General features: G+C 50.8%; 57 protein-coding genes (2 of these 57 running past the window's edge). 22 read left to right on the forward strand and 35 right to left on the reverse strand.

Going from position 1 to position 55,553, the window contains the following annotated elements:
* Nucleotides 1-1,487, reverse strand: the 5' portion of a protein-coding gene (gene rho / locus ABD852_RS08905; RefSeq protein ID WP_345027991.1) for a transcription termination factor Rho. The gene continues 322 nt to the left of window position 1, outside the view; the window shows 1,487 of its 1,809 coding nt (coding positions 1-1,487); it begins with the start codon at nucleotides 1,485-1,487; its stop codon lies off the left edge, out of view.
* Between the two features lie 265 nt (nucleotides 1,488-1,752).
* Here rho and ABD852_RS08910 point away from each other — a divergent pair, with 265 nt between their 5' ends.
* From ABD852_RS08910 to lptC, 3 genes are all read left to right on the forward strand, one after another.
* Nucleotides 1,753-2,484, forward strand: coding sequence for a type III pantothenate kinase (locus tag ABD852_RS08910; protein ID WP_345027992.1), 732 nt, complete (start codon nucleotides 1,753-1,755; stop codon nucleotides 2,482-2,484).
* Nucleotides 2,474-3,775, forward strand: coding sequence for a BamG family beta-barrel-assembly machinery protein (gene bamG / locus ABD852_RS08915; protein WP_345027994.1), 1,302 nt, complete (start codon nucleotides 2,474-2,476; stop codon nucleotides 3,773-3,775). Before ABD852_RS08910 ends, bamG begins: the two co-directional genes overlap by 11 nt.
* A 62-nt stretch (nucleotides 3,776-3,837) precedes the next feature.
* Nucleotides 3,838-4,362, forward strand: a complete 525-nt coding sequence (lptC, locus tag ABD852_RS08920) for an LPS export ABC transporter periplasmic protein LptC (protein WP_345027995.1) — start codon at nucleotides 3,838-3,840, stop codon at nucleotides 4,360-4,362.
* Nucleotides 4,363-4,380: 18 nt separating this feature from the next.
* Here lptC and ABD852_RS08925 read toward each other — a convergent pair whose 3' ends face one another.
* The 14 genes from ABD852_RS08925 to eat form a co-directional block, all read right to left on the reverse strand.
* On the reverse strand, nucleotides 4,381-4,800 hold the full coding sequence (locus tag ABD852_RS08925; protein WP_345027996.1) for a c-type cytochrome: 420 nt from the start codon (nucleotides 4,798-4,800) through the stop codon (nucleotides 4,381-4,383).
* Nucleotides 4,797-5,453: an SCO family protein gene (locus ABD852_RS08930; RefSeq protein WP_345027997.1), complete on the reverse strand. Its 657-nt coding sequence runs from the start codon at nucleotides 5,451-5,453 to the stop codon at nucleotides 4,797-4,799. The genes ABD852_RS08925 and ABD852_RS08930 overlap by 4 nt, the downstream gene beginning before the upstream one ends.
* Nucleotides 5,454-5,471: 18 nt before the next feature.
* Nucleotides 5,472-5,924: a viral A-type inclusion protein gene (locus ABD852_RS08935; protein ID WP_345027999.1), complete on the reverse strand. Its 453-nt coding sequence runs from the start codon at nucleotides 5,922-5,924 to the stop codon at nucleotides 5,472-5,474.
* Between the two features lie 59 nt (nucleotides 5,925-5,983).
* Nucleotides 5,984-7,645, reverse strand: a complete 1,662-nt coding sequence (gene recN / locus ABD852_RS08940; RefSeq protein ID WP_345028001.1) for a DNA repair protein RecN — start codon at nucleotides 7,643-7,645, stop codon at nucleotides 5,984-5,986.
* A gap of 61 nt (nucleotides 7,646-7,706) precedes the next feature.
* Entirely contained in the window at nucleotides 7,707-7,940 is a 234-nt protein-coding gene (locus ABD852_RS08945) for a hypothetical protein (protein WP_345028002.1), read from the reverse strand.
* A gap of 29 nt (nucleotides 7,941-7,969) precedes the next feature.
* Nucleotides 7,970-8,512 carry a hypothetical protein gene (locus ABD852_RS08950; protein WP_345028003.1) on the reverse strand — a complete coding sequence of 181 codons (543 nt, stop codon included), beginning with the start codon at nucleotides 8,510-8,512 and terminating at the stop codon, nucleotides 7,970-7,972.
* A gap of 39 nt (nucleotides 8,513-8,551) precedes the next feature.
* Nucleotides 8,552-9,046, reverse strand: a complete 495-nt coding sequence (locus ABD852_RS08955) for a DUF6691 family protein (RefSeq protein ID WP_345028004.1) — start codon at nucleotides 9,044-9,046, stop codon at nucleotides 8,552-8,554.
* A 9-nt stretch (nucleotides 9,047-9,055) separates the two neighbouring features.
* Nucleotides 9,056-9,625, reverse strand: a complete 570-nt coding sequence (locus ABD852_RS08960; RefSeq protein WP_345028005.1) for a YeeE/YedE family protein — start codon at nucleotides 9,623-9,625, stop codon at nucleotides 9,056-9,058.
* 81 nt (nucleotides 9,626-9,706) lie between these two features.
* Complete coding sequence (gene murG / locus ABD852_RS08965; RefSeq protein ID WP_345028006.1) at nucleotides 9,707-10,828, reverse strand: undecaprenyldiphospho-muramoylpentapeptide beta-N-acetylglucosaminyltransferase; 1,122 nt, start codon at nucleotides 10,826-10,828, stop codon at nucleotides 9,707-9,709.
* Nucleotides 10,829-10,847: 19 nt separating this feature from the next.
* On the reverse strand, nucleotides 10,848-12,002 hold the full coding sequence (locus ABD852_RS08970; protein WP_345028007.1) for an FtsW/RodA/SpoVE family cell cycle protein: 1,155 nt from the start codon (nucleotides 12,000-12,002) through the stop codon (nucleotides 10,848-10,850).
* 1 nt (nucleotide 12,003) lies between these two features.
* On the reverse strand, nucleotides 12,004-13,365 hold the full coding sequence (murD, locus tag ABD852_RS08975; RefSeq protein WP_345028008.1) for a UDP-N-acetylmuramoyl-L-alanine--D-glutamate ligase: 1,362 nt from the start codon (nucleotides 13,363-13,365) through the stop codon (nucleotides 12,004-12,006).
* Between the two features lie 110 nt (nucleotides 13,366-13,475).
* Nucleotides 13,476-13,817, reverse strand: a complete 342-nt coding sequence (locus ABD852_RS08980; RefSeq protein WP_345028009.1) for a DUF202 domain-containing protein — start codon at nucleotides 13,815-13,817, stop codon at nucleotides 13,476-13,478.
* Between the two features lie 71 nt (nucleotides 13,818-13,888).
* A complete protein-coding gene (locus ABD852_RS08985) occupies nucleotides 13,889-14,053 on the reverse strand; it encodes a hypothetical protein (protein WP_345028010.1) in 165 nt (54 codons plus the stop codon).
* 82 nt (nucleotides 14,054-14,135) lie between these two features.
* Nucleotides 14,136-15,497, reverse strand: coding sequence for an ethanolamine permease (gene eat, locus ABD852_RS08990; RefSeq protein WP_425568792.1), 1,362 nt, complete (start codon nucleotides 15,495-15,497; stop codon nucleotides 14,136-14,138).
* A gap of 172 nt (nucleotides 15,498-15,669) precedes the next feature.
* Here eat and ABD852_RS08995 point away from each other — a divergent pair, with 172 nt between their 5' ends.
* Nucleotides 15,670-16,131, forward strand: a complete 462-nt coding sequence (locus tag ABD852_RS08995; RefSeq protein WP_345028011.1) for a transcription elongation factor — start codon at nucleotides 15,670-15,672, stop codon at nucleotides 16,129-16,131.
* Between the two features lie 111 nt (nucleotides 16,132-16,242).
* Complete coding sequence (locus ABD852_RS09000) at nucleotides 16,243-17,124, forward strand: FkbM family methyltransferase (RefSeq protein WP_345028012.1); 882 nt, start codon at nucleotides 16,243-16,245, stop codon at nucleotides 17,122-17,124.
* 19 nt (nucleotides 17,125-17,143) lie between these two features.
* Here ABD852_RS09000 and ABD852_RS09005 read toward each other — a convergent pair whose 3' ends face one another.
* Both ABD852_RS09005 and ABD852_RS09010 read right to left on the reverse strand, forming a co-directional pair.
* On the reverse strand, nucleotides 17,144-18,427 hold the full coding sequence (locus ABD852_RS09005) for a LamG-like jellyroll fold domain-containing protein (RefSeq protein ID WP_345028013.1): 1,284 nt from the start codon (nucleotides 18,425-18,427) through the stop codon (nucleotides 17,144-17,146).
* 102 nt (nucleotides 18,428-18,529) lie between these two features.
* Nucleotides 18,530-20,056, reverse strand: a complete 1,527-nt coding sequence (locus tag ABD852_RS09010) for an oligosaccharide flippase family protein (protein ID WP_345028014.1) — start codon at nucleotides 20,054-20,056, stop codon at nucleotides 18,530-18,532.
* A gap of 239 nt (nucleotides 20,057-20,295) precedes the next feature.
* Between ABD852_RS09010 and ABD852_RS09015 the strand changes: the two genes are divergently transcribed.
* Together ABD852_RS09015 and ABD852_RS09020 are read left to right on the forward strand one after the other, a co-directional pair.
* On the forward strand, nucleotides 20,296-20,916 hold the full coding sequence (locus ABD852_RS09015; protein ID WP_345028015.1) for a class I SAM-dependent methyltransferase: 621 nt from the start codon (nucleotides 20,296-20,298) through the stop codon (nucleotides 20,914-20,916).
* A 2-nt stretch (nucleotides 20,917-20,918) separates the two neighbouring features.
* Nucleotides 20,919-21,815, forward strand: a complete 897-nt coding sequence (locus ABD852_RS09020; RefSeq protein ID WP_345028016.1) for a glycosyltransferase family protein — start codon at nucleotides 20,919-20,921, stop codon at nucleotides 21,813-21,815.
* Nucleotides 21,816-21,839: 24 nt separating this feature from the next.
* On the opposite strand, the gene ABD852_RS09025 is transcribed toward ABD852_RS09020, so the two are convergent.
* The 5 genes from ABD852_RS09025 to surE all read right to left on the reverse strand — a co-directional run bounded on the left by ABD852_RS09025 (nucleotide 21,840) and on the right by surE (nucleotide 26,823).
* Nucleotides 21,840-22,742, reverse strand: a complete 903-nt coding sequence (locus ABD852_RS09025) for an exonuclease domain-containing protein (RefSeq protein ID WP_345028017.1) — start codon at nucleotides 22,740-22,742, stop codon at nucleotides 21,840-21,842.
* 9 nt (nucleotides 22,743-22,751) lie between these two features.
* The gene (gene trhO / locus ABD852_RS09030; RefSeq protein ID WP_345028019.1) at nucleotides 22,752-23,726 is read right to left on the reverse strand and encodes an oxygen-dependent tRNA uridine(34) hydroxylase TrhO; all 975 of its coding nucleotides are present in this window, start codon (nucleotides 23,724-23,726) and stop codon (nucleotides 22,752-22,754) included.
* A 121-nt stretch (nucleotides 23,727-23,847) separates the two neighbouring features.
* Complete coding sequence (msrB, locus tag ABD852_RS09035) at nucleotides 23,848-24,252, reverse strand: peptide-methionine (R)-S-oxide reductase MsrB (protein ID WP_345028020.1); 405 nt, start codon at nucleotides 24,250-24,252, stop codon at nucleotides 23,848-23,850.
* 176 nt (nucleotides 24,253-24,428) lie between these two features.
* Nucleotides 24,429-25,988 carry a GH3 family acyl-acid amido synthetase gene (locus ABD852_RS09040; protein WP_345028021.1) on the reverse strand — a complete coding sequence of 520 codons (1,560 nt, stop codon included), beginning with the start codon at nucleotides 25,986-25,988 and terminating at the stop codon, nucleotides 24,429-24,431.
* 37 nt (nucleotides 25,989-26,025) lie between these two features.
* Complete coding sequence (gene surE, locus ABD852_RS09045) at nucleotides 26,026-26,823, reverse strand: 5'/3'-nucleotidase SurE (protein WP_345028022.1); 798 nt, start codon at nucleotides 26,821-26,823, stop codon at nucleotides 26,026-26,028.
* Between the two features lie 36 nt (nucleotides 26,824-26,859).
* On the opposite strand from surE, the gene ABD852_RS09050 reads away from it, so the two are divergent.
* Both ABD852_RS09050 and ABD852_RS09055 read left to right on the forward strand, forming a co-directional pair.
* Complete coding sequence (locus tag ABD852_RS09050) at nucleotides 26,860-27,357, forward strand: GNAT family N-acetyltransferase (protein ID WP_345028023.1); 498 nt, start codon at nucleotides 26,860-26,862, stop codon at nucleotides 27,355-27,357.
* Between the two features lie 93 nt (nucleotides 27,358-27,450).
* Nucleotides 27,451-27,732 (forward strand): hypothetical protein, encoded by a 282-nt coding sequence (locus tag ABD852_RS09055; RefSeq protein ID WP_345028024.1) that lies wholly within the window; start codon nucleotides 27,451-27,453, stop codon nucleotides 27,730-27,732.
* A 6-nt stretch (nucleotides 27,733-27,738) separates the two neighbouring features.
* Here the strand turns inward: ABD852_RS09055 and ABD852_RS09060 are convergent, their stop codons facing one another.
* Entirely contained in the window at nucleotides 27,739-29,871 is a 2,133-nt protein-coding gene (locus ABD852_RS09060) for an outer membrane protein assembly factor BamB family protein (RefSeq protein ID WP_425568800.1), read from the reverse strand.
* Between the two features lie 192 nt (nucleotides 29,872-30,063).
* Here ABD852_RS09060 and ABD852_RS09065 point away from each other — a divergent pair, with 192 nt between their 5' ends.
* The 3 genes from ABD852_RS09065 to ABD852_RS09075 all read left to right on the forward strand — a co-directional run bounded on the left by ABD852_RS09065 (nucleotide 30,064) and on the right by ABD852_RS09075 (nucleotide 32,450).
* Nucleotides 30,064-30,654: a Crp/Fnr family transcriptional regulator gene (locus ABD852_RS09065; protein ID WP_345028026.1), complete on the forward strand. Its 591-nt coding sequence runs from the start codon at nucleotides 30,064-30,066 to the stop codon at nucleotides 30,652-30,654.
* A 105-nt stretch (nucleotides 30,655-30,759) separates the two neighbouring features.
* Complete coding sequence (locus tag ABD852_RS09070; protein ID WP_345028029.1) at nucleotides 30,760-31,632, forward strand: pirin family protein; 873 nt, start codon at nucleotides 30,760-30,762, stop codon at nucleotides 31,630-31,632.
* Between the two features lie 206 nt (nucleotides 31,633-31,838).
* Nucleotides 31,839-32,450: a deoxynucleoside kinase gene (locus ABD852_RS09075; RefSeq protein ID WP_345028032.1), complete on the forward strand. Its 612-nt coding sequence runs from the start codon at nucleotides 31,839-31,841 to the stop codon at nucleotides 32,448-32,450.
* Nucleotides 32,451-32,453: 3 nt separating this feature from the next.
* Here the strand turns inward: ABD852_RS09075 and ABD852_RS09080 are convergent, their stop codons facing one another.
* A complete protein-coding gene (locus tag ABD852_RS09080; protein ID WP_345028035.1) occupies nucleotides 32,454-33,416 on the reverse strand; it encodes a zinc dependent phospholipase C family protein in 963 nt (320 codons plus the stop codon).
* 342 nt (nucleotides 33,417-33,758) lie between these two features.
* Between ABD852_RS09080 and ABD852_RS09085 the strand changes: the two genes are divergently transcribed.
* Complete coding sequence (locus tag ABD852_RS09085) at nucleotides 33,759-34,046, forward strand: hypothetical protein (RefSeq protein ID WP_345028036.1); 288 nt, start codon at nucleotides 33,759-33,761, stop codon at nucleotides 34,044-34,046.
* A gap of 416 nt (nucleotides 34,047-34,462) precedes the next feature.
* Nucleotides 34,463-34,723, forward strand: a complete 261-nt coding sequence (locus ABD852_RS09090) for a hypothetical protein (RefSeq protein ID WP_345028038.1) — start codon at nucleotides 34,463-34,465, stop codon at nucleotides 34,721-34,723.
* Nucleotides 34,724-34,998: 275 nt separating this feature from the next.
* On the opposite strand, the gene ung is transcribed toward ABD852_RS09090, so the two are convergent.
* Complete coding sequence (gene ung / locus ABD852_RS09095) at nucleotides 34,999-35,664, reverse strand: uracil-DNA glycosylase (protein ID WP_345028039.1); 666 nt, start codon at nucleotides 35,662-35,664, stop codon at nucleotides 34,999-35,001.
* A gap of 135 nt (nucleotides 35,665-35,799) precedes the next feature.
* Here ung and apaG point away from each other — a divergent pair, with 135 nt between their 5' ends.
* A complete protein-coding gene (gene apaG / locus ABD852_RS09100; protein ID WP_345028040.1) occupies nucleotides 35,800-36,186 on the forward strand; it encodes a Co2+/Mg2+ efflux protein ApaG in 387 nt (128 codons plus the stop codon).
* A 31-nt stretch (nucleotides 36,187-36,217) separates the two neighbouring features.
* Complete coding sequence (locus ABD852_RS09105; RefSeq protein ID WP_345028041.1) at nucleotides 36,218-36,994, forward strand: O-methyltransferase; 777 nt, start codon at nucleotides 36,218-36,220, stop codon at nucleotides 36,992-36,994.
* 26 nt (nucleotides 36,995-37,020) lie between these two features.
* On the opposite strand, the gene ABD852_RS09110 is transcribed toward ABD852_RS09105, so the two are convergent.
* Nucleotides 37,021-37,905: an SMP-30/gluconolactonase/LRE family protein gene (locus ABD852_RS09110; RefSeq protein WP_345028042.1), complete on the reverse strand. Its 885-nt coding sequence runs from the start codon at nucleotides 37,903-37,905 to the stop codon at nucleotides 37,021-37,023.
* Between the two features lie 297 nt (nucleotides 37,906-38,202).
* Here ABD852_RS09110 and ABD852_RS09115 point away from each other — a divergent pair, with 297 nt between their 5' ends.
* Nucleotides 38,203-39,681, forward strand: a complete 1,479-nt coding sequence (locus ABD852_RS09115; RefSeq protein ID WP_345028044.1) for a xylulokinase — start codon at nucleotides 38,203-38,205, stop codon at nucleotides 39,679-39,681.
* Between the two features lie 10 nt (nucleotides 39,682-39,691).
* Here ABD852_RS09115 and ABD852_RS09120 read toward each other — a convergent pair whose 3' ends face one another.
* Entirely contained in the window at nucleotides 39,692-40,276 is a 585-nt protein-coding gene (locus tag ABD852_RS09120; RefSeq protein ID WP_345028046.1) for a hypothetical protein, read from the reverse strand.
* Nucleotides 40,277-40,450: 174 nt separating this feature from the next.
* Between ABD852_RS09120 and prfA the strand changes: the two genes are divergently transcribed.
* The gene (gene prfA / locus ABD852_RS09125) at nucleotides 40,451-41,533 is read left to right on the forward strand and encodes a peptide chain release factor 1 (RefSeq protein ID WP_345028047.1); all 1,083 of its coding nucleotides are present in this window, start codon (nucleotides 40,451-40,453) and stop codon (nucleotides 41,531-41,533) included.
* Between the two features lie 73 nt (nucleotides 41,534-41,606).
* Here prfA and ABD852_RS09130 read toward each other — a convergent pair whose 3' ends face one another.
* On the reverse strand, nucleotides 41,607-41,813 hold the full coding sequence (locus ABD852_RS09130; RefSeq protein WP_345028048.1) for a hypothetical protein: 207 nt from the start codon (nucleotides 41,811-41,813) through the stop codon (nucleotides 41,607-41,609).
* A gap of 105 nt (nucleotides 41,814-41,918) precedes the next feature.
* Here ABD852_RS09130 and ABD852_RS09135 point away from each other — a divergent pair, with 105 nt between their 5' ends.
* The 3 genes from ABD852_RS09135 to ABD852_RS09145 all read left to right on the forward strand — a co-directional run bounded on the left by ABD852_RS09135 (nucleotide 41,919) and on the right by ABD852_RS09145 (nucleotide 45,663).
* Nucleotides 41,919-43,298, forward strand: coding sequence for a BatD family protein (locus ABD852_RS09135; RefSeq protein ID WP_345028049.1), 1,380 nt, complete (start codon nucleotides 41,919-41,921; stop codon nucleotides 43,296-43,298).
* Between the two features lie 56 nt (nucleotides 43,299-43,354).
* Entirely contained in the window at nucleotides 43,355-44,443 is a 1,089-nt protein-coding gene (gene aroC, locus ABD852_RS09140; protein ID WP_345028050.1) for a chorismate synthase, read from the forward strand.
* A gap of 326 nt (nucleotides 44,444-44,769) precedes the next feature.
* Nucleotides 44,770-45,663, forward strand: coding sequence for an FAD:protein FMN transferase (locus ABD852_RS09145; protein ID WP_345028052.1), 894 nt, complete (start codon nucleotides 44,770-44,772; stop codon nucleotides 45,661-45,663).
* Nucleotides 45,664-45,666: 3 nt separating this feature from the next.
* Here ABD852_RS09145 and ABD852_RS09150 read toward each other — a convergent pair whose 3' ends face one another.
* Nucleotides 45,667-48,204 (reverse strand): ABC transporter permease, encoded by a 2,538-nt coding sequence (locus ABD852_RS09150; RefSeq protein ID WP_345028054.1) that lies wholly within the window; start codon nucleotides 48,202-48,204, stop codon nucleotides 45,667-45,669.
* A complete protein-coding gene (locus ABD852_RS09155; RefSeq protein ID WP_345028055.1) occupies nucleotides 48,201-48,878 on the reverse strand; it encodes an ABC transporter ATP-binding protein in 678 nt (225 codons plus the stop codon). The genes ABD852_RS09150 and ABD852_RS09155 overlap by 4 nt, the downstream gene beginning before the upstream one ends.
* A gap of 133 nt (nucleotides 48,879-49,011) precedes the next feature.
* Between ABD852_RS09155 and ABD852_RS09160 the strand changes: the two genes are divergently transcribed.
* Nucleotides 49,012-49,686 (forward strand): arylesterase, encoded by a 675-nt coding sequence (locus ABD852_RS09160; RefSeq protein WP_345028056.1) that lies wholly within the window; start codon nucleotides 49,012-49,014, stop codon nucleotides 49,684-49,686.
* Nucleotides 49,687-49,963: 277 nt separating this feature from the next.
* Here the strand turns inward: ABD852_RS09160 and ABD852_RS09165 are convergent, their stop codons facing one another.
* The 5 genes from ABD852_RS09165 to nuoF form a co-directional block, all read right to left on the reverse strand.
* Complete coding sequence (locus ABD852_RS09165; RefSeq protein ID WP_345028058.1) at nucleotides 49,964-51,574, reverse strand: tRNA (adenosine(37)-N6)-dimethylallyltransferase; 1,611 nt, start codon at nucleotides 51,572-51,574, stop codon at nucleotides 49,964-49,966.
* Between the two features lie 83 nt (nucleotides 51,575-51,657).
* Nucleotides 51,658-52,251: a NuoI/complex I 23 kDa subunit family protein gene (locus ABD852_RS09170; protein WP_345028059.1), complete on the reverse strand. Its 594-nt coding sequence runs from the start codon at nucleotides 52,249-52,251 to the stop codon at nucleotides 51,658-51,660.
* A gap of 21 nt (nucleotides 52,252-52,272) precedes the next feature.
* The gene (nuoH, locus tag ABD852_RS09175) at nucleotides 52,273-53,352 is read right to left on the reverse strand and encodes an NADH-quinone oxidoreductase subunit NuoH (RefSeq protein ID WP_345028060.1); all 1,080 of its coding nucleotides are present in this window, start codon (nucleotides 53,350-53,352) and stop codon (nucleotides 52,273-52,275) included.
* A 44-nt stretch (nucleotides 53,353-53,396) separates the two neighbouring features.
* Nucleotides 53,397-54,506 carry an NADH-quinone oxidoreductase subunit G gene (locus ABD852_RS09180; RefSeq protein ID WP_345028062.1) on the reverse strand — a complete coding sequence of 370 codons (1,110 nt, stop codon included), beginning with the start codon at nucleotides 54,504-54,506 and terminating at the stop codon, nucleotides 53,397-53,399.
* A gap of 37 nt (nucleotides 54,507-54,543) precedes the next feature.
* Nucleotides 54,544-55,553 carry the 3' portion of an NADH-quinone oxidoreductase subunit NuoF gene (gene nuoF / locus ABD852_RS09185; RefSeq protein ID WP_345028063.1) on the reverse strand. Its footprint extends 325 nt past the window's final position, so 1,010 of the gene's 1,335 nt are visible here — the last part of the coding sequence; its start codon lies beyond the right edge, outside the window — the gene reads right to left on this strand; its stop codon occupies nucleotides 54,544-54,546.

Below are 55,553 nucleotides of genomic sequence, written 5' to 3' on the forward strand. Positions count from 1 at the left end.
GAACCACCGTTCTCGACATTCCGGGCGGCGCCGAAGAAACGTTTCGGGCGATGAAGCGCGTTCGCATCCACACCACCTGAAAGTATTTTCCCGGATGAAGGTACTACGGTATTATAGGCGCGTGCCAATCTCGTGATCGAATCCAGGAGAATCACTACGTCATGCCCGCATTCTACCATGCGCTTGGCTTTCTCGAGCACAATGCTGGATACCTTTACGTGGCGATCGGCCTGTTCGTCGAACGTCGAGGAAATTACTTCTGCCCGCACACTGCGCTGCATGTCCGTTACCTCTTCCGGGCGTTCGTCGATCAGCAGAATAATAAGGTAAACTTCGGGGTGGTTGCGGGTAATGGCGTTGGCTACTTCCTTCAGCAGTACCGTTTTGCCTGTTTTGGGTTGTGCTACGATCATCCCGCGCTGGCCTTTCCCGATGGGGGCAAAGAGGTCCAGTATCCGGGTGGAGTACAAGTCCGGTTTGGAGCTGAGGTTGAGCCGTTCCTCCGGGAAAAGCGGTGTCAGGTATTCAAACGGAATACGGTCTCTGATTTCTTCCGTGGTTTTTCCGTTGACCGTTTCCACACGCAGTAAAGCGAAATATTTTTCCCCGTCTTTCGGCGGACGAATTTGCCCTTTGATCGTATCGCCGGTCTTCAGGCCGAAAAGCTTGATCTGAGACGGAGACACATAAATGTCATCGGGACTGGCGAGGTAATTGTAGTCGGCAGAGCGCATAAAGCCGTAGCTCCCGTCCTGCATGATTTCAAGTACGCCTTCGTTTACGATCAGGCCGTCGAATTCCCTGACGTAGTTGTTATAGTTTTTCTTGATCTTGCCCGCGTATTCTTCCCGGTTACGTTCACCGTCGTTTTTATTGGCCTGGTGAGGTTGCTTGGCTGTTTTGGAAACGGCTTCTTCTGCAGGCGATTCCGGAGCCTCGGCAACGGCGCTGCCGGCTTCCAGCTCCTCGTCACTGTATAAGTCAAAATTATCAATCATCTCGGGCGCTTCCAGCGAATCCAGGAAATCGATCCCGGCTTCCTGCTCATCCATACTCGGCGCCTCTTCTGGTATTTCCGGTACTGCGGCGGAAACCCGTGCCGGTTTGGCCTTGGTATCACGGCGGAACGGCTCGGCTGCGGCGGGGATTTCGGTACGATGGCTGGTAGCGACCGGAGCGGAAACTTCGCCCGCACCTTTGTTGATTCTTGTTCTCTTTCTTTTTGCACCACTTTCCTCCTGGGCAACCGGTTCTGTTACCGGCCGCGGTTCGCGGGCTGCTTTAGGCGCAGGCGCCACTGACGGGGCCGGCTCAACACGTGTTTCAGGTTCTTTGACTGGTGCGGGTATATTTTCGTTTTGTTTTTCCAGTATTTTCAGGGCAATTTCTTTCTTGGAGAGCCCTTTGTAATTAAAAATACCAAAGGATTCAGCAATTTCTTTTAACTCAGAAAGGAGTTTCAGATTCAAATCATCTATGGAGAACATACAATGCAGTTGGGCGTTCGCTACGGAGCCCTGTATAATGGAATAATATTGAAAATTATTGGGGGAAAACGTGCCGAATCAAGCAGCTGATTGCGCTATTGGCAAAAGCCATGGAATAACATCAAGTATGAGAATCGGTAATTAAGTAAGAACAGGAATTGCTAGAGACAAGCCACCTCTTTGATGCGAGGTTCTGTTTGCAAAGGTAAATAAAAAATTAAAAAAACAAACCGGAAGTAGCATTTTTCAAGATAAAAATTGAGTTTTGCGTCGCATTTATATGAACCTGGCGATCGATTCCGGAAATACCTATTCAAAAATAGGATGGTTTGATGAAAACCGTCTGGTCCGGTATGTGACCGGCCTGCGTTTCGACGAGATGGTAGCGGCGGTCAGTAAAGAGCCGGGCGAAAAGATCATTTTCTCTTCCGTAAGTTATTCTCCGGATGATTTTCGGAGCGCACTGCAACTAAATGTCCCGGTTCTGCGTCTTAGCAACAGTACGCCGATGCCGATTGGGGTAAGCTATGAAACCCCGCAAACGCTGGGTGTGGACAGGCTTGCCGCTGCGGCCGGAGCCAACAGCCTTTTTCCTGGGTCTGATCTTATTGTTATTGATGCAGGAACCTGCATTACGTATGATCTGATAGATGCGGAAGGGGTTTTTCAGGGGGGCGCCATCGCACCGGGGCTGAAGATGCGGTTGAAGGCCATGCATCACTTTACAAAGCGCCTGCCGCTTATAGAAGAGCCGCAAGAGGCCGGTCTGATCGGTAAAAGTACTGTTAAAGCCATGCAAAGCGGTGCCGTAAACGGAATGGCCAGGGAGATAGAAGGTATGATAGGAGCTTACAGGGAGCAGTACGAAGACGCAAGGGTTTTGATGTGCGGCGGAGACGTTTCGTTCTTTGAAAGTCGTCTCAAACTCCCCATATTTGCAGTCCCGGAGCTGGTACTCATAGGGTTGAACAGAATATTACAATATAATGACGTTTGAAGTTAGAAGTTTTAAGTATGGTCTGAGCTGTTTTTTCGTCCTGGCTGGACTGGCTGGTGTGACCACCGGTTTCGGACAGGGAATGGGAAATTCGCCTTATTCTATACTCGGTTTGGGGGACTTGCAGGGTACCGCCTTCTCAATTAATGAAGCAACCGGTGGGGCAGGAGTAGCTGCTACCTACGGGATGCAGGTCAGCGGCCTTAACCCGGCACTGGCCGTGAGAAACCGCTTCACTGCTTTCGAATTTGCGGGATCTGCGCAATTCAAGGATACAAGGGCACCGGGCGCCCACCAAAAGACACTGGCCGCCAATATTTCGCACCTGGTCCTTTCATTCCCGATTAAACATTACTGGACTTCAGCAGTCTCGATAAAGCCTTATTCCTATGTAGACTATAACACTGCAGCGCGGAATATCGTAGCCGGAACCAATTACCCGAGCGTATATAGCTTCTATGGAAAGGGCGCGCTTAACCGGGTGGCCTGGACCAACGGCTTTGCCATTGGTAAATATATAAACGTCGGCGTCGATATTGTTTATCTTTTCGGCAACATACAGAAGTCAAGTGAGCTTTCTTTGATTACCGGCAGCCCCAGTGACAATACCGCCGGGATCAGGGAACAGTTGAACCTGAAGAATATTACCGGACGGGGCGGCCTTGCCGTCAGGCTGCCGCTTAAAAAGGATAAAATGTTTCTGAACCTGGGCGGTACCTATACCTACGGGAATTCCCTGCATGCAAGGCGGACGACATTTTATGAGCTGACTCAAAATTCATTTCCCGTTCCGGGCCATGCTACCGATACCCTGCTGAACAATAAAAAGGGTTCGGTCCAGATGCCGAGCCAGTTCCGCGTCGGAGCAAGCTTTGAAATGCCTTTTAATCTTTTGCTTTCCGCAGATTATGAATATTCTGACTGGGCTGCCTTCCGGCCGTTCGGAAACCCGGAGAGTAGGCAGGTAGCCAGTACCGGCAGGTTCTACGTGGGTGCCGATTACATTCCCAAAGCCCGTTCACAGCGTTATTTCGATCTTATATCCTACCGTGCCGGTTTTAATTTCGGCCCGAGCTATTATGCGCCGGGCGGAAGCCAAATTAACGAAACTGCCATAACGGCCGGTTTAGGGCTACCGGTTGGCCGTGACGGAGCAAGTACGTTAAGCCTTGCCTTTACCGGCGGGGAGCGTGGTACGATCTCGGCCAATTCTATCAGGGAACGGTATCTCCGTATGACGGTTGCGTGGGCATTCGGAGACCGTTGGTTCCAGAAACCCCGCCTGGATTAGCGAAGGTCCGTGGAAAACGGAAATGCCCAATGTCAGGAAAAGGCGCACCACTTCCAGGAATAATGAAATATGCAATGCTCATTGCGGGCATTGCATTTCTCTTTTGGAGCTGCCGCCAGGAAGAGAAGAAAGCGTTCAAACGGTACGATGGCCCGCAGGAAGAAATCTACGATGTCGGGGTTAAATACAGTGAAAAGGGTAGGGTCAGCGTAGAAATGAAAACCCCGGTTCAGTTGCGGTATCTGAATGGCGACAAGGTTTTTCCGGACTCCGTTAATATTGTTTTTTTTGACTCGCTGGGCACCCGTATCACAACCATCCGCTCGGACTCCGGCCGGTTTGACAATGCTAAAAATATCTATACCGTGATTGGTAAGGTGGTGGTCGTCAACTCGGTGAAACAGGAGTATTTGTATACGTCGGAACTGAACTGGAACCCGGGCACGCAGAAAGTCTACAACGATAAGCCCAATAAAATTATCAGGCGGCAGACCTCCAGTATTCTGAACGGTACCGGGCTGGACGCGCGGCAGGACTTTTCGGTGATGTCGCTCCGAAAGGTTAACGGAGTAGTAAAAATGGAGTAGTTCCCGGGCACGGTCTTCTTAGCGGAGATCCGATTGCTTGAAATCCCGAAGTGTCTTCTTCACTGTGTCAATGGGGGTGTAACTCGTTTCTTTTCCCCATTTGTTATAGACATAGGTAGTGATTTCCGCTATATCAAGTTCCTGTAACCCCGGATTTGCCGGCATAGGCCTGTTGTACGAGACGCCGTTGACCGTAATTTCTCCTTCCAGGCCGTGTTTTACAATTTGAATAAAGCGTTTTTTATCCCCCGGGAAATGAAGCGGCGGATAAAGGTTGGCCATACCTTCACCATTTGCCTGGTGACAGTTGGCACAGTAAACGCCGTAAAGGCGCTCTCCTTCCACAAAATATTGCTCACGTTTTATAGCCTCGCGGGATATGCAGCCGAACACCGAGGCAACCGATAAGGCAAGCATCCAATTGACCGGAACTTTCACTTTTTCTCGTATTCTTTACGCAAAACTTCAATATCACTAATTAGCTGCGCGACCTTCTTATCGTCGGTTCCGTCGTACACACCCCGCACATGCTTGTCCTTGTCTACCAGCGTGAACGCGCCGCTGTGAATAAAGCCGCCGGGTGCGCTGCCTTCTTCATTGGCAGCCACGAAATACCGCTGGGCAATCCCGTAGATATCCGCTTTCTGCCCCGTAAGAAACAGCCACTGATCACCGGATACGCCCAGATCGGTAGCGTATTTCAGCAATACCTGCGGGGTGTCATGTACCGGGTCAATGGTGTGCGATAGGATGGCGACATCCGGTTTGTCTTGTATGGCCTTGAACACTTTCAGCATGTTCTTCTTCATGACGGGACAAATGGTCGGGCAGGACGTAAAAAAGAAGTCCGCAACAAAGATTTTACCCTCGACCTGCTTCTCCGTAATGGAGTCGCCATGCTGGCTGACAAAGGAAAAGCCCGGAATCTGGTGATAAATGGTGTCGGTAACTGTTTTCCCGTCTATTACTTTTTCCACCCAGTCGCGTTCGCCGAGGATAGGGAGCTTTTTGTCACCACTGCCGGTACAGCCGGCCAGAAGTACCGCACCGATACCTATCGGCACCACAAATTTTTTTAAAGCGGTAATCATGATATAAAATGTCCGGAGCTACTTTTCCAGAAACTGCTGCGCATCGCGGAGGCTGCTTTCCGTTTTCTCTTTTACCTCCAGAATTCTCTTTTTTTCGTTTTCGAAATACTGACGTACTTCATCGTCATTTGGAAGTGCCCTGGCAGAATCGGCTTCGTACCCGTGCATCCATTCCCACATCAGGCTGTCTGCCGTGTGCAATCTTACCAGGAGGTCATTGGCTTTGAGTCTTTGTTCGGCCACGGTATTGCTGCTTATGCCCTCCTGCTGAAGACTGTCCAGTTTAGCGATCTTGCTTTTGATTTCTTCGGAATAACGATTGACGTCCTCCAGTTTGGGCATAATTTCGTCGTGAATGTCCAGGATTTCACCGTCTATTACAGCATAATCGTTTTTGTCGGCAGAGGAGCAACCGGAAAAAAGCAAACCGGCAATCGCCAGCGTCGGGAGGAATCTGAAAGCAGTCATCATGTGTCTGTTTGTATTTGCCAATGAAGGGACTTACCTGTAAAGATACGGAAATAGATTCGTTAAAGGGAGTTTTTTAGAAGTTCCCGCGCATTTGCCACCACTGATTCGGAAGGGTTCTGACCGCCGATCATCTGGGCCAGCTCTTCAATTCTTTCTTTCTCTGAAAGCTGCCTGATTTTGCTGATAGTGGTCTGCCTGGTGTTATCTTTATAAACAAACAGGTGCTGATCGCCGAAAGCCGCTATCTGATGGAGGTGAGTAATTGTGATCAGTTGATGCTTTCGCGCCATTTGCTTCAACATTTCCCCCATTTTCCGGGCAATTTCACCGGAAATTCCACTATCTATTTCGTCAAAAATAAGTGTTCCCAGCTGTTTTTTCTCTGCTACAGCGTATTTGAAGGCGAGCATGAGGCGAGAAAATTCACCACCTGAGGCCACATTCCTGAGCGGCTGAGGCGGCAGCCCCTTGTTGGCGGAGAACAAAAAGTCAACTCTTTCCAGACCGCTTCTGGCCGGGACTGCCTGATCGGTCAGGTTCACCTGGAAAACAGCGTGCGCTATCCCCAAATCCCGCACGAGCGACGAAATCAGCTCTTCAAAGCGCGGTATGATGGCTTTCCTGGCTTTGGATAATTCCCTGCCCTGGGCCAGCATCTGGTTCAACGCCTCTTCCGACTCCTTTTCCGCTGCTTTCAGCACTGCATCAAGGCTTTCAAACCTGTCGATTTTTAGCCTCAGGTCGTCTCTTATCTCTATCAGCTCATCCGGATGCCCCACCTGGTGTTTTTTTGTCAGCTGGTAGAGGTTATCCAGGCGCTCGGCCACGGTAGCCATTCGCTCGTCGTTGATTTCAACCTGGTCTGCAGCGTCATCTATTTCGCCGGAGATGTCTTTTAGTTCAACCAGCACGTCCTGCAGGCGCTGCGCCAATGCCTGGTAAGCCGGGGCCAGCCGGTTGATTTGCTGCAGGGCGTAGGCGCTTTCATTCAGAAGAGTAAGCGCAGAAACCTCCTGGCCGTCCAGGCCTTGCTGAATGCCCAGGAATTTTGCCTTAATTTCGGCGGCATGCTCCAGGATCGCCAGCTCACTTTCAAGACCGGCACTTTCACCGGCCCGGAGGTCGGCGTGGTCCAGCTCCTGCCAGAGGTAATGGTGATAATCATTTTCTTTGCGGATCAGCCCGGCTTCCTCGTTGATTTTCCGGAGGGCTTCTTCAGCTTTTTTGTAGGCGTCATAGCGCTCTTCGTACAGTCTCAACTTTTCGGAGTTGCTCCCGAATGCGTCCAGCAGGTCAGTTTGTACAGACCCGTTTCCGAGCAGTATCGAATCGTGCTGGGAATGGATGTCGATCAGTTTTTCGGTAATTCGCTTCAGGAGGTCGAGATTTACCGGGGTGTCATTTACAAAAGCGCGCGACTTCCCGTTGGGAGTAATTTCCCTCCTGATAAGAGTGAGCGGTGCATAATCCAGCTCTTCCTCCTCAAAAAGAGCCTGCAACCCATACCCGGACAATTCAAAGGTCCCTTCGATAATACATTTGGAGTCCTGCGATTGCAGCACCCTGGTTTCTGCACGTTGCCCGAGGAGCAGGCCGATAGCTCCCAGCAGGATAGACTTCCCGGCTCCCGTTTCACCCGTGATAATGGTCAGGCCCGGAGACAAAGGGAGTTCCAGGTGATCGATCAGGACATAGTTCTTTATCAGCAGATGGGTGAGCATGTAACTGTATTTAATTAATTCCCGAAATTAACCAAGAGCAAGGCAAACTGAAAGCGATTGTTCAGAAAGGCGCAGGCATATCGTATACTACTACGTCTATGTCGGGAATCGGGATCGAATGCGGGTGAAACCGGTTGTCTTCAAGCAAAAGCCGGGTTGAAGATTGTTGGGTTACCCTTCCGAAGAGCGTATCCCCGGTTCTTTTGACAACATTTACCGGCGTATTTTTAGGAAGGGTAACGGGTGTTTCACCGGACAGGCGTTCACCAAAAACCCTGGTAAGTCTTTTCTTCATGCGATGCAGGCACTTAAGGTGACCTAAAGTTACTGCTGTTTTTGTAACCGTGCGCGTATTTTTTTGGCTTTGCTTTTGATGCCGGGCGAAGGGTCTTTCTCCAGTTCCAGTTCGAGTATCGCCAGAAGCTCTCCTTTCAGGTCGGGATAGAAGCCGGTCAGGCGGGCGAGAACGGACATACTGAATGATTTTATGGCGATCGGCTCATTCCCGGAAACCAGATAGCCGAAGCAGAGGTTGACCAGGTCTGAATGGAGGTCGGAGGGAAGCGGTACCAGTGCAAGGATGCGAAGTCCGTTGCGTTTTACCGCGTCTGGAACAGGACGTTGTTTCAGGCGGTCCACCAGTTGGGGAAGATAGGGATGGAGCGCCTCAGGCGTATGATCGGCGATGGCGCTCAGCACCCAGGAGATCCTTTGAACCTCCCTGTAATCGCCGTGCCGGAGGAGATGAACGGCGGCCGCCAGTTTCTCGTCTTCCCGGCCTATCCAGCCTACGATGATGTCGCGCTGAACCCGCGAGTGACCGCGCAACAACAGTTCGCTCAATTCATTTACCCAAATATGACGCATGTTACGCTTAAATTTTTCCGGTCGGCCCGTGAGATGGCGTCAGTGTGGCAGCCGGTTCCTGAAGTATCCGTACATCCAGGTGCCCAGCAGCGCGCTCAGGAGGGTGATGATAATGGAAAGATAGCCGGCGCCGATTTGCGCGAAGAGCGGGCCCGGACAGGCCCCGGTAATGGCCCAGCCTATACCAAACAGGATGCTTCCGTAGACATTTCCCTTGTGAAATATTTTAGGCGCTATCGAAATCGTTTCGCCGTTCAGTGCCCTGACTTTTAGCCTTTTCAGAACTTGCACCGAAAGCATACCGACTGCGACTGCGGAGCCGATGACACCATACATATGAAAGGAATCGAACCGGAACATTTCCTGTATGCGGTACCAGGAAACAATCTCCGCTTTGACAAAAACAATGCCGAATACTATTCCGAGCAAGACGTAAAGAATACGGTACCCGGACTCACTTTTGCCGGAATGGTAAGGTTTATACTTGGTGAATTCGTCGGAATCAATCAAGTCATGATGGGGTCGTAATGCCATAAGCCAGGATTAAAGAACCAATTTTAAAATAGCCGGAATAAGGAACCAGGTTGCGGCTATACCGCTTGCCATGAAACAAATGGTGGCCACCAGTGAAGGCCATTGAAGGTTGGAAAGCCCCATTATAGCATGCCCCGAAGTGCAGCCGCCTGCATACCGGGTGCCGAAACCTACCAGGAAGCCGCCAACTACCAGGAAGATGAAGCTTTTGAGTGACACAAGGTGATCGGTGCCGAAAAGCTGGGGGGGCAGGAGCCCTGAAAAGTCGTTCAACCCGCCGGCGGCCAGTATCTCGCGGGTATCGGGTGCAATGATCATGTCTTGCGGATTGGCCAGTAAAATGCCGCCTATGTAGCCGCCTATGAGAATGCCGAATACGAACAGGAGGTTCCAGATCTCGTCCCGCCAGTTATAGTTGAAGAAAGAAATGTTTGAAGGGAAGCATGCGGCGCAGATATGCCGCAGCGAAGATGAAATACCGAATGGCTTGTTTCCCAACAGCAACAAAGCAGGAACGGTAAGCCCGATCAACGGCCCTGCGATATACCAGGGCCAGGGGGCGCTAAGAATATCCGTCATGGGTATTATAGTTTATTATGCGTTAATCGGGAATACGTATAATAACTGTGCCAGGAAGTGCAGATCGCTCAGGGGACCGGTTTAGACGGGGTGCTTGTCGGCCAGCGTAAGGATCTCTTTCGCAATTTCATGCGCGGCATCGGGGAAGCCAGACTTGCTGCAATTTGCCGAAAGCGTCTTTTGGGCACCAGGATCGGCGAGCAATTCCAGCGCAGTTTTTGCGAGCAGTTGCATGGCCTCACTGTCTTTCACCATCAGTGCCGCGTTTTGCCGGACCAGCGACAGCGCGTTGCTGGTCTGGTGGTCTTCCGCCGCAAAAGGATAGGGGACGAGCACCGAAGGTTTGGCGGCCAGGCAGATTTCAGACACGGAAAGGGCGCCTGCACGAGAAATTACCACATCGGCAGCGGCATAGGCCAGATCCATCTCATAAATAAAATCACTTGACTTCACGGTATTCTGCAGACCTAGTTCCGCGATCCGGTTGCGGGCCTGTTCCACAAAAGATTTGCCGGTCTGCCAGATCACCTGGACACCGGACGACGCGATTTCCGGCAGCGATGCAGCCAGGCTTTCGTTAATGCTCCGGGCTCCGAGGCTGCCCCCCATTACAAAAAGCGTTCTGGCGTTTTCTGAAAGACCGAAATGTTTCAGGCCTTCCGTTTTCTTGCCGGACAAATTGATAATATCTTTCCTGACCGGGTTTCCGGTCAGTTTAATTTTATGGTTGGGGAAAAAACGCTCCATCCCCGGGTAAGCTACACAGATTTTTGCGGCTTTTTTTGCAAGCATCCGGTTCGTAACCCCTGCGCGCGAGTTTTGCTCCTGGATAAGTGTCGGGATACCGGCAAGGGAGGCCATCTGTAAAAGCGGCCCGCTGGCAAATCCGCCGACACCTACTGCTACCTGCGGCTTAAAGTCGCGTATGATGCGGCGGGCCTTCAGGAGGCTGTTGACCAGTTTGAAAGGAAACAACAGGTTCGCCGGCGAAAAAGAACGCTGAAAACCGACAACTGGGAGCCCGATAATGTCATAACCTGCCCGCGGGACTTTTTCCATTTCCATTTTTCCTAAAGCGCCTACAAAAAGCAGCTCTACTTCAGGGCGGAGTTCTTTCAAGGCATTTGCGATCGCAATGGCCGGGTAGATATGCCCGCCCGTTCCGCCGCCGCTGATTACAATGCGGGTTGCTGCAGGTTTCAATGTTTTTGTCGCTGGTTTATCAAACGTTCACTTCGTCAAATTCTCCCCGGCTTGCGCTAAGGATCATGCCCATAGCCAGGGCCGTCAGGATCATGGAATTACCTCCCAGGCTGAAAAGCGGCAGGTTCTGGCCGGTAACAGGAAGAAGCCCTACCGTTACCGCCATGGTACAAAGCGCCTGGAAAACAATACCGATGGTATGGCCCATTGACAGCAGGCCGCCAAAGGGCTTTCGCGCAGTTTTGATAACCTGCAGGCCGCGGTACAACAGTGCCAGGTAGAGAAAGATCAGGATTCCGCCAATTAAAGTGCCTCCTTCTTCCACCGTGATGGCATAGATAAAGTCCTTGTTCGATTCAGGCAAAAACCTCCGCTCGGTGCTTTTTCCTATACCTTTGCCGAAAAAGCCGCCGCCCGCCATGGCCATGTAAGACCGTTCCGACTGGTAGGCGACGCTGTCTTTGTTCATGAAAGTTTTGATCCGGCTTGAGGCGGTGCCCATCCGGGTGCCAGCCTTGAAGACCACTGCCAGGCTGGCTACGAAAATCAGCACGGCCGCGGTGAAAGCCAGGTACCTGATCGGGACCTTGCCCACGAAAAGGAGCAGGAACGACACCGCGCCGAGGAGCGCCGCCGTAGAAACGTTGCTCAGCGCGATGAGAAAGCAGATTGCTCCGATCAAAAGAATAGGCTCCGTAAGCAGCTCTTTGGGGGTCCAGCCGCCTTTGATATGGCGTGCCAGGACCAGCGCGAGGTGCGTTATCAGGGCAATTTTTGCAAATTCCGAAGGTTGAAAGCGGTAGCCCACCACCGGGATTTCAATCCAGCGGGACGCATCGTTTACAGATGATCCGGCAAAAACCGCCAGCAACAGCAACGGGATAGAAATGAACACCCCCAGCCTCGTGTATTTGATAAATTTGGTGTAGGGGATCAGGTGAATCAAAAACATAATCAGCAACGCCGCGACGATATGGGCGAAATGCTTGTAGAGATAGTACTCCGTATTGCCGTCGCGAAGCCGGTAGGCTTCCTGTACACTGGAGCTGTAAACAAACGGAACACTCAGGAACAGAATGATCACCGAGATGGCCCAGATGTACTTATCTCCTTTGAGGTTCTGAGAGATCCAGGCCCAGGAAAGAAACTTGCTGTTTTTGTTTTCTTCGCTCATGTCAGTTGGCTTGGGCCATGGTTAATACGGCTGTTCTGAAACGGTCGCCACGGTCTTCGTAATTTTTGAACAGGTCAAAGCTGGCGCAGGCAGGAGAAAGCAATACCACGTCGCCGTCCACTCCCCATTCTTCCGCCTTTTTCAGGGCGTCTTCGAGATTATCGGTTGAAAAGAAAGCAGGAACCAGGCCCGGGAAATATTCTTCCAGTTTGTGGTTGTCCTTCCCCATTGCTATTACGCCTTTCACCCTGGTTTTCACCAGGTCCCTGATGGCATCATAATCATTTCCTTTATCTACACCGCCCAGAATCAGGATAATCGGGGTCGAAAAGCTTTGAAGCGCATAAAATACCGAATCGACATTGGTGGCTTTCGAGTCGTTGACATAATCCACCCCCCGAACGGTAGCTATTTTTTCAAGCCGGTGCGGTGCATTCCTGAAGGTTTGTATTCCGGCGTAAATGGCATCCGGCGATACGCCCGACCGAAGGGCCGCCAGCACCGCACACATTACATTCAGATAATTGTGAGGACCCTTTACGGGCAAAACTGATAGCGGCAGACTAAAAGGACCGGTGGTATAAGATGTGTTAAAAACCAACTGATCCTCCGCCAGGTAGGCGCCGGCGGCCGGGACCGATTTCAGAGAAACCTGGAGCCGAACCGCCTGCTCTTCATGTTTTTCCAGCTCATTTTTAATAACGGCGTCATCCTGGTTGTAGATAAAAACGTCGTCGTCGGTCTGGTTCTGAATGATCCGGAATTTTGAACCGGCGTATTGACTGAAGTCGTATGCGTAGCGGTCAAGGTGGTCCGGGGTAATATTCAGCAGTATTGCCGTGCCGGCTTTGAAATCAAACATGTTGTCGAGCTGAAAGCTGCTCAGCTCAAGGACGTAATATTCGAAGTCCTTTTCCAGCACCTGGCGGGCAAAGCTTTCACCGATATTACCGGCCAATCCTACCGAAAAACCGGCCGATTTCAGGAGGTGGTAGGTGAGCAGGGTAGTGGTAGTCTTGCCGTTGCTTCCGGTGATAGCGATGATTTTCGCGTTCGTGTAACGGCCGGCAAACTCGATTTCGGAAATTACCGGGATACTCTTGCCGAGTAGTTTCTGAACCAGGTCTGCCTTGTCGGGGATACCCGGGCTCTTGACCACCAGGTCGGCAGAAAGAATCAGGCTTTCGTTATGCGATCCTTCTTCGAAAGCAATGCCATGACTTACCAGGATGTTGCGGTATTTTTCCTGCAACGGGCTTTTGTCGGATAAGAATACCTCAAATCCTTTTGCTTGTCCGAGTAATGCTGCGCCGGTGCCGCTTTCGCCGCCACCAAGTATGATCAGTTTTTGTTGGGATGCCATTCGAAGAAAACTATGAGCTGTAAATTTCGCTTTATTTTACGCTCATTTGCAAGCAGGTTTTTTCAATTCTTGGAAAAACAAAACTGCCTGTTCCGGATGTACCCGACGGTTCAGATATTTCTGACCTGGTCAAAATATTTGTTGAAGCGGTTCCGGTTATAGATGAACCGGTAAATTGCAAACGCCAGTACCAGGGGAGACATGGCCAGGCAGACGACACCAAGGTCGATAAGCTTTTCCAGCAAATCGAGCCTGATAATGGTCAGGCCCGCGCCGAGCAGTGTCAGACTTGTGCGGAGGTAGGAGAGAAATGTTCGCTCGTTTGACAATTTGGTTCGCTCAATGGCCATTCGGTCGGCCAGTGCCAACTCGGTTTCAATAGTTTTTTCGATCAGGGGCCTTTTCAGGGAATCACCTTTATTTTCATTTGACTGCATATGCGTGTGTAACACAGGAAATCCGGGTTTTGTTTCATAAGCTTTGAGGGGTGAGGTATGAGTGTGAGAGGACTCCTACCGGACGGTCATTCCGACCGAAGCGGAGGAATCTCCCGCTCCCTGCACCAATTCCCTTTCAGAGGACTTTTTTCTTGCAACAGGAGATCCTTCAGTTCCACTGCGTTCCATTCAGGATGACCATCCGGCAGATGCGCTACCATTGACTTCCATTGACAACATCTATTTGTCATCTCCGCTACAAGGTGTTTTCGCAAAAAACTTTTTTCTCGGGATGACCCAAACCCTCACACCCCATACCTCACCCCTCACACCTCACCCCTCACGCCTACCAAACACCTTATAACCCAGCAGGAAAGTGACAAGCATGGCGATGAAAATAGAAACCTCCAGGGGGTTGAACCAGGCAATGGCGATAAATGAGAATACCGACAGAACCAGCGCTATAGCCGGAAACCAGGGGTAAAGAGGGGCGGTAAAGGGCCTGTCGGCATGAGGCGCTTTCTTTCTCAGGACAAAAAGGCTGACCATGCTGATGATATACATGGCTACAGCTCCGATTGCAGAAAGGGTAATAACCTGCCCGGTAGTGCCGGTAAGCAGTGAGATAAACCCGATAGCGCCGCCGGCAACGAGTGCCCAGTGCGGCGTTTTGAATCTTGGATGCAGGCGGGCAAGCACCTTTGGAAGGTACCCGGCGCGTGCCATTGCGAAAATTTCGCGGGAGTACCCGAACATAATGCTGTGAAAGGATGCGATGAGGCCGAACAGACCGATGCTGGCAAAAACTTTGGTGAGCGGATTGTCTTTGCCGAGTACCTGGCCGATCGTCTCGGGAAGCGGGTAGTCAAGGTTGCTCAATTGCTTCCAATCGGTTGCGCCGCCGGTCAGGATCATTACGCCGAGGGCAAGAAAAACAAGCGTGAGGATCCCGTAGATATAGCCTTTCGGGATGTTTTTCCGCGGCTCGTCTACTTCTTCCGCTACCATCGCAACCCCTTCAATGGCCAGGTAGAACCAGATGGCAAACGGAATGGCGGCAAAAATCCCGCTCCAGCTCAAGGGAAACGCATCTTGGGTAAAATTGCCGATTTCAAAATGAGGGGCTACTATTCCCATATAGAGAAATAATTCTCCAACTGCGAGAAGGGTGATAAACAGGGTGAAGGTCGCGGACTCTTTTACCCCCAGAAAATTGATAATGGTAAAAATGACATAGCTCGCTATCGCGGAAGAGAGTACGGGGATGCCGGGGTACAGAAAATGGATATAGCTTCCGAGTGCAAATGCAATGGCCGGAGGGGCCAGCAGGAACTCTATCAGGGTTGCATAGCCGGCGGCGAGACCCCAGAAAGGGCCGAGTGCCCTTTCCGCATATGAGAATGGCCCGCCGGCCTGGGGAATCATCGTAGTTAACTCCGTGAAACTGAAAATAAAGGTGACATATAGAATAGTAATGATGACCGTAGCAATCAGGAATCCGATCGTTCCGGCGGTCGACCAGCCGTAATTCCAGCCAAAATAATCACCCGAAATTACCAGCCCGACAGCGATTGCCCACAAGTGAATGGGTTTTAAAACTTTTTTCAATGCGTCGGGAGCGTCGTTCGTAGCGGCCATAGGTTTCTGAAAATGAGTATAGGGTATAAAGGGTATACTGGTGGAATAAAATTTCATACCACGCTGTAATATTGAAATTTTATTCCACTAAAGCAGCAATCGGCTATATTTTTGCGTGTCGTTTCTTCCCCCGGTACGGTTGTGGCGCGGGTCAGGATTTATGGAACCGGTGGAATTATGGGTTTTCATTCCTATTTTCGCCGTCTTTATTTAACAAATTCGTTTGATCTTGGCTAGTGAAATAATACCGGATAAGAGATTGCTGTTGGAGTTGGTAAGAGACCGGCTTCAGGCGGCCGTTATTGCCGCGAAACAAGCCATGGACGCGTCGCAGGAGGCAGCAAACTCGGAGGGCAAGAGCAGTATGGGCGACAAATATGAAACCGGCCGTGCCATGGCCCAAATCGACCGGGATATGTACGCGCAACGCTACGATCAGTTAAAAGGTGAGCTGGAAGCGCTCGACCGGATTACGGCCGGAGACTCGTCGTCGGCGAGATTGGGTAGCCTGGTTAAGACTTCGCTGGGGTACGTGCTGCTTGCCGTAAGCATGGGAGTGGTTGAAACCGACTGGGGCAAAGTACTGGTGGTTTCAACGCAGTCGCCACTGGGGCGTGCGGTACTGGGAAGGCAGGCTGGTGACGTTTTTGTGTTTCAGGGGAAGGGACACAAGCTAAGTGCCGTACTATGAATTTCAAAGAATGATCTGATCGAAATTATTTTTGAAATAGCAGGAGTGGTAAGGTTTTAAAAGTATACCGACTACCCAGCCCGAACTTCACAGCTTAAAACGCTTACTTATATGAAACTGAAGATGATCAAGGCCGTATTGGAACATCCACTGAATGAAGGGCGGGCAGTTGGAGCGTTATGTCGATTTTTTAAAAGAGGTGTTATGATCCGTTTGCATAAGGATCCTATGGTTTACCCATTTGTGGAGGGGACTTTTCTCTTGGTGGAAAAGGGAATGGCGAGTGCTGAATTACAGATTTACACCCACTTGTACGATTTCCGGGAAATGGTATTTTTACTCCATTATTTGCGGAAAGGGGATGATGTATTTGTTGATGTAGGGGCCAATGTAGGGGTTTATACCGTGTTGTCTGCCGGGGTTGCCGGTGTGAAGGTGATTGCTATGGAGCCTGCTCCGCAAACTTTTGAAAAACTCAGGCGGAACGTAGTCTTGAATGGGCTCGATAGATTGGTGGAATTGCTTAACCTGGCAATAGGTGACCAAGAGGGAGAGTTGTTTTTTACTGCAAATTTGGATGCTATCAACCACGTTGTCGGGGCGGATAGCCAAGAGGACAAAATAAAAGTACCTTCTGCGACGCTGGACAAATTGTTGGCCGATAAAGAAGTGACTTGTCTGAAAATAGATGTCGAAGGTTTTGAAGCGAACGTGGTGAACGGCGCAGAGGATATTTTAAGGCGTCGGGATCTGCAGGTGGTTATTATGGAGACCAATGGACTAACTGATCAGTATAATTTCGGTCAGAGTTATTTGCATAATAAGTTGCTGTCATTTGGTTTCAAACCCTGCGACTATGACCCCGGGTCGAGGAAATTAATTTCCCTGGACCGCCCGTCGGATACTAATACCATTTATATAAGGGATCAGGAGGCGGCCGGAAGGAGGGTGCTTGAAGGGCGTAAATACTGGATTGCAGGCCGGGAGTTTTAAGGAATGTGCTATCCCGGACTTAATACAAGACCACCAACTGACCTTCCCGGATGATATTGCCATCCGAAACTATTCTTGTAACGTATATGCCCGCGGGAATTGGTTGTCCTGCATACATGCCATCCCAGGTAACGGAATGCTCGTTGCTCTGGAAAATGACTTCGCCCCATCTGTTGAAAACAGTGGTGCGCGGGTTGCGATACTTAGAGCTGATGATCACTTGCCACAGGTCATTAATTCCGTCATTATTGGGAGTAAAAGCGTCAGGTATTATAGGTAGATTTCTTTCCTCCGATGGGACAGAACAGTGTTTTACGTTGATTGTCACCGAGGTTTCAGGGGTTTCAACAGGAAAGCATTGGTCTTTTATCAAGGCACGGGCAGAAAAGGTTATTTCATAGGGCGTTTTTTTTTCGGGAAGCAAATAGGAAACTTCCGGACCATATTCGTTGGCAAGGATATTACCGTCGGCTTTCCAGACAAAAGAGCGTTGACCTGCGTCTTCTGCGGTGGCGGTGAGGCCCAGGGATTGATTGGCGCAAGGATCATTTTGGTCGGCTTTCAGGTTTACTTTAATAGATGACGTTTCGAATTCTCCATGATAGAGTGCAAGTATCTCCTCTTCCGAGAGCGCCCTGTTATAAAGATGTACATCGTCAATGACGGCACGGGAAGCCTGCCCATAGTTGTTTCGCGCGCCGATCACAGCTTTTACTTTACCAGTTCCATAGAAGGCAAACTTGCCGGAAATATCACGTTCACAAACGAGTTTTCCGTTCATGAAAAATAAATAAGAGGTCTCGCTTTTTGTAAGCGCCAAATGATACCATTTATTCAGATCAGGCCAAATTCCGGTACACTTTACATTATCACCAACACCCTGATAGCATCCGTGTGCAAACCCGGATAAGGGAGGAGTGGCGTACTCGTCACCCAGAAGAATATGTTGGTCTCCATATTCGCTTCCAACAGAAATCAAGAACATGGCCGCCGCGGGGTCCGGTTTTTTTTGTGGCGACACCCAAAGAGAGTAACTAAACTGGTTTAGCTGAAGAATGCCGGCGTCAAGTTCAATAAAGTTGTATAAGCCATTGAAGTTATAGGCGCTTTCAGGAACTCCAAAACGGTCTTCTGTTAAGGTTGCACCGTTTACTTTCCCGTGGTTAGCATTCCCACTCAGGTCATTTGCATTCCCGGAAAAGGGATAGCAGCCGATCAGACCTTCCTTGAGATCTACTTGGCCGCTTACGCGGATCGCTAGCAGGAAACAGGCCATCGTGAAGAGGAGTAGTGGTGTTTTCATGCAACGGGAGGTTCTTTCCTGCAAATTAGGTGGAAAAACAAGAAATCAAAGCGGAATAGAGCGGCTTCTTTCCGGAGTTTGTCGTGCCGGTCCAAAAGTATACTATTTTCGCTTCTTTCCTCTCGGGAACGGAGGGAATTGCTTCAGCCAGTTGTCAGTTATAGAAGAGATTTCAGGAGAAACCCTGCATAAAAATATAAGAAAAATAAACGTCCCCCCCACAGTAATGCTTCTTAATAAGATCGATAGTAAAATGGTCCAATAGTTGCCAGCCGGGAATTCCGGCAGCAAAAAATTGAGAAGCAGCGAAATAACCCAGATGACAATTGTTAAAAATGTTCGTCTTGTAAATGGTGAAATCTTATAGTGTTGCCATACGAACGCAAGCTTGAACCCGGAAAGGCCGAGTGTAGAAAGCGCAGCGGCGATAGCTGCACCGGTAAACCCGTAAGAAGGGATCAGCCAAAAATTAAGAAAAAGCGAAACTACGGCCGCCGTTATGGTGAGAATAGTCGACCAGCGAAAATGACGGGAATACAGAATTATTTCCGTATTAAGGCCCGTCCCTATGTCAAATAATTTGACGAGCCCAATTAAGAGCACCACTAATTTACCGTCTCCGTAAGTCTCGCCTTTTGGAAGCAACTTGAAGATATCATCAATATTGACCCAAAGAAGCAGAAAGAAAAAGCCGCCTACCAAAAGTTGATGGAGTGCTGATTTTCGCGTCAGACTTTGGATATCTTCTCTTCGTTCTGATCGTAGTGCATCGGAAAGAAAGGGAATCGAGATCTGAGAAATTGCCTTTTTCGGAATTTCTATGATGCTTGCGATGTAAGAGGCGATAATGAAGATACCGGCGCTTACCAACCCTTTTTCACCCGCCAGCATGGACCGGTCGAGTGTTAAAATGATACTCACGCCCAGTCCGCCGATAAGCGTATAGCTTCCGTACCCAAGCATCGTACGCACCTGCTTCCCGTTAAACATCCGCCGGTCGGGCCAACGGATATAGAGCCGGCCCAGTCGGGCAATATAGAAGATGAGGATGCCCACCGCAAGCGCGTACGCGCCGATGACGAGGTAGAGCAGTACATCAAAGCTAAACCATCCGAAACCAAACATCAGGACCAACAGCACATTGGCCACTCTGAGGTACACTTCCCTGATAAAACTCGGGATCGCGATCCGGGAGTGATTTCTCGTATAGGACTCCAGTACCAACAGGTAAATCCAGAGAAAGGTGAACGGAATTACCAGGTAGTGATACTGTACGAGCAGCGGGGACTGGCTGGAAAAATAGCTTTTAATGGCTGGGGTAAAGGCCCAGTAAAGCAGTGTGAAGAGCCCGCCGCCGATAAGCGGAAGTCCGAGGAGAAAAAACAGCAAACCGTGGTGCTGTTCTTCGTCGTTTCGGAACTGGCCGAAAAATTTATCCGCTATGAAAGGTGCGCCGAGATGAGAAAACGTAGCGAAGAGAATAGCGTTTTCCACAAGCAACCTGGAGATGGCCAGTTGTTCCACGCTTAAGAAGTGTGTGGAAATGAACATCTGGTTGATAATACCGACGAGGGCGCCGATATAGAAACCCAGACTGGCTTTCAGACTTTGTCTTACGATAATGCCCACAAACAGGTTGGCTGCTTTTTAATATTGAAAATGCATATGCCCGGCAAAAATACGATTTATCCCAGATCGCGCAATTAAAGGGAAAGCTCTGCTCATTTTTCGACGGAGCAGCGGACGGGGCAAGCGGGGTTGAGCGAATATGCCTGCGCCGGAAGTCGCGATTGTCTGAAAAAAATGTCGGACATTTGTGTTTGACGGCACGGGCAGGGGCGGACAGGAATGCGTAACAAGGATTTCCAATGAATATTTTCCAGAAAATTTGGGTAGCTTTTCTTCAGAAACCGCATAGCAAGTGGCAATTGCGAAATTATGCCAGGAATAAACCGGTAAAACTGGTGGTAGGGGCCTGCTATACCTATTTCCCGGGTTGGATTCATTCGGATGTAGATACACTTGATATTTTAAAGAAAGAAAACTGGGAAAAGTATTTTACCCCCGGTTCAATTGATATTATTCTTGCCGAGCACGTTTGGGAGCACCTCACGCCGGAGCAGGGCCGTTTAGGCTTTGCCAATTGTTTTGCTTTTCTCAAGCCCGGAGGGTTTCTCCGTATAGCAGTCCCCGATGGCTTTCATGCCTCTCCCGAATACATCGAGCGGGTAAGGCCCGGCGGAACGGGGGAAGGTGCCGACGACCACAAACTGTTGTATGACTATCGCCTGATAACAAAAGAGCTGGAAAAGGTAGGGTTTGAAGTGTCCCCCCTTGAATACTTTGACGAACAGAAAGTATTTCATCAAAATCCGTGGGATCCGGGGGACGGTTTCATCGGACGGTCAGCAAAATTTGACAAACGTAACCAGGACGGGAAATTGGTGTACACTTCCCTGCTGGTGGATGCGGTCAAACCGGTTCGTTAGCTATGGCGAAAGAATTGGCTCCAATCGTCGTTTTTTGCTACAATCGGAAAGACCATCTGCAGCAGACCATTGAAGCGCTTCAATTAAATGTACTGGCCCCGGAAAGTACACTTTATATTTTTTCCGACGGATACCGCGGCGAGCGCGACCGGCCGCAGGTCGGAGCAGTCAGGCAATACCTTACATCGATAGCTGGCTTTAAAAAGGTATCTGTTTCTGAGGCCGCGCAGAATCTCGGACTGGGGAAGTCGGTGATCAACGGTGTTACACAGGTATTGGCGCTGCACAAGCGGGTGATTGTGCTGGAGGATGACATGCTCACCACGCCCGATTTCTTGGCTACGATGAATGAACTTCTGGATACTTACGAATCCCGAAGCGACATCTTCTCGGTAACCGGATATGCCCCGCCCGTTCGTTTGCCCGAAGACTATGATCACGATTTCTACCTGGCGCCAAGAGCCAGTTCCTGGGGTTGGGGGACATGGGAGTCCAGTTGGCGGCAGGCCGACTGGGGGACAGAAAATTACCGGCGCCTCCTGAAAGATCCGGAACTAAAAGCGCGCTTTTTAGCAGGGGGAAGTGATTTATGGCCCATGATTTACAAACAACAACATGGAATTACCGATTCCTGGGCGGTACGGTGGTGCCTTTCTCAGGCAGTCTCCGGGGCATATGGAGTGTACCCCGTAAAATCAAAAGTAAAGAACATCGGAACGGACGGCAGCGGAACGAACTTTACTTTTCGCACGACAGCGCACGATGTCGGGTTGACCTCCGAAAGATTGTTGCCGGATGCAGGATTGATGCCGGATGAACGTGTAATTCGGCGGTTCGGCGCTTTTTACGAGTTGCCCTTCTACCTGAAAATAAAAAACCGGGTGAAATTCGGTATTTGACGCTAGGCGTCAAAAGCGGACTAGCTATAAACCCACCAGGGCATAAAAATCGCTTTCCGAGATAATTTCAATTTTATGCCCGAGCGAGATCAGTTGCTGGGCTTCTTGAAGTTTTGTGAGCCTGAACTTTTTCCCGTAACGTTTGATGGTAGCATCACCGGTCACCAGGTAATGGGTAGCGGCGTTGACCGAATTGGAAGGAACGGCGCCCAGGTGTTCGGCCAGGCAATAGGCGTCTTCCCGGCTGAGTTTTCGCAGGTTTCCCGTAAAGACAATGTTTTTGTCGAGTATTGCCCGGCTTTCCGGCAGGTCGGTAATAGCAGGTTCCAGGGGGGATTTTCTCCGTACCCGGTTGGGTATGATAGAGTAAGGCGGGCAGGCGAGAATGTCGTTGACCTGGTTTTCAACTGCCATTTCCCTTGCGAGGAGCGCACAGGCGAGTGCGTCTTCCAGGGCATCGTGATGCTTAAAGGTATGTCCTAGCCGGGCTGCAAGTTTGGAAAGACTGTACGAGGCCTCGTTTTTCCAGTTTGCCTTGGCTGCCCGAAGCGTGCAAAATGCTTTTCCTGGCTGGTAGGTCATGCCGAAATGCCGGCATGAATACCTGAGTATGCCAAGATCGAAGCTTAAATTATGGGCCACCAGCAGCTCGTTCTCGAGCAGCGGCCTTATTTCAGACCATAGTTCAGGAAAGGTAGGCTGGTTTTCCAGCGCTTTGAGACTGATGCCGTGTACTCTGAATTGGTAAAATCCGACTTCGAGCGGCTCCGGCCTGATGAACCATTGCCTGGCGTCGTGAATCTGGCCGTCCACGACCTTTACTACCCCGAGGGCACAGGCGCTGCTCCGTTCGTTGTTGGCGGTCTCGAAATCAATCGCCGTAAAATTCAGACCGGGAATTTTTTCGAGCGTGGGTACGTGCTGCATATCCGGAAGCTACAGTTTTCCCTCCACCCTCAACTGCTTTTTGCGACTTTTAAAGCCTTGCAGCGGAGTATAATTGTTGCTCGGAGTCGGGTAATAGCCCCGGCCATCATAGGGGCGTTTTGCGGGATGCTGCCGGCATTCTTCAGAGCAGGCGCCTTCCATTTGGTCCGAACAGGCTTCACAAATAGGTACATGGAGATTGCATTCGGCATTAGCGCAATTGACCATACGTCCGCTCGGTGTTCCACAAATATGACAGGTCGAAATGACCTCGGGGTTGACCTGGTTGACATCTACCGCCACCCGGTTGTCAAAAACGTAGCACCGCCCGTCAAAATTCTCGCCGCCTTCTTCGAGTCCATAGCGGATAATGCCGCCATGAAGCTGGTACACGTCGGTAAAACCCTGGTCTAGGAGGTAAGCGCTTGCCTTTTCACATTTGATTCCGCCCGTGCAGTAGGTGATTACTTTTTTATGGCGCAGATGCTCGATTTCGCTGACATGCTGCGGCAGCTCCCGCAGGTTTTCCATGTCGAAAGTGACGGCCCCCTTGAACTTGCCAAGCTGGTGCTCGTAATTGGAACGCATATCCACCAATACCACATCCGGGTCATTGAGCATTGCCTTGAAATCGGCCGGCTCCAGGTGCTTGCCCGTCCGGACCGTCGGGTCTACCGGAAGGTCCGAATTGACTATTTCTTCCTTGACACGGACGTGCAGCTTGTGAAAAGCATGTCTGTCATGGTGTTCTACCTTAAATTGTGTCGCGGCAAATCTCTCATCGCTGCAGATATATTGCATGTATTTCTCGCAATCTTCCTTAAGGCCTGATACCGTTCCGTTCAATCCCTCCGGAGAAATAATAACCCGGCCCAGCAAATTGTTCTGAACGCAAAACAGGTGATGCTGATCCCGGTATTCGTCGGGATTTTCAACCCGGGTATAGTTGTAATACAATATGACGCGATAGGCTTTATCTTCCATTACTATCCGGCCCGGTCTCACCCATCCGGGAAGGGGTTTTCAAAAATCTGACTGCAAATATAAGGTTTCCGTAGAAGAGATGGAGCGAGCCCCGGCATGACCTATCTCAGGAATCAGGAGGTTACGGCGCTTTTGTAAATTCAAGTGACAATGAGTTGACGCAGTACCTCAGCCCGGTTTCAGTGGGCCCGTCATCAAAAACATGCCCCAGGTGCCCGCCGCATTTGGCACACGTAATCTCGGTCCGGATCATTCCATGAGAAGTATCTTTATGTTCCCTGATCTTTCCTTCCGCAATTTCCCGGTCAAAACTCGGCCAGCCGCAATGCGAATCGAATTTGCTGTCGGAAGTAAAAAGAACGGCGCCGCAGCCAGCGCATTTATAGACGCCTTTCTCCTTGTTCATCAATAATTTGCCGGAGAAGGGACGTTCCGTTCCTTTCTCACGAAGAACATAATATTGCTCCGGTGAGAGCTGTTGTTTCCACTCCGCCTCACTTTTTTGGCTGGTTTCCTCGTTTTTCATTTCCGGTTTTGTTTTGTTCTGACGCGACTGTCCGCACGATAAAAGCGGGCAACTCAGTATGAGAAGCCACAGAACGTAAGTTTTCGATGTCAGTTTTTCCATTTTTAATGACGGATAATCCCTTACCACTGAACAAGAAAACGCTTTAAAACGTTGCTGTTTTTTTTCTTTTTTTGTCAGGCAACGGGGTATTGGTGTGCCCGGAGATATCCCTCCCAATCGTCGATTTGCCGGCTCTTCAAAACACGCGGAAATTTGTTCTGGCCGCCCAGTTTCCCTTTGCTTTCCATCCAGTCATAGAAAGCCTTTACCGGGAGAATGGTTACCGTAACTTCATTAAGCGCATGGCGGCGTTCGACTATGTAGTCGTCATTCAGCTGTTTCAGGAAATTGTCCAGTTGAACCGTTGCCTCCTGAGCGTCGGCAGCATCGTTGGTCGCGATGTACCAGTGGTGGGAGAAAGCGGTATCGTTTTTCTTTCCGATCACAGTGAACTCCGGGATTGAAATTTCCAGCTTTTCAGACAAGAGGTCGATTGCCTTGTTCATATTGTCGACGGACAGGTGTTCACCGCAGAGGCTCAGGAAATGCTTGGTTCGGCCGGTAATGATAATTTCAGCCTTGGCCTTGTCTACAAACTTGATCGTGTCGCCGATGAGATAACGCCAGGCGCCCGAACAGGTAGACAGCAGAAGCGCGTACTCTTTTCCCTCCTCGGTTTCGTGCAGGAGGAGGGTTTCGGGCCTCGCTACAATATTGCCATCTGCGTCGAAATTGGCCGGCGTGAACGGGACAAACTCAAAAAAGATCCCGTTGTCCAGGACAAGCTGCATGCCTTTTGCTTCGGGGTGCGTCTGGTAAGCCAGGAAGCCTTCAGAGGCAAGGTAAGTCTCTATGTAATGTATCGGTTTTCCCAGCAGCTTCTGAAACCCTTTCCGGTACGGCTCAAATGAAACGCCGCCGTGGGCAAAGACACTCAGGTTGGGCCAGATTTCGTGGATATTATTCACCTGGTTGTGCGCAATGATGCGCTCCAGGAGCAACTGGAGCCAGGCGGGTACCCCCACGATGTACCCGATATCCCATTTGTGGGCTTCTTTCGTTATTTTTTCCAGTTTGGTTTCCCAGTCTTTGGTCCGGGCGATTTCCGCGCCCGGCTTGTAGTAAGGTTTGAACCAAAACGGGATCTGGCCAATAGAAATACCGCTTAGGTCGCCTTCAAAACGGTCGTTAATTTTAGAAAGATTGGTGCTGCCGCTGAGCATTAGCAATCCTTTTTCGTAGAGATCGTCGGGTAGGTCCCGGTACTGGCCAAGCGCCAGAATCTGCCTGATACTGGTGCGCTGTATAGCCTTTGACATGGCCTTGGTAACCGGTATCTGCTTGCTTGCCGCCTCCGAGGTGCCGGAACTCAATGCAAAATACTTGACACGACCGGGCCAGCATACATCTTCCTCGCCTTCGATCACCCGGTGCCACCAATCACGGTGCATGGCGTTGTAATCATACACCGGCAGCTTTTTGAAAGTTTCATAGTAAGAAAGGTCGCGGCGGTACAAAAGCTGCGTCAGTATTTCTTCAAAGCCATAGGTCCTTCCAAACGCAGTATTCCTTGCTTTGGACAATAGCTTGGCAAGAGATTTCCGTTGCAAGGGTTCGGCGTCAACACGGTTGCGAAATACCACCATGTTCCCTAATTTGACTCCTGCTTTAATAAGATTGCCAAGAAGCGCCATTCAACAGTAATATAACAAAATACGATGAGTAAACAGATTAAACCGGCAGGCTATTGCCGAGGTTCCATTGGCTGATTGCGGCAATGGCCTGGTAGCCGGTAAGGTCAAACTGGCAGGGAACAATAGAAATGTACCCGTTTTCCAGCGCCCATTCGTCGGTACTTGCTTTCTCGGCGTCGAGATTGACGAAGTCGCCGGACATCCAGAAGTAGTTGCGGCCGTGGGGATCTACCCGTTTGTCAAAACGTTCGCGCCAGCGGGCGTCGGCCTGCCGGCAAATTTTGATGCCTTTCACCGGTTTCCCCTCAAACGCGGGTATATTTACATTGAGCGCGGTTCCTTTGGGAATACCGTTTTCCAGCGCTTGCCGCGTGATCTGGAGAATCGCATCACGCGCATGATCGAAATGGGCGTCTTCGCGAAAATCACAGAGAGAGAAACCTATTGAAGGAATTCCTTCAACGGCGCCTTCTATTGCGGCCGACATGGTGCCGGAGTATAAAACGTTAATGGAACTATTGCTTCCATGGTTAATTCCGCTTACCACCAGGTCAATGGCCCGGTCCTTCAGCACATAATGCCTGGCCAGCTTTACGCAGTCAACAGGGGTTCCGGAGCATTCATACTCGTCCACGTCTACGAAAATGTCGGTCTTGTAAAGGCGCAGCGGTTCACCCATCGTAATCGCGTGCCCCATCCCGGACTGCGGACTGTTAGGCGCCACGACTACTACATCTCCCAACTGCGTCATTAATTCAACAAGTGTCCTGATTCCTAAAGAGGTAATGCCATCGTCGTTGGTTACCAGTATGAGAGGTCGTTTGCTGATGCTCATGGAAATAAGTTACATTAGCTGGCAAAATTAAGCAATATGTCAGGATTCACAACAAGGGCGGCCAGGCCGGCAGACATTCCGCTCGTAATAGACCTCCAGAAACAAACCTGGTGGGTTACCTATGAACCTATTATCGGGAAAGATCAGTGTGACGACATGTTCGCGCGCATTTATAACGAATCGGCGTTGTTGCGACAGATGGACGAGCACCGGTTTTTTATCCTGGAAGCAGACAGCACTGCCTGTGGTTTCGCTTCCTATGCCGGGCCGGATCCAAACGGCATTTTTAAACTTCATAAAATTTATGTTACACCCGCTACACAGGGGACGGGCGCCGGGCGTTTTTTGCTTTCGGCTATTGAAGACCAGGTAAAGCAACGCAAGGGCAACGAAATCAGGCTCAATGTGAACCGGCATAACCCCGCCCGGACTTTTTATGAGAAGATGGGGTACCGGATTTTGTTTGAAGAGGACATTCCGATAGGGGATTTCTGGATGAATGACTATGTAATGGGCAAGCTTTTGACCGTTTGATAAGCAATTTGCCCGTTCAATAACGATTGTTTCGGGGTATGGGCGCGCCCGGGTATTTTTGGTTCAATATCCTATCAAAAATATTGAACCAAAATGAAAAAGAATGTAATTGTTGCGGCTGTTGCCCTGACTGCCCTGTTTGTCGGATGTAAGGATAAAAGTAATCCCAATCCTCTCAATTGCGGAGCTAATGCCGAGAAGGTGACCAAGGCAGCTGTGGCTTTCGGAAATGAACCAAGCGTTGCCAATTGCGAGGCTTACAAAAAAGAGGTGGTTGCCTTTATCAAAAGCTGCCCGACCTTTTACAGCGGTGTGACAAAACAGGAATTGGAAGAAATTGCCAATATGCCCTGCGATGCACCCGAGGTTGACTGATAAGTATCAGGGCAGGGCGAAAGACACGTATTGATTCCCTTTGCGGGTGCCGAGCTTGGTGCCGCCGCAGGCTATTACCACATACTGTTTACCGCCGTACCGGTAGGTAATGGGCGTGGCAAACCCTGAAGCGGGCAGTTGCGTCTCCCAAAGGAGTTTTCCGGTATGCCGGTCAAAAGCCCTGAATTTTTCGTCCTTGGTAGCAGCAATAAAGAGCAATCCGTTGCCGGTCACCAATGGTCCGCCGTAATTTTCGAGGCCGGTGGCCGGTACTCCCAGTTTTTTCAGAGAGTCAAGTTCCCCGAGGGGAATTTTCCAAAGATATTCCCCCGTATTCAAATCAATTGCATTGAGGGTTCCCCATGGAGGTGCAATCCCCGGAAGGCCATTCCTGTCGAGAAATTTGTGATAGCCCGTGCTTTTGAAAGGGAGCTGCTCATGGTGCTTTTCATTGCCGGCAACCGCTTCGGTTTTTTCTTCTCCCAGCAAAAAGTCGATTAAAGATTGCCTTTCTGCGGAGGTGAGCTGCGTGAATCCGGGCATCATTCCTTTGCCGCCGGATATGATACGATCTAAGTAGCCACGGTTTTGCCGGCGGCCAATGTCTATTAACGAAGGATACCCGCTTTTCTGGTTGCCGCTGCGGTCGGCCTGGTGGCAGGTAGCACAATTCAGGGTATATACTTTTTCGCCCGGGCTGAGATGGGCAAGCATTGCGTCGGCAGGCGTGGGCACCATGGTCAGTATCCATGGCATTTCGTTGCTGTTCACATACAGAATCCCTTCCTGCGGGACCGCTGCAGCGCCGCCCCACTCTGCTCCGCCGTCAAAGCCGGGCAGGATCAGCGAGCCGTTTGTGCCTGGAGGTGCAAACTGTCGACGGTCTGTTTTTTTGAAAATTGCCAGCAGTTCATCCCGGTTGACGGCATAGGGATTGATGTCGTTTTCAGTAACCTGGTGTGCCTGACGGGCGAAGGGAGCGGGTTTTACCGGGATGGGCTGCGTGGGCCAGGCCACTTCACCGGGGAGCCCGTCCGTTGGTACAGGAATTTCTTCAATGGGAAACAGGGGAGTTCCATTTTCCCGGTTGAACAGAAAAACATAGCCATGCTTGGTGACCTGCGCCACTGCGTCGATGTACTGTCCTTCGTGTTTTACCCGGACCAGGTTGGGGGGAGCGGGCAGGTCGCGGTCCCAGAGATCGTGGTGAATGGTCTGGTAGTGCCAGATTTTCCGGCCGGTTCTTACATCAAGTGCTAACAGTGAATTGGCGTACAGGTTTTGCCCGGCGCGGTTACCGCCAAAAAAATCATAGGAAGTAGATCCTGTTGGTACAAAAACCATCCCGCGTTTGGTGTCAATGGCCATGCCGGTCCAATTATTGGCCGCTCCGGTAGCTTTATTGAGGTAGGCATGCTGAGGAAATGTCTCATATCCCTCTTCACCGGGATGCGGAATGGTGTGAAACGTCCAGAGATGCTTTCCGGAGGCAGCGTCAAATGCCCGGATATCGCCGGGAGCGGCATCGGTGTCTTCGGAAAGCCTTACGGAAAGCAGGAGAATATTTTCAAATAAGGCCGGTGGCGTGGTGGAAACTACATACTTGTTTTTTGCAATTTCGGGATAGCCGGTGCGCAGGTCCAGCTTACCACCGTCGCCGAATTCCGTTGCCGGTTTACCGGTAATTGCGTCAACGGCGTATAGATGATGTCCGATACCTATAAAAATGCGTTGTTGTTTCCCTTGTTTCCAGAAAGTTACGCCGCGACTCACATGCGACCATTTTTTTAGCGTGTCCCCAAACGTCCAGATTTCCTTTCCGGTGGCGGCGTGTATGGCAAATGCTCTGACCCCGGGCGTTACACCGTACAGGATGCTGTCTACTACAATGGGCGAAGTTTGCATCTGACCGCTATCGGGGGTGCTGTAGCTCCAGGCCACTTGCAGGTTCGCTACGTTTTCCGGTGAAAGTTGATCCAATTCAGAATAATGGTTGCGATCAGGACCGCCCAGGTACTCGGTCCAGCCGGTATAAGAGCGGTTGTCGTTTTGACAGGCGGCGTTGATGAGGCCTGCCAATAGAATACACCAGAAACCGGGCCTGGTAAAGCTGGAACGGAGGAAACGTTTTAGGTGCATATCAATGCCGGAATATTCAGTCGGGGAAATTGTAGTGATAAGACGGATGAACGTGCGGTTATACTGATAACTGAAAATCATTTTTTGAAACGAGCTTTCCTTGCGGCGGTCCTGGCAGGCCCGGTGAAGCCTTTTGAGGAGCTGATTCTTTGGTTAACTTTGCTCAAAGACTTTTGAGCTATCCGTTTATTTATGGCCGATCAATTTAAGAAGTACCTGGCGGACAAGGCCATGTTATCAGAGGATGAGTTCCGGGAGCTGGAACCCTTTCTGACCCGGAAGCACTTCAGGCCGGGAGAGTTTGTCCTGTTGGAAGGCGATGTATGCAAGTCTCATATTTTTGTAGAAAGCGGTTTGTTGCGCTCGTATTCTGTTGACGAGGCGGGCAAGGAGCATATACTCCAGTTTGCGCCGGAAAACTGGTTCATCGGGGATCGGGGCAGTTATTATTTTGGAGAACCCTCGCAAATGAACATCCAGGCGATCGAGCCGACGGATGTGGTGATGTTTGATCAGCTTTTTATCGAAAAGGCCATGTGTTCCAATCCTTCTTACGGGGTTTTTAACGAACGGTTGCTTCAGAATCATATCCGCCAGCTGCAGGGTAGGATTAATCTGCTCCTCAGTGCCACGGCCGAGCAGCGCTACCTTCATTTTATCGAAACGTATTTTGACCTGACCTTCCGGATCCCGCAGTGGATGATCGCTTCCTACCTGGGAATTACACCCGAGAGCCTCAGCCGCGTTCGCAAGGATCTCGCCCGCAAAAACCAGAAAGTCTGAATTAAGCAACCGTATTCCGGTAGCAGCGTTAATTGATTTACATCAAGGCGCTGAGGCAGGAGAGGGGTTAATTTTGTGTCATTGATTACAATAAGATCTGATGACATGAGAAATATCGAGAAAGTCTTTTCGCCATCTGCGCCGCATTATGTCGGCGATGGGTTCAGGGTTCATAATTTTATACCGAACGGTTATCCGTCTCTTCAGAAAAGAATGGACCCTTTTGTGATGATGGACTACAACGCGAGGTTTGAATTTTCCCCGTCCAAGCGGCTGCGTGGCGTAGGCGCCCACCCGCACAGCGGTTTTGAAACCGTTACAATTGCCTACCAGGGCGCGGTGGCCCACCATGACAGCGCGGGCAACAGCGGGGTTATCAGGGAAGGGGATGTGCAATGGATGACGGCAGGGAGCGGGATCCTCCACAAGGAATATCACGACGAGGAGTTCAGCAAAACCGGCGGACCATTTCAAATGGTTCAACTTTGGGTAAACCTGCCGGCCAGGTTCAAGAAAGTTGCACCTCAATACCAGGCGTTGGTAAGCGAGAAGATGGGGCGGTACCGCTTGCCCGGAAATAACGGTGTGGTGGAAGTGATTGCCGGGAATTACGAAGGGGTCGAAGGACAAGGTTCTACCTTTACGCCTGTCCATCTGTTCAATGCCCGGCTTGTAAAAGAGGTGACTGTCCCCTTCAGCTTTCCGAAACACTACAACACCGCCTTCCTGGTGATAGAGGGCGCTGTGAAAGTCAATGATGACTCCGTGGTCGGGAAAGATCATTTCGTTATTTTTCAGAACGACGGCGAGTCTTTCTCGGTAACTGCCACGGAAGACGCTTTATTACTGGTAATGAGCGGCGAGCCCTTCAACGAACCGATTGTTCAGCACGGCCCCTTCGTAATGAATTCGCAGGAAGAGGTGCACGCAGCCATCCGGGATTTTAACCTGGGGAAATACGGGTATCTGGAGGATTAGGAGAGGAGGGGTGAGGTGTAAGGTATGAGGTATGAGGTGTGAGAAGGGGAAGGGGAACGTCCGGCGGTACTCCGGGGCGATTACCTTCCGGTCGCTGCCGTCTCCCTCATACCCCACGTTCCTTCGCCCCCATACCTCACGCCTCACCCCTCATACCCCACACCTCACATAATTTGCTTACGTTTGCCGGAGAAAATTAATACGGTATGCACATCGCGATCACCGGCAATATTGGTGCCGGAAAAACAACGCTGGCCGCCATGCTTGGCGAACACTACAACTGGGGGGTACTGTACGAAGCAGTCGAGAACAACCCTTACCTGGCTGATTTTTATAAAGATATGAAACGCTGGTCGTTCAATCTCCAGATCTTTTTTATCAACAGTCGGTTTGAGCAAATTCAGAAAATTCGTGGACTGACCTATACGACAATCGTACAGGACCGGACGATTTTTGAAGATGCCTTCATCTTTGCGCGAAATCTTTTTGATTCGGGCATGATGGAGGAACGCGACTACCAAAGCTATAAAATGCTTTTTAACACCATTGTCAAGGCCGTGCCGGCGCCGGATCTGATGATTTACCTCAAGGCTGACTTGCCAAAACTGAAAAGCCAGATCGCGAAGCGCGGGCGCGATTTTGAATCTTCAATTTCAGACGAATACCTGCTGAATCTCAACAGGTACTACGAAGAATTCGTGAAAAGCTATGACCACGGCCGGTTAATCACCATCGATGTGAATCAGATGGATTTTGCGAATAACGAAGATGACTTTGCTCAAATAAGGACTTTGCTTGACAAAGAACTGTTTTACTAAGTGTCAGCGGTCTACATCCGGGCGAGTATGTGGCAGCGTATCAGCCGGCATGGAAGGAGTGGGCTCAGGGTCGGGTGAATCAGCCACCGTATCAAGAACCGGTTGCCCGGCGTTTACCCAGCACGTGTACCAGAAATCGCCTATAAGCCGGATAGCGCTTCTCATCTGGCGCTCCACCTGCCCGTCAAGCATTTTGTGGTAGGCATCGGTGAATTCGGCGGACTGAAGCTTAACCAGCACCTGGTTACGCATTTCATAAGCATAGCGCCGCCCTTCCGGGAGAGTGGTGTAAATCTTTCGTTCAAATAAAAGAACGCTGTCACAAGCTGCGTGTGTGTGGCGGACAGTAGCCCAGAGCGTTTCTGTTGTATTGGGCAGGTAAGTGACCGGACCGACCCAGAATTCATATTCATTTGCGTATTTTTCCGGAAGCCTCGATTCCCAGAAGGCGTGAACACCATCCTGACCGCTTAATTGTCCGTTGTAATTCCGCGTAGTATGAAGCGGAACGTGGATATCCGCCACGTAATGGCCCAGGTCGGTAGCAAGGCGGATAATTCGATCAGTTTTTTTTTCTCTGAACGCTTCGGTAAGCAGGTAAAGGTGCTTTTGCAGGTACCAAGGCGCAATTCCATGCTTTCTAAGGGCTTCCTCGCCGTAACGGTTCACGGCTTCCGGCCAGGTTTCAGGGAGTGTATCACCTGGGTAGGCGTCGAGATCGATAAAATGGCGTTCCGCTTCCCCTACAACCGCATAGCGCCTGCGATCTGGATTTACGGCATTTTCGGAGATGAAGGCAATATGAGCTTTAAAAAATGGACTGAGCTCCGGCGGGAGGCGATAGACCGCCATCCGGTTGATAAATTTATGTGCCCAAAAACCCCAGAAATGGTTTCCCGGAATTGCATAAGCGGTTGGTGAAGGCACAAGGAGCCACACCAGCAAGAAACGAGCATATGGTCGCATAGCATGTAAATTTGATTTGAAAACGATTCAGTATAGTACGCAGTAGCAATGTAACGACTAATTTGCACAAATTTTTATACAAATAGTTCAATAAATTTTTTTTTCGTATATTTACGTCGACAATTGGCCCGTTTCAGTTGTAAGAAACCGGAACTGCCACCAGATGTGCTCAAAAGGGTGACCTTGAGAGTGTCATTATGGTATGTTGATTAAATAAAGAGAGATAGATGGTGGAAAAATGGCAGCCCGTGATGGTTGCCATTTTTTTGTTTAAGTTATGAGCTGCGAATGGACTGTCATCCCGAGAAAGAAGTTTTTTTGCGAAAACACCTTGTAGCGGAGATGACAAATAGATGTTGTCAATGGAAGTCAATGGTAGCCGGAGGCTACCACCCGGACGGTCATCCTGAGCGGAACGCAGTGGAGTCGAAGGATCTCCTGTTGTTAGAAAAATCCTATTTAAAGGATTGGGTATGGGGAGCGGGAGATTCCTCGGCTCCGCTCGGAATGACCGTCCGGACGGCGCGCCCATCCGTAGTATTGTCAATTGTAGCGCATCTGCCGGAGGGTCATCCTGAGCGGAACGCAGTGGAGTCGAAGGATCTCCTGTTGTTAGAAAATCCTATTTAAAGGATTGGATACGGAAAGTGGGAGATTCCTCGGCTGCGCTCGGAATGACCGTCCGAACGGTGCGCCCATCCATAGTATTGTTAATGGCAGCGCATCTGCCGGAGGGTCATCCTGAGCGGAACGCAGTGTAGTCGAAGGATCTCCTGTTGTTAGAAAAAACCTATTTAAGGATTGAGTCCAGGGAGCGGGAGATTCCTCGGCTCCGCTCGGAATGACCGTCCGGACGGCGCGCCCATCCGTAGTATTGTCAATTGTAGCGCATCTGCCGGAGGGTCATCCTGAGCGGAACGCAGTGGAGTCGAAGGATCTCCTGTTGTTAGAAAATCCTATTTAAAGGATTGGGTATGGGGAGCGGGAGATTCCTCGGCTTCGCTCGGAATGACCGTCCGGACGGCGGCCCATCCATAGTATTGTTAATGGCAGCGCATCTGCCGGAGGGTCATCCTGAGCGGAACGCAGTGAAGCCGAAGGATCTCCTGTTGTTAGAAAAATCCTATTTAAAAGGATTGGGTACGGGGGCGGGAGATTCCTCGACTGCGCTCGGAATGACCGTCCGGACGGCGCGCCCATCCATAGTATTGTTAATGGCAGCGCATCTGCCGCAGGGTCATCCTGGGCGGAACGCAGTGGAGCTGAAGGGTGTCTTGTTGTTAGAAAAATCCTATTTAAAGGATTGAGTCCGGGGAGCGGGAGATTCCTCGGCTCCGCTCGGAATGACCGTCCGAACGGTGCGCCCATCCGTAGAATTGTCAATAGTGGCGCATCTGCCGGAGGGTCATCCTGAGCGGAACGCAGTGAAGCCGAAGGATCTCCTGTTGTTAGAAAAAACCTATTTAAAGGATTGAGTCCAGGGAGCGGGAGATTCCTCGGCTGCGCTCGGAATGACGCTTCCGCCGCCGCCGCCCTCCCCCCCCCCCCGCGACTAGCACCGGTGACAAGTACTGCCGGCAGGTCACCATTCAATCGGGGTAAGGCCTCTTTTGATAAGGTAGTCGTTTGTTTTGGAAAAATGCTTGTTGCCAAACCAGCCGCCTGATGCCGCGGCCATAGGAGACGGGTGTTTCGAAGTCAGTACCAGGTGATTCTCAGCATGGATCACGCGCCCTTTTTCCTGGGCATAGCGGCCCCAGAGCATGAACACTACCCCTTTTTTTTCATCCGAAATCTTTTCGATAACCGCATCGGTAAAAGTTTCCCAGCCCTTCCCCTGGTGGGAGCCGGCCTGTCCTGCCCTAACCGTCAGCGTGGCGTTCAGAAGCAGCACCCCCTGGTCTGCCCAACGCTCCAGGTTTCCTGAAACAGGTATTGGTTTGCCCAGGTCGTCCTGTATTTCTTTGAAAATATTTAACAACGACGGTGGCTTAGGGATTCCGTCGTTTACCGAGAAGCAAAGGCCGTTTGCCTGACCCGGACCGTGGTAAGGGTCCTGGCCGATGATAACCACCTTACAGTTTTCAAAGGTACACCGGTCAAAAGCATTGAAAATCTGCTTTCCGGGCGGGTATACCCTCCCTTCACTGTATTCTTTTTTAACGAACCCGATCAGGTGTTCAAAGTAGGGTTTGGTGAACTCATCATGAAGTCTGTTTTTCCAAGACGGGTCAATTTTTACATCCATGGGTCCGGCGACGATTAAAATGAAGATCAAAAGCCGGATTCGGAAATCACAGCTGCTAACCGCAAAATAATTGATTGAAACTTTTATTGTTTACTATTCGGTTACTAAATTCGTCAAAACTAAATCAGAAAAGAAATGGTTTCGGAGGTAACAGAAGGGGTAAAGGTGAGCGTGCTTACCGAGTATCAGCCGGATTATTCCAACCCGGGGAAATCTCACTTCGTGTTTACTTATAAAATCATGATTGAGAACCGGAGCAGCCAGACCGTTCAATTGCTGAGGAGGCATTGGCATGTTTATGATTCGAACTTCAAGTATTACGAAGTAGAGGGCGAGGGAGTCGTGGGGCAACAGCCGGTGCTTGAGCCGGGCGAGGTTCATGACTATGTTTCCGGCTGCAACCTGAGCTCCGGGCTTGGAAAAATGAACGGGACTTACCTGATGGAACGACTTTTGGACGGTTATCGGTTCAAGGTCATCATCCCGGAATTTACCCTTGTTGCCCCGCACCTGCTCAATTGACCCCTTTCTTTATTTAAATTATCTTAAGTAGTTGATATTACCCTATTTAAAGTACTTCTTCAGGGCCGGGAATGAACATTCCATTCATTCTCCCTTCGTGTATGAATTGTACCGTGACGTCATCAGAAACCGGTCTGGAAGCCGGACGGGGTTTGATGACCTGGAGTTGTTGAGAAAACAATTGCGGCGGAACCACACCGAAATTGAGGTGCTGGACCTGGGCGCCGGGTCGCGAATCGACAAGTCCAACAAACGCCGGATCAGCCAGATTGCAAAAAATGCGGAAAAGCCGGTCCGGTTTGGCGAATTGTTTTACCGCCTCGCCGGGCATTTTGCCCCGCGAACAGTGGTGGAGCTGGGCACTTCACTCGGGCTGACTACGCTTTACTTCTCGAAAGCCATTCCCGGAGGGCATATCCTCACTTTCGAAGGTTGCCCCGCGACTTCCGCGATAGCTTCTGAGAACTTTAAAGCTGCCGGGGCAAAAAATATTGAAATTGTAACGGGCAATATTGACGAGACCCTCCCTCACGTGGTAAAAAACATCGGCGCAAACCTTGATATGGTATATTTCGATGCCAATCACCGCTACGAGCCGACCGTACGCTATTTTCAGACTTGTCTTCCCCAGGCAGGGAATGAAAGCGTTTTTATTTTCGACGATATCTACTGGTCGGAAGAGATGACCGCCGCCTGGGATGAAATTAAGAAACACCCGGCTGTCACGGTCACCCTCGATTTATTCTGGATCGGGCTCGTTTTTTTCAGAAAAGAGCAGGCGAAGGAAGATTTCGTTCTGAGATTCTGAAACCGGCGAAGCTTTTATTGCTTGTTTTACCGGCCGAACCTGACGCCTTGGACTCCTCGTACGCCTACATTCCTGATCACGAACAGGCTGCCTGCCAATGGCTGCTTTTCCAATTCTTCTTCGGAGAGACCCACCCGGGCGGAAGTGATGTATAAATCCGTAAGATCGGGTCCGCCAAATGTTGCAGAGGTTATTCTGGCAGCCGGAAGCTCGATCTGCGCCGTGATTGACCCATTATCGGGGTCGACACGGATCACTTTCCAGCCGTCCCAGAGTGCAACCCAAAGCTGGTCTTCGGCGTCAATGGTCATGCCGTCGGGAAACCCGTCGCCTTCGGGGATGGTCAGGATTACGCGCCGGTTGGAAATGGCGGCAGTCTCCGGGTCGTAATCGAACGCAGCTACCTCACGGGTAGGCGAATCGATGTAGTACATCGTGTCGTGCCGGGAATTCCATGCAAGGCCATTGGAACACCCTATATCGGAAAGCTTGTGATAAACGCTTCTGTCAACATCCATCACATAGAGGTTGCCTGTTGTTTCTGTTTCCGCCATTTGCATGGTCCCGGCCCAGAACCTGCCTTTCGGATCGCACTTACCGTCGTTAAAACGGTTGCCGGGGAGGTGGGATTCCGGGTCACCCCAGGCGGTGGAAGTACCGGTAGCCTCGTTGATTTCGAAAAAGCCGTTTTCCATTGCGGCCAACAAGGTATCGTTCTCTGTTAAAGCGACTGCGCCTGTAAGCTGCCCGGTTTCAGAAAATGAATACGCATCCTTCCCCGGAGTATAGGTGTGGATTTTTCCGTTGAGGATGTCAAGCCAGATAATCCGCTGGCGGCGGTCGTCCCAAACGGGCCCTTCGCCTAGTTTACTTTTGTGGGGAGTTACAGTTTGCCAATTGGTAGCAATCATGCTTCAGAAATTTAGTGATACATCGGTTTGCGTCGCCGCCGGATGCGGCCGGTTTGCCGCATGCCTACTGGTGAAAAGACCGATTTGCTAATTTGATACTACATTTTGAGGGGAACGGCCATTGTTTTAGCAGAAAATCTGAGTTGAACGCCGCATACGCTTCCGGTCATGGTAAATTTTGAGAGTCTGTGTATCTTGCGCAGACGGTTACCATTTAACCGTTTGATTCCCGGATGCCGCCGTCTACTATTAGCGGCGGAGTCCTACCCTTAATTTTTGAGCAATATTATTCTGGATATGTATTTAATAGGATTCGATCTCGGCAGCTCTTCGGTAAAGGCCTCACTTTTGAACGCAGAAACGGGTGAAACTGTTGCGTCGGCTTACTATCCTAAAACGGAAATGAGAATAGAGGCGCCTGAGGCGGGTTTCGCGGAGCAGCACCCTGAGCTCTGGTGGGAAAATGCCTGCAGGGCGTCGCAGGAGGCGATATCGGTTTCCGGGGTGGACAGAAGGGATGTGAAAGCCGTTGGCATTTCGTACCAGATGCATGGCCTGGTAGTGGTAGACCGGCAGATGAATGTGCTTCGCCCGTCAATAATCTGGTGTGACAGCCGGGCGGTGGAAATAGGCAACAGGGCGCTGAAAGACCTCGGAGACCAGGAGGTACTGAAAAGATTGCTGAACTCTCCCGGAAATTTTACCGCCTCTAAACTGGCCTGGGTCAAAGCCAACGAACCCGGTATCTATGCGGAAGTAGATAAATTTATGCTACCCGGCGACTACCTTGCTGCCCGCATGACCGGAGAGGTGGTGACTACGCCCTCCGGCTTGTCGGAAGGCGTTTTGTGGGATTTCGTTGCCGACGCGCCTGCATCGATGCTGCTCGACCATTACGGATTTGACCATAGCCTACTGCCGCGGATTGTTCCCACATTTTCAGAACAGGGTTTCCTGACCAGGGAAAGCGCTGAGCTGCTGGGTCTTAACGAAGGGACTCCGGTAACGTACCGGGCGGGCGATCAGCCCAATAATGCCTTTTCTCTGAACGTGCTCGAACCTGGTGAAGTAGCGGCAACTGGCGGTACCTCCGGTGTGGTATACGGGGTGAGCGACCAGGCGAAATATGACCCCCTTTCGCGCGTGAATACTTTTTTACATGTAACCAAAGGCGGCCCGCCGCGCTATGGCGTTTTGCTCTGCATTAACGGGACGGGCAGCCTCTACAGTTGGCTCCGGAACCACCTGACATTCGGTAACCTGACTTATGCGGAAATGAATAAAGTGGCGCTCGAAGCACCGGTGGGGGCGGAAGGACTCATGTGCCTTCCCTTTGGGAATGGCGCCGAACGGGTGCTGCTGAATGCAAATCCGGGCGGGAGTTTCCATGGGCTGGAATTTAACCGCCACGGGCTGCCGCATTTTTTGCGGGCGGCGCAGGAGGGCATTGTCTTTGCTTTGTATTACGGCATGGAGATCATGGAGAACGTCGGTGTCAGGTCCGACCTGATCCGGGCAGGGGAGGCCAATATGTTTTTAAGCCCTCTTTTCAGGCAGACGTTCGCGAATATTTCGGGTGCGGTGGTTGAGCTCTACAATACCGACGGCGCTACAGGTGCGGCACGGGGTGCAGGCCTGGGCGCGGGTGTATTCAAAAACAGGGCGGAGACCTTCCATGGCTTGCAGGCAGTAAAAACCATTCATCCGGATTTAACTGACCAGTCAGTTACGAGGGAGGCCTATGCCCGCTGGAAAAAGATTGTTGAAAACCGGTGACGGAGGCTTCTCAATCGCGGGTCTGAATTACTTTTTTCTGGTTGAGCTCTACCCGCCACAATACAAATGGAGAGGCGGCTGCATCAGGGCAATTTCTGAAGAGGGCGCTGGACTTCTCGACCGGGCTGTAAAAAACAGACAGCGTGTCGTTTAGTTTTTGCAATTCAGAAGAAAGAGCGCTGCCCTTGCCGGCTTCATATTGGTAGGCGCGGAGCAGTTCTTTCTCTTTTGCTGACAAAAATGTCGAAGCAGTGTCTTTCAGGTAAACCAGGGTCAGTGCGGCGCCGGTTTTCTTTTTCAACAGATCAAAAACAGGTTGACTGGCTGTCGGGGTGCAGCTGCCGGGCAAAGTGTCCTTTTCCAGGGCTTGTGTTGCAATGCCGGCAATCTTTTTTCCGGAAGTCAGCATCATTTCATCCAGTTCCGCCCCGGTGATGCGCCTGATTTTAGCCGCTTTGATTTCGGAAGCAAGTGCTTCGCTATTCGATACCCTTTCGTTGGTATTACACGCTGAAAGGAGCGCAAGCGTGGAGAATAATGCTGCCACGATGGTGCGGGTGAATTTTGCAGCGTTTGAATGGCTTTGAATCTTCATGATCAGAGGTCACTTTTGTTTCGACCGGGGTCGTGCGGCAAAGTTCGGCAGAAATTTCGTAGGAAGCGGGTAAGCTTTGCGCTTAGCACCGAAATTCTCTGATTTTTCGTAGCTTTGCCGACTGAAAAAAAACCGGGAGAAGGGTTTTGCCGGTGTCGGGCGATTATAGATCATATGAGTAGTTTTATTAGCAAACTGGAGGCGCTTCGTGAGCGTTTCGAAGAGGTGGGGCAGCAGATCATGCAGCCCGAAGTGGTTTCGGATGCCAAGCGTTTTTCCAAGCTAAGTAAAGAATATAAAGACCTTGAAAAAATCACGGACCAGTTTAAGATCTATCAAAAACTGACAACCGATATTGCAGGGGCAAAGGAGCTTATCGCCAACGAGAAGGATGAGGATCTGCGGGAAATGGCGAAGGAAGAGCTGAATGAATTGAGCCCGAAGCTGGAGGAGGTAGAAGCGGTAATCAAGGAGTTACTTATCCCGAAAGATCCCAATGATAGCCGGAACATTATCCTGGAAGTACGCGGCGGGACAGGCGGTGATGAAGCGGCGATATTTGCCGGTGATTTGTTCCGTATGTACCAGCGGTATATCGAGCGGATGGGCTGGCGCTTGTCGGTACTGGATTATACCGAAGGTTCAACCGGCGGTTACAAAGAGATTGTCTGTAAGGTAGAGGGGGAGGACGTCTACGGCAAGCTGAAGTTCGAGTCAGGCGTACACCGGGTTCAGCGCGTTCCCGTAACCGAATCCCAGGGCCGGGTGCATACCTCTGCTGCCAGCGTGGCCGTACTTCCGGAAGCTGAAGAGGTAGATATTGATCTCAATATGGGTGACATCCGGGTAGACACCTTCCAGTCGTCCGGTGCGGGCGGTCAGTCGGTAAACACCACTTATTCTGCGATTCGCCTTACCCATATTCCTTCAGGATTGGTGGTAAGCTGCCAGGACGAGCGCTCACAGCTTAAGAATAAGGAAAGAGCATTGGGCGTACTCCGTTCCCGGCTGTATGAGATCGAGCTCAGAAAGCAAAATGAAGCGATTAGTTCCCAGAGAAAAACGATGGTAGGAAGCGGGGACCGGTCAGATAAGATCAGAACTTATAATTACCCGCAAAGCAGGGTGACCGACCATCGGATCGGTTATACCGTTTATAACCTGCCGAGTGTGATGGAAGGGGAGATCGGAGACTTTATCGAGCAGCTGCGTATAGCGGAAAACGCCGAAAAAATGAAAGAGGGCGAAGCCCTCTGACATACATTTCTAAACCCTATGGTCACCGATTGCGTCCCCATTTATTTACATTGTCATTTTAGTAAGCATACTTTTACGATACAGAGGCCCGAATCAGAAAGACCCGGTCAAGAATGGGCTGGTGATTGCTGCTGAAGCGCTCATAGCACCATAATCTTAGCTTTTTTATTTCCTCTGGCATCAACATCCGGATAGCCTTACGTAATTCCTTCTCAAACAAGCGAGGGTCAAAGCTGACTTTTTGAAGGATTATCTTAATGTATTCCAGCATAGAAGCCATAGTTTGTAAATTTGTTTTGTTTGGACAAAGGTTTTTTGTGAGAATAACGTTGTAATTGAATAACTGGTTGGCTTTGACAGTTATTGTATGGCTTAGTAAATATAAATGAAATTATATAGATATTTAAATTTTTTATTGACTTTTTTTATCCTGAACCTGTCGGCTTCCGGGCAGGAAATCCGGGTGGAAATCGGGGAGACAGAACTGGGTCAGGGACAGCCGTTTGAGCTGAAAGTGATCGTACCTCAACCGGCAAAACGGGTCGAAGTAGCTTTCCCGAACCTGGAAGGTCTTGAGAAAGGAAGCACTACCCGTTTACGCAATAACACGGCCGCCGGGACGGACCGGCATGTGCAGCAGGAAATTATTTCACAGCAATATTCCCTTCGCCGCAATTACCTCGAAGTACCTGCGTCGGTAGTGGTCGTGGGCGGAAAGCAGTATCCGGTTCCACCTTTCGTGCTCAGAGTCAAAGCCGCTGCGGCAGAACAGTCGCAGGCTGAAGAGCCCGCGATTGAAGGGGTACCGTCTGACCAGCTGGAGAAAGAAGATGTGTTCTTGGCGGTTCGCGTGAATAAAAAGAAGGTATATATAAGAGAAGGATTCGGCCTTTACCTGTCCTTGTATGTAGCCAAGGATATCCAGGTACAGATGGAGTTTTTTGATCTGGATAACCAGCTGGACCGGGTGATAAAAAGCCTGAAACCCGATGGTTGCTGGGAAGAAAATACATGGATCGATGAAATTGTGCCGAGACCGGTCGCGATCAGGGGGCGGGACTATACCGAATACCGGCTCTATCAGTCTTTTTTCTTTCCTTTCATACATAAGACGGTCGCTTTTCCCGCGGTTTCGTTCAAGATGAACCTGGGAGAGAAGGAAAAGGAAATCAAGACTTTTTTTTCAAGACCCGTTGCTGTCGAGGTGAAGAACCTGCCGGCCCACCCCCGCAGGGACCTTGTGGCGGTAGGCAGCTACCGTCTGTCAGATACATTGTCGGACGAAAGGATCTCCGTAGGGCAGCCCTTCAGGTACCTGTTCAGTATCGAAGGGAAGGGAAATATTACCGCCATACCCGCGCCTACTACCATACCGGTTCAGACTTTCGAATTCTACCCGCCGGCAGTTACCCAAAGATTGCGCGCGGATCTGAACGCGGTTTCCGGCGCAAAAAATTTTGAATATACCCTGGTTCCGAAACAGAAAGGGGTTTTCCCCCTCAAGGGATATTTTCAATGGGTTTATTTCGATCCGGAGCGGGAAGTCTATGACACTTTGCGGTCCGCGAAAACCATCAATGTGTCGGGGGCAGGGGGGATTGCAGCGGAAACGGTGACGCCAGTAGGGGAGAACCGGCTTTATGCCAATCTGGAGCAGCTGGATTCGGCTTCGATTTACCGGAATTATGCAGGTATTTTTCGGATCATAATGAACGTTGTGGTAATTTTGGCGCTGATGTGGACACTTTGGGTGTTCCGTCGATGACCGGGTCCCGTAAAATGGAATGCCCTGGGGTATCATCAAATTAGTATTAGACAATCATGGGGAGTATCTACGGTAAAATTTTTAGAATATCGACTTTCGGAGAGTCGCATGGTGCGGGTATCGGGGTAGTTATCGATGGCTGTCCGGCCGGGGTGACTTTCGATTCGGATTTTGTTCAGAAGGAGCTGTCCCGCAGGAAACCCGGTCAATCCAGGATTACCACGCAGCGCAAGGAGGGCGACGAATTCGAAGTGCTCTCCGGCGTTTTTGAAGGAAAAACAACCGGCACGCCCATTGCGCTTTTTATCCGGAATGAAGACCAGCGTTCGAAGGACTATGCACATATCGCAGACCGCTTTCGCCCGTCTCATGCCGATTTTACCTACGAAGAAAAATATGGCATCCGCGACTACCGCGGCGGCGGCAGAAGTTCTGCGCGGGAGACGGCAGCGCGGGTTGCAGCAGGCGCATTGGCCAAGCTGATGTTGGCAGAACTGGGCGTTTCAGTATCGGCTTTTGTGTCCCAGGTGGGCGCTATCAAGGTGGTAAAACCTTACCAGGAGCTTGATTGGAGCCAGATAGAGGAGAACCCCGTCAGGTGTGCAGATCCTGAGGTAGCACAACAGATGTTTGATTACATTGACCAGGTCAGAAAAAACGGCGATTCGGTAGGAGGGGTTGTTTTTTGCGTGGCAAAGGGCGTTCCGGCCGGATGGGGTGAGCCTGTTTTTGACAAATTGCACGCCGAACTCGGTAAAGCCATGCTGAGTATAAATGCCGTTAAGGGATTTGAGTACGGAAGCGGTTTCGACGGTGTGTCCATGCTCGGCTCGGCTCACAATGACTTGTTCTATAAGGACGAGAGCGGCGTCATCCATACCAGAACCAACCGGTCCGGTGGGATTCAGGGCGGTATTTCAAATGGCGAAGACATTTACTTCCGGGTGGCTTTTAAACCTGTAGCGACCATTATGCAGGACCAGGAGAGTCTCAATAAAGCGGGTGAAACGGTAATTGTCTCCGGCAAGGGGCGACATGACCCTTGTGTAGTTCCGCGCGCGGTGCCCATCGTTGAGGCCATGGCAGCCCTGGTACTGGCCGATTTTTACCTGCGAAACAAATCTTCGAAGCTGAGCCGGGACTAACGCTTGTGATACATATTGATCACAAAAATGACGGCGCCCACAAGACTCAGTCCCAAACCGGCAATGAACAAAAAATTGGTATAGGAGTTTTGTTGCACTTTGAGCATGGCGCCAAACAGAATCATTACCTGACCCGTGATCAGAAATAACAGTGCGTATCTATTTTTGACGTTCAATAAAGCGCTGGTTTAGTGAAAAGAACGATGGCCACAAAACATGATCACCTTTCGAAAGTTGTTTCAAATATAATTATTCTGTTAATTTTTTTGTATCTCCCCTCCGCTCTTTTTGGAGGCGATAAAAGGTACGAATTTGAAAAACCGCTGATGGGCTCCCAATTCCGGCTGGTTTTTTATGCCGCCAGCGACTCGTTGGCACAAGCGGCGGCAAGAAAAGTATTCAATCACCTGGAATACCTGAACGTCGTGATGAGCGACTACCTGGACGGGTCTGAGCTGAATCGCCTTTGCGCTTTATCGGGTAACGGGTACTGGGTGAGAACCAGCCCGGTGCTTTTTTCTGTTCTGGACAGTGCCCGGAATATCAGCGGGCAGACCGATGGTATTTTTGATGTTACAATCGGGGCAGTTACGCAGGTGTGGCGCAAGGCGTCGCGTCAGGGCCGGTTCCCGGAACGGACAGCTATCAGAAGGGCTGTCAGGCGAACCGGGTATCGGTGGCTTGAAATCGACCGGGACCATCACCTGGTCCGGCTGAAAAAAAGCGGTATGCGCCTGGATTTGGGCGGAATTGGTAAAGGTTTTGCCGCGGACGAAGGCATACGGATCCTGAAGGAAATGAATATTGGCGCTGCTATGGTGGATGCCGGTGGTGATTTGGCGCTCTCGGGCCCGCCTCCGGGCGAGAAAGGCTGGAAAATATCGGTATCGTCCGGGACCGATGCAAGTGACGACGAAGTGTTGCTGTTGGCGGATTGCGGAGTGGCTACCTCAGGCGCTACCTATCGCTATATCATGCACAAGGGCAAGAAATACTCGCACATTATGGACCCCAGAACCGGCATCGGACTGACGCGGGCTATACGGGCGACTGTCATCGCGCCGAACGGCACAAGGGCAGATGCCATGTCTAAGCTCGTAAGTGTGCTCAGCATAAAAAAAAGCCGGAAAATACTCGCGCATTTTCCGGACGTAAAAGTGAAATTGCAGGAAACCGACCTGAAAACCGGGAAAATCTCCAACTGGCAGAACCGGGAATGATGTTTACCCGTTCTCCTGTCGAAGTACTTCCAGCGGCGGCTGTGACAGGATGCCGCGGCTGTTGAGCATCCCGATAACGATGGTCAGCAGGGTAATGGCGGGGAAAACCGCTGCAATAGTCAGCCAGGGAACCGAAAAGTCGGCATCAAAGCTGAACCTCGCCAGAGACCAACCGGCCAGTAGCGCCAGCACGATGCCGGTGAAGGACGACAGCGCTCCCAGATAGAAGTACTCCAGGCCGGTTATGCGGATAATCTGGCTTCGGCTGGCGCCGAGCGTCCGCAGTAAAACGCTTTCTTTTACACGCTGGTATTTGCTCACCACAACGGCGCCCATCAGCACAATCAATCCGCAGAGCACACTGAAAAGCGCCATAAAGCGGATCACAAATCCTACCTTTTCGGTAATATTGTCCAACGTATCCAGGATCAGGTTGAGATCGACTATGCTGATATTCGGGTATTTTTGAACAAGTTCCTGCTGGAATAGCGCCGATTTGTCCAACCCGGGAAGATTGGTCAGAAGCACGTGAAATTTCGGCGCCTTTTCCAATACGCCGGTCGGGAATATCAGGACGAAATTGGTCTGCATACCACGCCAGTCTACCTCCCGAAAGCTCGCAATACGGGTAGACAAGGGCATTCCCTGCACGTTGAAAGCAAGCGTGTCGCCTATGTTTAACTTGTTGTGCGAGGCAAATCCCTGCTCGACAGAAACCGGGACGAGACCGTCCGAAGGCTGGTAGCTGCCCATCCATTTTCCTTCAAGAAGCTTCTCTGAGCCCGAAAGAGTGTCGCGGTAGGTGACCCGGTATTCACGGCTGAAGAGATTAGCCCTGAACTCCGTCGAATCTTTCTGTGACTGCTCATAATCATAGCCATTCACACGTTCAAGCCGCATATTCACGATGGGGACAGTCTGGATCAGTGGAAGTTCGGAACGCTTGATGAAATCCCGGACCTCGTTTAGCTGGCTGTCCTGGATGTCAAAAAGGATCATATTGGGCCGGTTTGCCGTATTGGGCGTAGTAATCTGGCCGATGAGGATATCTCTCGAAATAATTAAGGTCGTAATCAGCATTGTTCCCAGGCCAATGGACACAATCATGGTCAGCGTCTGGTTGTTGGGCCGGAAAAGGTTGGAAAGTCCTTGCCGGGGCACAAAGCCCCAGTTTGCCGGGAAAAATTTTCTGACTGTAAAAATGATAATTCTCGCGAAACCGGCCAGTAGGAGAAAAGACAGGATGACGGCCCCGGAAAACATGAGCGAAGATTTCCAGTCCCTGAGCTGCAGAAAAGTGAAGAGGTACACGAAGCCGATTACGCATGCATACACGGCCCACTGCAGAGGGTCGGTTTTGCGGTTGTCAGACACAGCAATCCTGAAAACGTTCAGCGGTGTAATGTTCCTGATACCAAGCAGAGAGCCCAGCGAAAACAGTACGGAAACGGTTACGCCCAGGACAATCCCCTGCAGGATAGCAAGCGGGGAAATCGAAGGGCTGTATTCGAATGGTAAAAAGTCTGAAACCAGTGACGGAAGGAAGCGCTGGAGAATTGTACCCAGGAAGGCGCCTATGATCGACCCGACCAGACCGATCATACAGATCTGTATCAGGAAAATCAGGAAGGCCTGACCCGATTTTACACCCAGGCATCGGAGAATAGCGATAGTCCCGTACTTCTCTTTTACGTAGAGGTGTACCGAGCTGGCAACACCAATACACCCCAGCAGCAGGGCTATGAAACCGGCAAGCCCAAGGAAATTGGTGAGGTTGGCAAACATCCGGCCGGTACTCTCTTTCTGGTCGTCAATGGTTCTGATGTTAACATCGTTGCCGGGCCATCGTTTTTCCAGGCCCCTGGCAATTTCTGCCGACTTGCCTGGCTCGGACAACCGCACAAAAAAGCGGTAATTGATTCGGCTGCCTTTTTGATCCAGGCCTGTCTCCTGTAGAAAACGAAGCGGCAGATAGACTACCGGCGCCACTGAGGCAACAATGCCGGTTTGGCCGGGAGCTTTCTCCAGGGCGCCTGCAATTAAAAACGTTACCTCGCCGATTTTGATGGAATCACCGACATTTGCTCCGAATTGCAGCAGGAGGTTCTGATCGACAAGGGCGACTTTCCTGCTCTCAAGCAGCTGCCCGGCATTTTGGGGCCGGGTTTCCAAAGTGCCGTAAAAGGGGAATTTTCCTGTCAGCGCACGTATCTGGGTCAGCCGGGTTCCCTGGTTTTTTGGGAAAGATACCATAGAAGCAAAACTCCATTCTTCTGCTATATCCCGGGCAATGGAATCGGCGGCTGCCCGTTCCGCAGCGGTAAAAGGGCGGTTGGCTACCCACTCCTGGTCAGCGCCCAACAAGGCGGCGGCCTGTTGGTCAATTTGGTTCTCCAGGTTGTCGCTTAACGCGTATATGGAAACCAGGGCGGCAATGCCCAGGATGACCGAAGCCAGAAAAAGCAGCAACCGCGAGGGGTTTCTCCGGCAATCTCTCCAGGCCATTTTGAAGAGCCATCCAAGCCGTTGGGAAGTTGTCATTCAGTATCGGAAATTATTTTACCACCTTTAATCCGGATGATCCGCTCGGTTCTGGAAGCAAGGTCCATGTCATGGGTCACCAGCACCAGGGTGGTGCCCGCCTCCTTGTTCAGCTCGAACAGGAGTGAAATGACCTTTTCGCTGGTTTCAGCGTCCAGATTTCCGGTAGGCTCGTCGGCAAACAGGATTTTCGGTCTGTTCGCAAACGCGCGTGCGAGCGATACCCGTTGCTGTTCTCCGCCGCTGAGCTGAGTGGGATAGTGGTGGAGGCGTTGTGAAAGCCCTACTTTTTCAAGTAATTCCGTCGCAGTGGCCGCGGGGTTGGCTTTTCCGGCCAATTCGAGCGGGACCATGACATTTTCCAATGCTGTCAGGGTGGGCAGCAGCTGGAAATTCTGGAAAATAAAGCCGACATTTTCGTTCCTGATCCGGGCGAGTTGATCTTCCGTCTGGTGATTGAGCACTTTCCCGTCCAGGGTAACTGTTCCGGAAGTGGCGCGGTCAAGACCGGCGCACAGGCCGAGGAGGGTGGTTTTGCCGCTTCCGGACGGGCCCACAATGGCCAGTGTCGCACCGCGTTCTATATTCAGGTCAATGTTTTCGAGAACGGTCAGCTCCTGCCGGAAAGACGGGTACGACTTGCTGACCTGAGCGACTTCTAGTATTTGAGGCATTATCGTGTTACTGACTTTGGAAAAAATGTATTTTAGCAGGGGACAGTATGCTGACCGTTATAAAAGTGAAATCCGGTCATGCGCTTATTCATTCAAAATAGGGAAATAACAACTTAAAATCCAACTTGGGACTATGTATAAAGCAATATCGTTCTGGATACTTTCACTCCTGCTGCTGAGCTGGGGGTGTGGCCAGGCAAACCGGGAAAGTGAAAAGCAGGAAACGACAAATGCGCCGGCCGACAGCCCGGCACACAACCGGAAAACCATTGTTTTTTTCGGCAATAGCCTGACTGCAGGGTACGGATTGAAAATAACTGAGGCGTACCCTGCCCTTATCCAGGCCAGGATTGATTCGCTGGATTTGCCCTACCAGGTGGTTAATGCAGGCGTGAGCGGAGAAACCACCGCTTCGGGGAATAGCAGGATCGACTGGATCCTGGAAAAAAAACTGGACGTTTTCTTTCTCGAGCTGGGTGGGAATGACGGATTGAGAGGGATACCGGTGGCAGAGACAGAAAAGAACCTGCAGTCCATTGTTGATAAAGTGAAGGCCAGGTACCCGGATGCGAAAATTGTGCTGGCCGGTATGCAGGTGCCCCCCAATATGGGCGAAAGTTACACGAAGGCATTTGCCGATATTTACCCGGAACTGGCCGGTCGGAATAAGCTGTATCTCGTACCGTTTCTTCTCGAAAAAGTAGGGGGAGAAAGGGCGCTCAACCTGGCCGACGGCATTCATCCGACCGCGGAGGGACATAGGATTGTAGCTGATAATGTATGGTCGGTGCTGCAGGGAATTCTATAGAATGAATAGAATCCACAATGTGTGTAGTAGGATGTTGACGGGCCGGGAACGGTCTGAAAATAAAACACCCGCCTAGGATGCCCCAAGCGGATGTTTAAAACTATACACACACTATGCTGCGAATTTATATAAAAAAATGCAATAAATAGGTGTTGATACATCAATTTTATTACGATTTACGTTAGAAAAGAGGATTTCCCGGGTAAGCCGGTCCCGCTTTTGGAAGGGATACTTCCCGTTTTGCTTCGGTAAAAAATTGTGTATCAGCTGGTTGCTTTCACTGTAAGACGGGGGGCAACCATTGGATCCGGTAGCCGGCCCTTTCAATTTTTTTTAAAAAAGTTACCTGCCTTTTCGAAAAGCGAATAATTTCTACCTCCAGCTTTTCCCGCATTTCGGTGTAGGTAATCCTTTCAATAAGAAATTCGGTGACGTACTTATATTCCAGGCCGTAGCGAATCAGGCTTTCAGCGGGGAGGCCTTCGTCGAGGAGGTGCTGCACTTCTTGGATCAGACCTTGTTCTATCCTTTGAGTTAGCCTTTTTTCTATTTTATGACGTCGAAGAGCGACGGACGGGTTGAGGCCTATTACGAGGACCGAGGGAGCCTCGTCGCCCGGAAGCCCGCGAAGGTGATTGAGCGCCGATTCTATGTACAGGCCGCTCCCGCCACAGGCGATCGCGATCTTATTTTTTTTTCTCAAGAGATCATATGCGTGCGCGAAATCTTTCTGAAATTCATATACCGAATACGGAGCGCCTGGTTCCAGCAGATCGATCAGGTGATAGGGGATATCGCTACCGTTAATCCGATACTCACTCAGGTCCTTACCCGTTCCGAGGTCCATACGCCGGTACACCTGGCGCGAATCAAGGCTGATAATTTCCCCACCCAACTCGTATGCCAGCCTTACAGCCAGGCTGGTCTTTCCGGAAGCTGTGGGACCTACAACAAAAATTATATCATAGGGTGGGGAGCCGGTGAGGCGGGGCTTCACGGGAGCGGGCGTTTCGGGCCGGTCAAACTTCCTGACCAATTTCAGGTTGCCGGCGTTGGCTATATGAACCAGGTTTTCCCTGCCTTCCAGGAGAATTTTGTTATCTAACCTGTGAAGAGCGTAGCGCGCATAATTTCGTTGGTCTATAACAAAATTGATGGGCGGTGATTCGGCAACAAGGCTGAATCCAATTTTCGAAAATCCTTCTCCTGAAGACCATTCGCGGTCTACGTAGGTCATTATGTCGTCAATGGGATAAGCCTTGACAAACTGACCGATCAATTTACTGAGCCCTCCTACCACGGTCGTTCCCCTGAGGCCGGCTATCCGGATCAATTCCCCGGATTTATAGGGGCGCTCTCCCTTTGTGAAGGTTTTCGGAGCGGCGAATGCAGCTACTGCCACCAGGATACGGTCAGAACCGGGTGCTGACAGCTGGGGAGGAAGAAATCTGAAGTGTTTTTTGGGGACAAAAAGCCCGAAGCGGTATCGGGCTGCGCAGGCGCCGTTCAGGTGGTGCGTATTTAAGAAATCATCAGCTGCAGGCTTGTCAATTTTTTCCACCTGCGTAATTCGGGCGGGTATCCGGTGCGATTCTCCGAGCCGGGCAAGGAGCGTCGATTTTACCAATGCATTTTTCCTGAACCATATATCTTCCCAGAGTACCAGCGGCGGGTGAGAACCGGGGGGATTGTTATGCGCCGGCAGCGGATGTCTGCCGTTCCAGGCGGTAAGCGCAATGCAGCAAACTCGGATACCCGGATCACCGGAAATGGTAAAAACGGGGTAGCCTGCGGCTGTTTCCGATGTAAACAGACGACCGGTGCCGGACAGCCACTCTTTGAAATCGCGTATAAACAGGCTTTCGGTTTCAGGCTGTTTTATTGCCATACATCAGACAAAAAAAGCCCCGGGAAGCTACTTGCTGACATAGGCATTCCCGGGGTATTGGTATTAAAGCTGTTGTTATAACATCAGGGAATGGCCCTGGTCTCTACTGAGGTTACCTTGCCTGCGGCTCTCAGCTGGTCGAGTTGCAGTGCTTCTTCCTTGGTCCAGGCTTCGCGTTTGTAGCGGTTGTTCATGTCTTCCACGAGGAGGTCCTTTCCCCAGATTACCTGGTCACGCTCGGTAAAAACCGGCACAAATTCGTCGTGGCGCAGGTAGATGGCCTGCTTCGGGCATGCCTCTTCGCACAAGCCGCAGAAAATACAGCGGAGCATATTGATTTCATAAACCGCGGCATATTTTTCCTCCCGGTACAAATGCTCTTCGCCTTTGATACGTTCTTCTGCAACCATTGAAATGGCCTCCGCCGGACAGGCAACGGCACAAAGTCCGCATGCCGTACAGCGTTCGCGGCCCTGCTCATCTCTTTTCAGGATGTGGCGTCCGCGAAAAACAGGACCCAGGTAACGCTTTACTTCCGGGTATTGGATGGTTACCTTTTTGCTAAAAAAATGCTTGAGCGTGATGGCAAGCCCTTTCGCGATAGCCGGCAGGAACAGGCTCTCACTGAAAGTCATGGTTTTGTTGCTTACCTGTTTTGATCTATTGGTCAACTGCATGGTTTCGATACAAAAAGTTGTTTATTGGAGCAAAGCTGTCAGCCAGGGCTTCAGCAGCAGTATGCCGGCACCGGTGATCAGGATGTTTACCAGCGCCAGGGGAATCAGCTTTTTCCAGCCCAGGTCCATCAACTGGTCGTAACGGAAACGGGGCAGTGTCCAACGCACCCACATAAAGAAGAAGATAAAGGACAGCGCCTTGAGGAACAAAACGGCGGTACCGATCAGTGAAGCCAGGTTGTGCCCGGTAGTAGCGCCGAATGCACCCGTGAGCTGCGTATACACCCAATCCATTCCCGGGTAATTATACCCTCCGAAATAAAGCGTGGACATGAAAGCCGAAGATACAAAAATGTTGATGTATTCCGCGAAAAGGTAGAAACCAAGCTTCATACTGCCGTACTCGGTGTGATACCCGCCTACGAGCTCGGTTTCGCACTCGGGGAGGTCAAACGGTGTACGGTTGCATTCTGCAAAAGCACATACGAGGAAGATGATAAAACCGAGCGGCTGATAAAAAATGTTCCAGTTACCACCGTGCTGTTGTGCGACAATTTCCTGCAGGGAAAGCGAACCGGACATCATGAGGATGGCGATAATGGAAAGTCCCATAGCCACTTCGTAGCTGATGTTCTGGGAAGCCGCGCGGATAGCGCCCAACAAGGAAAATTTGTTGTTCGATGCCCATCCGCCGATCATGATTCCGTAAACGCCGAGTGCTACAATGCCGAACACATAAAGCACACCGATGTTGGTTTCCACCCCCTGCATGGCGATAGCTTTTCCGTCATAAATAAAGGTGTTCCCAAACGGAATAACCGCACTGGTCATCAGCGCGGTGATCATGGCAAGGCCCGGACCTGCAATAAAGAGCCACTTGTTGGCCTGCCTGGGAATAAAGTCTTCTTTAAAGAACATTTTTCCGGCATCTGCCATCGGCTGTAACAAACCGCCCCAGCCGGCGCGGTTCGGCCCCGGCCTGTCCTGGATAAAGGCGGCCACTTTTCGTTCAGCCCAGGTTGAATACATGGCAATGACGAGGGTCAGGCCAAACACAACCAGGATGACAACAGATTTGATAATAAGTTCGGTAAGTTCCATTTCTTGTACGCCTGAAAAATCTAATGTTTAGGCAATTATTGGTATTAGTCCTGAGCGGTTGACCTTTCGTTGGCCAGTTTATTGTTTTCGATGCTCAACTGTCGGATGGTGTCCTCTTCCGTAATGTACGGCCTGGAGTCATCTATTTTTTTATACTGGCCTTTGGCGAGCTTCAATGCAAAGTCGGGTTTAGCGATCAGGTTTTTGCCATATTTGTTTGCTGAAATAACCGAGCTGCGCTGTACCTGCGTCGGGCCTTCGATGACCCAGTCTTTGGTTTCTTTTTTCTCGAAACGACAGGTGTTGCAAATGAACTCCTTCAGTTCTCCCCAGATATTCTTTCTGCCGGTAACCCTGATTACTTCGTCGCCGCGGTACCAGAGTGTAACATGGCCGCTGCATTTTTCGCAATTCCGGTGTGCGTCGACGGGTTTCGAAAACCAGACCCGGTTTTTAAAACGGAAGGTCTTGTCAGTCAGTGCACCTACCGGGCAGACGTCTATCACATTTCCCGAAAAATCATTGGAAATAGCCTTTTCAATGTAAGTGCTGATTTCGGCATGGTCACCGCGGTTCAGTACACCATGTACACGCTGGTTGGTAATCTGGTCGGCGGTAAACACACAGCGGTAGCACAGGATACACCGGTTCATATGCAGCTGGATGTACGGGCCCAGATCATGCTTTTCAAAAGTCCGTCGCTCTTCCTGGGTCCTGGTATCTACGACACCGTGCTCAAACGCAAAATCCTGGAGGTGACATTCCCCGGCCTGGTCGCATATCGGGCAGTCCAGCGGGTGGTTGAGCAGGAGGAATTCGACGATCCCTTTCCGGGTTTCGAGAACGGCCGGGTTGGTTGTATTTTCTACCACCATACCATCCTGAACCTGGGTGATGCAGGATGGGACCAGTTTCGGCATAGGCCTGGGATCTTTTTCCGAACCGGCTGCTACCTTTACCAGGCAGGCCCGGCATTTTCCGCCGCTGCTCTTCAAAGGTTCGTAGTAACACATGGCAGGAGGTACCTTATCGGCGTGCTGCGCGTCCGCCTCCGCAATCTTCCTTGCGGCGTTCATGATGGTAGTTCCCGGGGGAACACTGATTTCGATCCCATCAATAGTGACCTTCAGCAAGGGCGTTTGAATCGCTTCCATTTGTCTATATGCTCTTCTTAGGGGGAATTCCCCTTTTTTAGTTCAAAACTGCTTCTGTCGGGTACACAGCACCGGGCCTGGTAGCCTCCACCGGGTGGGTGATATGCCACTCGAATTCGTGCCTGAAATGCCTGATTGCGCTCGCTACAGGCCAGGCTGCGGCGTCTCCGAGCGGACAGATTGTGTTGCCTTCTATTTTTTTCGATACGTCTACCAGGAGATCAATGTCAGACTGCGTGCCGGTGCCGTGTTCGATGCGGTGGAGAATTTTCTCCATCCAGCCCGTCCCTTCGCGGCAGGGGCTGCATTGCCCGCACGATTCGTGCCGGTAGAAATGAGCGAAATTAAGCGTATTTTTAACGATACAGGCTGTTTCATCGAATACGATAAAGCCGCCGGAACCCAGCATGGTCCCGGTTGGGAATCCGCCATCCGACAGTGATTCGTAGGACATCAGCCTGGGTTCATTGTTGGCAGTTTTGGTAATGAGGTGTGCCGGAAGAATGGGCACCGACGATCCGCCGGCAACCAGTGCTTTCAGGTAGTGCCCGTCGCGGATACCGCCGCAATATTCGTCGGAGTAAATAAATTCTTCTACAGGAACGCCCAGCACGATTTCATATACACCGGGCTTCCGGATATGACCGGATGCCGAAATCAGCTTGGTCCCTGTGCTGCGTCCCACCCCGATGGCGGCATAGGCATCACCGCCGTTGTTAATGATCCAGGGGGTATTGGCGATAGATTCTACGTTGTTTACGACGGTAGGGCATTGGTACAGCCCTTTTACTGCGGGGAACGGAGGCTTGTTTCGCGGATTTCCGCGTTTGCCTTCGAGCGATTCCAGCAATGCGGTTTCCTCGCCGCAGATATAGGCGCCGCCGCCGGCCTGTACCACCAGCTCGAGATCGTAACCCGATCCGAGGATGTTCTTACCGAGAAACCCGTTGGCTTTTGCTTCGGCAATCGCTTTTTCGAGAATGGCAATTACATAGAGCAGCTCTCCGCGCACATAAATAAATGACTTATTGGCGCCCAGCGCAAAGC

It is taken from the genome of Ravibacter arvi (assembly GCF_039540405.1).
GTDB lineage: Bacteria > Bacteroidota > Bacteroidia > Cytophagales > Spirosomataceae > Ravibacter > Ravibacter arvi.

Excerpts from the sequence above, each read along its gene's own strand:
- ABD852_RS08955 (WP_345028004.1), bottom strand. The coding sequence starts at position 9,046 with ATGGCATTACGACCCCATCATGACTTGATTGATTCCGACGAATTCACC.
- prfA (WP_345028047.1), top strand. The coding sequence starts at position 40,451 with ATGAGTAGTTTTATTAGCAAACTGGAGGCGCTTCGTGAGCGTTTCGAA.
- ABD852_RS09165 (WP_345028058.1), bottom strand. The coding sequence starts at position 51,574 with ATGGCAATAAAACAGCCTGAAACCGAAAGCCTGTTTATACGCGATTTC.
- ABD852_RS08950 (WP_345028003.1), bottom strand. The coding sequence starts at position 8,512 with ATGCGTCATATTTGGGTAAATGAATTGAGCGAACTGTTGTTGCGCGGT.
- ABD852_RS09060 (WP_425568800.1), bottom strand. The coding sequence starts at position 29,871 with ATGCACCTAAAACGTTTCCTCCGTTCCAGCTTTACCAGGCCCGGTTTC.
- nuoH (WP_345028060.1), bottom strand. The coding sequence starts at position 53,352 with ATGGAACTTACCGAACTTATTATCAAATCTGTTGTCATCCTGGTTGTG.
- ABD852_RS09020 (WP_345028016.1), top strand. The coding sequence starts at position 20,919 with ATGGCGAAAGAATTGGCTCCAATCGTCGTTTTTTGCTACAATCGGAAA.
- aroC (WP_345028050.1), top strand. The coding sequence starts at position 43,355 with ATGGGGAGTATCTACGGTAAAATTTTTAGAATATCGACTTTCGGAGAG.
- ABD852_RS09000 (WP_345028012.1), top strand. The coding sequence starts at position 16,243 with ATGAAACTGAAGATGATCAAGGCCGTATTGGAACATCCACTGAATGAA.
- ABD852_RS08945 (WP_345028002.1), bottom strand. The coding sequence starts at position 7,940 with ATGAAGAAAAGACTTACCAGGGTTTTTGGTGAACGCCTGTCCGGTGAA.
- ABD852_RS09120 (WP_345028046.1), bottom strand. The coding sequence starts at position 40,276 with ATGAAGATTCAAAGCCATTCAAACGCTGCAAAATTCACCCGCACCATC.
- ABD852_RS09040 (WP_345028021.1), bottom strand. The coding sequence starts at position 25,988 with ATGGCGCTTCTTGGCAATCTTATTAAAGCAGGAGTCAAATTAGGGAAC.
- ABD852_RS09050 (WP_345028023.1), top strand. The coding sequence starts at position 26,860 with ATGTCAGGATTCACAACAAGGGCGGCCAGGCCGGCAGACATTCCGCTC.
- ABD852_RS09025 (WP_345028017.1), bottom strand. The coding sequence starts at position 22,742 with ATGCAGCACGTACCCACGCTCGAAAAAATTCCCGGTCTGAATTTTACG.
- bamG (WP_345027994.1), top strand. The coding sequence starts at position 2,474 with ATGACGTTTGAAGTTAGAAGTTTTAAGTATGGTCTGAGCTGTTTTTTC.
- apaG (WP_345028040.1), top strand. The coding sequence starts at position 35,800 with ATGGTTTCGGAGGTAACAGAAGGGGTAAAGGTGAGCGTGCTTACCGAG.
- trhO (WP_345028019.1), bottom strand. The coding sequence starts at position 23,726 with ATGGAAGATAAAGCCTATCGCGTCATATTGTATTACAACTATACCCGG.
- msrB (WP_345028020.1), bottom strand. The coding sequence starts at position 24,252 with ATGAAAAACGAGGAAACCAGCCAAAAAAGTGAGGCGGAGTGGAAACAA.
- ABD852_RS08985 (WP_345028010.1), bottom strand. The coding sequence starts at position 14,053 with ATGACAAATAGATGTTGTCAATGGAAGTCAATGGTAGCGCATCTGCCG.
- murD (WP_345028008.1), bottom strand. The coding sequence starts at position 13,365 with ATGGCATCCCAACAAAAACTGATCATACTTGGTGGCGGCGAAAGCGGC.
- ABD852_RS09130 (WP_345028048.1), bottom strand. The coding sequence starts at position 41,813 with ATGGCTTCTATGCTGGAATACATTAAGATAATCCTTCAAAAAGTCAGC.
- ABD852_RS09115 (WP_345028044.1), top strand. The coding sequence starts at position 38,203 with ATGTATTTAATAGGATTCGATCTCGGCAGCTCTTCGGTAAAGGCCTCA.
- ABD852_RS09075 (WP_345028032.1), top strand. The coding sequence starts at position 31,839 with ATGCACATCGCGATCACCGGCAATATTGGTGCCGGAAAAACAACGCTG.
- recN (WP_345028001.1), bottom strand. The coding sequence starts at position 7,645 with ATGCTCACCCATCTGCTGATAAAGAACTATGTCCTGATCGATCACCTG.
- ABD852_RS09110 (WP_345028042.1), bottom strand. The coding sequence starts at position 37,905 with ATGATTGCTACCAATTGGCAAACTGTAACTCCCCACAAAAGTAAACTA.
- ABD852_RS09005 (WP_345028013.1), bottom strand. The coding sequence starts at position 18,427 with ATGAAAACACCACTACTCCTCTTCACGATGGCCTGTTTCCTGCTAGCG.
- ABD852_RS09055 (WP_345028024.1), top strand. The coding sequence starts at position 27,451 with ATGAAAAAGAATGTAATTGTTGCGGCTGTTGCCCTGACTGCCCTGTTT.
- ABD852_RS09150 (WP_345028054.1), bottom strand. The coding sequence starts at position 48,204 with ATGACAACTTCCCAACGGCTTGGATGGCTCTTCAAAATGGCCTGGAGA.
- ABD852_RS08960 (WP_345028005.1), bottom strand. The coding sequence starts at position 9,625 with ATGACGGATATTCTTAGCGCCCCCTGGCCCTGGTATATCGCAGGGCCG.
- ABD852_RS09065 (WP_345028026.1), top strand. The coding sequence starts at position 30,064 with ATGGCCGATCAATTTAAGAAGTACCTGGCGGACAAGGCCATGTTATCA.
- ABD852_RS08930 (WP_345027997.1), bottom strand. The coding sequence starts at position 5,453 with ATGATTACCGCTTTAAAAAAATTTGTGGTGCCGATAGGTATCGGTGCG.
- ABD852_RS09170 (WP_345028059.1), bottom strand. The coding sequence starts at position 52,251 with ATGCAGTTGACCAATAGATCAAAACAGGTAAGCAACAAAACCATGACT.
- ABD852_RS09015 (WP_345028015.1), top strand. The coding sequence starts at position 20,296 with ATGAATATTTTCCAGAAAATTTGGGTAGCTTTTCTTCAGAAACCGCAT.
- ABD852_RS09160 (WP_345028056.1), top strand. The coding sequence starts at position 49,012 with ATGTATAAAGCAATATCGTTCTGGATACTTTCACTCCTGCTGCTGAGC.
- ABD852_RS09080 (WP_345028035.1), bottom strand. The coding sequence starts at position 33,416 with ATGCGACCATATGCTCGTTTCTTGCTGGTGTGGCTCCTTGTGCCTTCA.
- ABD852_RS09180 (WP_345028062.1), bottom strand. The coding sequence starts at position 54,506 with ATGGAAGCGATTCAAACGCCCTTGCTGAAGGTCACTATTGATGGGATC.
- ABD852_RS09135 (WP_345028049.1), top strand. The coding sequence starts at position 41,919 with ATGAAATTATATAGATATTTAAATTTTTTATTGACTTTTTTTATCCTG.
- ABD852_RS08970 (WP_345028007.1), bottom strand. The coding sequence starts at position 12,002 with ATGAGCGAAGAAAACAAAAACAGCAAGTTTCTTTCCTGGGCCTGGATC.
- ABD852_RS09155 (WP_345028055.1), bottom strand. The coding sequence starts at position 48,878 with ATGCCTCAAATACTAGAAGTCGCTCAGGTCAGCAAGTCGTACCCGTCT.
- ABD852_RS09070 (WP_345028029.1), top strand. The coding sequence starts at position 30,760 with ATGAGAAATATCGAGAAAGTCTTTTCGCCATCTGCGCCGCATTATGTC.
- ABD852_RS08935 (WP_345027999.1), bottom strand. The coding sequence starts at position 5,924 with ATGATGACTGCTTTCAGATTCCTCCCGACGCTGGCGATTGCCGGTTTG.
- ABD852_RS09090 (WP_345028038.1), top strand. The coding sequence starts at position 34,463 with ATGGCAGCGCATCTGCCGGAGGGTCATCCTGAGCGGAACGCAGTGAAG.
- lptC (WP_345027995.1), top strand. The coding sequence starts at position 3,838 with ATGAAATATGCAATGCTCATTGCGGGCATTGCATTTCTCTTTTGGAGC.
- ABD852_RS09145 (WP_345028052.1), top strand. The coding sequence starts at position 44,770 with ATGGGCTCCCAATTCCGGCTGGTTTTTTATGCCGCCAGCGACTCGTTG.
- ABD852_RS09085 (WP_345028036.1), top strand. The coding sequence starts at position 33,759 with ATGACAAATAGATGTTGTCAATGGAAGTCAATGGTAGCCGGAGGCTAC.
- surE (WP_345028022.1), bottom strand. The coding sequence starts at position 26,823 with ATGAGCATCAGCAAACGACCTCTCATACTGGTAACCAACGACGATGGC.
- eat (WP_425568792.1), bottom strand. The coding sequence starts at position 15,497 with ATGAAATTTTATTCCACCAGTATACCCTTTATACCCTATACTCATTTT.
- ung (WP_345028039.1), bottom strand. The coding sequence starts at position 35,664 with ATGGATGTAAAAATTGACCCGTCTTGGAAAAACAGACTTCATGATGAG.